Here is a 57,324-nt window from a genome sequence, read left to right as displayed (position 1 = left end):
AGCCTGATCGTCGGCGTCCTGCTCTCGGCCTTCCCGTTCTACTGGGCCGTGATCATGTCGACGCACACGTCGAGCGAGATCTTCTCCTACCCGCCGAAACTGCTGCCCGGCGGCCACCTCCTCGAGAACATCCGCAGCCTCTTCGACAGCATCGATTTCTTCGGCTCGATGTTCAACTCGCTGCTGGTCGCGTGCTCGGTGACCTTCCTGGTCCTGTTCTTCGACTCACTGGCAGCGTTCGTCTTCGCAAAGTTCCAGTTCCCGGGCAAGCGCTTGCTGTTCGCCCTGCTCATGATCATCTTCATGGTGCCGGCGCAGCTCCAGGCCATCCCGCAGTTCGTCATCATGGCGAAGCTCGGCTGGATCGGCTCGATGACCTCGCTGATCGTGCCGGCCGCCGCCAACGCCTTCGGCATCTTCTGGATGCGCCAGTACATGAAGGGCGCCATCCACGACGAGCTCCTCGACGCCTCCCGCATCGACGGCGCGAACTTCCTGCGCCAGTACTGGCACGTCGCCCTCCCGGTGGTCCGGCCGGGCCTCGCCTTCCTCGGCATCTTCACCTTCATGGGCCAGTGGAACGACTACGCCTGGCCCCTGATCGCCCTCACCAACCCCGACAACGTCACCCTCCAGGTGGCCCTGTCCCAGCTCAACGGCACACACGGAACCACGGACTACGGAATGGTCATGACCGGCGCGCTGCTCGCGCTGATCCCCCTGCTGATCGTGTTCGCGGTCGGCGCCCGCCAGATCATCGGGGACCTCGCCAAGGGAGCGATCAAGTGACGCACCCCCTGCCGGACCCGCTGCTGGCGCTCCGCCCCTGGACGGCACCCGAGGTGACCTCCTGGGGGCGGCTGCCCATGAACGCCGTCGACCGGCGCTCCGGAGCACACTCCCTGGACGGGGACTGGCGTTTCCAGTTGCTGTCCGCTCCGGACGCGCCGGTCGGCGGTGCGTGGTCGACGACGGCCGTGCCGGGTGTCTGGACGATGCAGGACACCGACGACCCCCTACGGTCGACGGTCGACCTTCCGCAGTATCTGAACATCCGTATGCCGTATACGGAAGTTCCCCCGCTGTCGCCCGTCGACCACAACCCGACCGGTGTGTACGAGCGTGAGATCGACGTCCCCGCCGAGTGGGCCAGGCGCCGGATCGTGCTCCAGGTCGGGGCCGCCGAGAGCGTGCTGCTGGTGCATGTGGACGGGCGGCCCGTCGGCGTGTCCAAGGACTCGCACCTGGCCGCCGAATTCGACCTGTCGGACATCGTGCGCCCCGGGGAGCGGTCCGTCCTGCGGCTGACGGTCGTCAAGTGGTCGGACGCCTCGCACATCGAGGACCAGGACCACTGGTGGCACGGCGGGATCACCCGCTCGGTGTTGCTGTACGCGACCGACCGGCTGTATCTGGCGGACGTCACCGTGATCGCCCCGCGGAGCGGGGAGCTGCGGGTGGACTGTCTGGTGCGGGACGCCGGCGGAACGCTGCCCGAGGGCTGGTACGTGAGCGGGGAGCTGGACGGGCTGGCCCTCGCGCAGGACACGGAGTTCGACCGGGCCAACGCCGAGGACGAGCGGGTCTCCGCCTTCCTCGGCGAGGCGCGGATGCGGGCGAGCGTGCCCGAGGTGCGGACCTGGACGGCCGAGACGCCCGAGCGGTACGCACTGACCGTGCGTCTGCACCGCGCCGACGGCAGCGTCGCCGACACCTCCCGCCACCGCGTCGGCTTCCGGGACGTGGCGGTCGTCGGCCGGGACCTGCTGGTCAACGGGGAGCGCGTGTACATCCGGGGCGTGAACCGGCACGACTTCCACCCGCTGACGGGCCGCACGGTGTCGTACGACGACATGCGCGCGGACCTGGTCCTGCTGAAGCGTTTCGGCTTCAACGCGATCCGCACCGCGCACTACCCCAACGACCCCGGTCTGCTGGACATCGCAGACGACCTGGGGTTCTACGTCGTCGACGAGGCGGACATCGAGTCCCACGACCACGCCCATGAGATCGCCGACGACCCGCGCTATCTGAACGCCTTCGTGGACCGGGTCTCGCGGATGGTGCTGCGGGACAAGAACCACCCGTCGGTGATCATCTGGTCGCTGGGCAACGAGTCGGACTACGGAGCCAACCACGACGCGGCCGCGGGCTGGGTGCGCCGGCACGACCCGACCCGCCCGCTGCAGTACGAGGGCGCCGCCAAGCGCGGCTGGGCGGACCCGGACGTCGCCTCCGACATCGCCTGCCCGATGTACGCGCCGCTGGAGGACTGCGTGGCGCACGCCCTGTCCGGGGAGCAGACCAAGCCGCTCATCCAGTGCGAGTACTCGCACGCCATGGGCAACAGCAACGGCACGCTGGCCGACCACTGGGCCGCCATCGAGGCCACCCCGGGTCTTCAGGGCGGGTTCATCTGGGAGTTCTGGGACCACGGAATCCTTCAGTCCGTGAACGACGGAAGACCGGTCGGGCGTGGGGGCGCCGGCCTCTACGACAACGGTGTCGCCGCGCCCGGCTACCGCTGGGCATACGGCGGCGACTTCGGGGAGAAGGACCACGACGGCGCGTTCATCGCCGACGGTGTCGTCTTCCCCGACCGCACTCCGAAGCCCGTCATGTACGAGCACCGGGAGATCGCGGCGCCGGTACGGCTGGAGTTGTTCCGGCACGAGGGGCTGGTGGTCTCCAACCATCAGCACTTCCGGGGCCTGGAGTGGCTCACCGGCATCTGGGAGCTGGCGCTCGCCGACGGCCGCACACTCACCGCTCCCGCCGAACTGCCCGCGCTCAGGCCCGGGGAGACGGCCGTGGTGCCGTTGCCGGTCGAGCTCCCGGAGGACGGCGGTGAGGCCTGGCTGACCCTGCGGGTGACGACCGCCGAGGATCTGGCCTGGGCACCGCGGGGCACCGAGGTGTGCGCTCCGCAGGTGCTGCTGCGGGCGGCTCTGGTCGTAGAGGACCTGATGGTCTCCGGCAGCGTCGAGGTCGACGCCGACGGACTGCTCGTCCACCCCCTGCTGAGCGCGGGGCCCACGCTGTCGCTGTGGCGGGCGCCCACCGACAACGACGAGCTGGGCGGCATGGCGCTGCGCTGGCGGGCGTGGGGGCTGGACGCGCTGGTCCGCAAGGTGGTGTCGGTGCAGCGCGGCGGTTCCTCGGTGACCGTGCTGGCGGAGTACGCGGGCACCACCGGCGTGGTCCGGCACCGGCAGGTGTTCACGCCCGTCGAGGGCGGCGTCCGGGTGGACGAACTGGCCGAGCTGCCCGCGGAGTTCGACGACGTGGCCCGGGTCGGGTCGGTCTTCGAGACGGTCGCGGGGCTCGACCGGCTGGAGTGGTTCGGACAGGGCCCCTGGGAGTCCTACCCCGACCGCAGCGGGGGCGCGCCGGTGGGTCATCACGCCCTGCCCGTCGACGAGTTGTTCACTCCGTACCTGCGCCCGCAGGAGAGCGGCGGCCGGCACGGCGTACGGCGCTTCAGTCTGCTGGGCGAGGACGGCACGGGGCTCGTGGTCAGGCCGGACGAGCCGCGGCAGGTCTCCGTCACGCGGTACCGCGCCGGGGATCTGACCGCCGCTGCCCACCATGACGAACTGGTGCCGCGCCCCGGCTGCGTGGTGCACGTCGACGCGGCGCACCGGGGGCTGGGCACGGCATCGTGCGGCCCCGACACCTTCCCCTCCTATCTGGTCGCGCCGGGTGTCCATCGCTGGAGCTGGACCCTGCGCACCCTGTGACCGCGTTTCCCGAGTGACCGCCGTTCCCCAGCAACCACCTTTCCCGACATCCGACTTCACCCGAGCTTCCCAGGGAGCACATGTGTGTACTTCGCATGCCCAAGAACCGTGCGAGGCCGCGCAGGCCGGTGCCGGGCGACGCGGTTTCCTGCGGGCCACGGCACTGCTCGGCGCCGCCGCTACGGCCTCGGTCGCCCTGCCCGCGGTCTCCGCCGAGGCGGCGCCCGCCGAGGCGCCGTCCGCCGCGTGGCGTCCCGACTCCGACAGCCGCCGCTTCACGCTGGCCGTCATGCCCGACACGCAGTACCTCTTCGACGGGCCGAGCATCGACAAGGCGCCGGTCGAGGCGTCCCTGCGCTATCTGCTGGAGCATGGGGGCGCGGAGGCCGGGAACGGCGGGAAGGGCAGGAACGGCGGAAACGGCGGGAACGGCGAAAACATCGTGTTCCTGTCCCACCTCGGCGACCTCACGCAGAACGGCGCGAAGGAGGAATGCGCCGCGATCGGTGAGGCGTTCGAGCTGCTCGACCGGCGGGGCGTCGGCTACAGCGTGCTGGCCGGCAACCACGACGTGCAGTCGTCGACCGACGACCAGCGCGGACCGACGCCGTATCTGGACGAGTTCGGGCCGAAGCGGTTCAAGGGGAAGCCGACCTTCGGCGGCGCCTCCCCGGACGGCTACAACTCCTTCCACCTGTTCAAGGCCGCCGGACGCCAGTGGATGGTGCTCGCGCTGGACTGGCGGCTGTCGGCGAAGGGCTACGCCTGGGCGAAGGACGTCCTCGCCGCGCACCCGAAGACGCCCGTCGTCCTCACCACGCACGAACTGGTCGTCGAGGACGACACGTTGTCGGACTACGGGCAGCAACTGTGGGACCAGCTGGTCAACGACCACGACCAGATCTTCCTCACCCTCAACGGGCACTACTGGCCCGCAGGCCGGGCGACCCGCAAGAACGCGGCGGGGCACGACGTCCACCTTCACCTGACGAACTATCAGAACCGTTACTTCGGCGGCGCGGCGATGATCCGCCTGTACCACTTCGACCTCGACCGGAACGTCATCGACGTGGAGACGGTCTCCCCGTGGATCCTGGGCCGGGCCGCGAAGGGGCTCAACGAGCTGGAGCGCCAGGAGATCGAACTGAGCGGCGACGCCGACCGGTTCTCCGTCGACATCGATTTCACCGAACGCTTCGCGGGCTTCGACCCGGTACCGGCACGCCCGGCGCGCCCCGTCTCGAAGATGCTGATCCCCGGCACGACCGCCTACTGGCGGTTCGAGTCGGCGCCCTCCGGCACCGTCCGTGACCTCTCCGGCCGCGGCAACGACCTCGCCGTCGTCACCGTCGGCGGCGGCACCCTGGGCTGGTCCTCGGACCACCACCCGGACCAGCCCGGGCACGGCAGCCTGGAGTTCACGGGCTACAAGTCCCCGCTGAAGGGCGCGTATCTGCGCACGGTCGACGGCGCGCCCCTCAACTCGGCGACCTTCGAGGGCGGGTACACCATCGAGGCGTTCTACCGGCTGCCCGCCGACTGGGACCCCGGTCACAACGCCTGGTCGGGACTGGTCAGCCGCACCGGCCGCAACGGCTCGGTCGGCCCGGTCACCGACGACCCGGACGAGCCGCTCGCCACGCTGTCGATCTCCGACGGACCCGGCCCTCAGTGGGCGGTCCATCCTCTCAACCAGCAGCAGCTCGCCACCAACTGGGGCGACGAGACCGCCCGCGAGACCTGGTGGCACCTCGCCGTGGTCAACGACGGACGGCACACGACGATGTACGTCCAGGGCTGCCCCGTGGCCCGCAACCCGCACGCCGCCGCGATCGGCATCGCCTCGGCCGGACTGCCCTGGCTGCTCGGCGGCTACGAGTACGGCGGGAAGATCGACCAGATCCTGCACGGCCGGCTCGGCGACGTCCGGATCGTCTCCCGGGCGCTGCCCGTCACGTCCTTCATGAACCACTGACGCCCCCGGAGAGGACTTCCCCGTCATGACCGAGCAGCAGCTGCCCGACTGGGCGGACCCATCCGTCGGCCCCGCCGAACTCGACGCCCAGGGTCTGTCGAGACGTCAACTCATGTGCCGTGCAGGCCTGTTCGGCGCCGCCTTCGCCCTCGGACCGGCCGCGACCCCCGCGCTGGCCGGCACCGGCCAGGGCTACGGCGGCGAGGACCCGCGCCTCGCCTACCTGGTCGGCGACCATCACGTCCACTCCGTCTACAGCCATGACGCCAAGTACACGTTCTCCCAGCAGGCGCGGGCCGCGGCGAAGTACGGCCTGGACTGGATGGTCTTCAACGAGCACTCCAACTTCGGGCACGCCCACTACGGCGCCGCCATGGAGCACAAGGAGATCCTGAAGGCCCGCGCCGAGAACCCGCGCCAGCTGATCTTCCAGGGCCTGGAGTGGTACATCCCGGCCGCCGAGCACTGCACCGTGTTCGCGGCGCCCGGCCCGCACGAGACCGATCTGCTCACGCAGTTCGAGCTCGCCTACGACGGCAAGCTCCTCGGCTACACCGAGGGCGCCGCCGGCGCGGCCGACACCGCCCGCAACGAGGCGCACGCGGTCAAGGCCATCAAGTGGCTCGCCGAACAGCGCCGCAAGGGCTACGTGGACGACGTGCTGGTCCTCGCCAACCACCCGCTGCGGCTGGGCATCGACTCCCCGCACGAGATGCGCAACTGGCGGGACGCGGCCCCCGAGATCATGATCGGCATGGAGGGCGCGCCCGGCGCCCAGGGCGCGGCGATCCCCGGCTGGGGCGGTGCGAACGCGATCCGCGGCGAGTACCAGAACGCGCCGACCGCCCAGTCGCACGCGGGTTACCCGGCCGACGCCTACCTCACGTACGGCGGCTTCGACTGGGCGACCGCGACCGTCGGCGGCCTGTGGGACTCGATGCTGGCCGAGGGCAGGCTGTTCTCGATCTCCACCAACTCCGACAACCACCGGACCGTCTTCGACACCTGGAAGAACGGCGACTGGGCGGCCGGGCAGAACTTCGACAACACCGGCAGGCTGCCGGACCCGGTGAACACCGACACCCCGCAGCCGGGCAGCGACTTCTGGCCGGGCGAGTTCAGCCGCACCCACGTGGGCGTCACCCGCTACGGCTACCGCGCGGTGATGCAGGGCCTGCGCGAGGGCCGCGTCTGGCTCGACCACGGCCATCTGCTGGACGGGCTGGAGGTCCGGCTGCGGCGCGAGCACAGCAACGGCCGGGGTGTCACGCTCGGCGGCCGGCTGCGGGTCCGCAGGGGCGAGAAGCTCACCCTGGACATCACCGTGACCTCCGCCTCGCGCCACAACCCCCAGGGGATCCTGCCGGAGTTGGCGCATGTGGACCTGATCCGGGGCGCGGTGCGCGGTCCGGTCCAGGACCGGGACACATGGCGGGCGCCGGACACCAGGGTCGCCTGGTCCAAGGACGTGAGCGGCCGCAAGGGGACGTACACCCTGCGCGTCCCGCTCACGGTGGGCGACGAGTCCTTCTACGTCCGGCTGCGCGGCAGCGACGGCAACCGGTCCGGAACCGGTTACCTGGGCGCGTCGGTCGACCCGCACGGCCCGGTCCCGCACACCCCGGGCAACGGCGACCCGTGGGCCGACACCTGGTTCTACTCCAACCCGGTCTTCGTGGACGTCCTGCACTGAGACGCCCCCGAAAGGGGCGTGGGGAACCTCGCGACCAGCCACGACGGCCGCGCGGTTCCCCACGGCACTCAGGCGTAGAACCGCGAAAGACTCTGCAGCACCGCCGCCGGCTTCGCGCCGCCCTCGATCTCGATCGCTCCGTCGACGGTGATCTGCACGCCGCCCGGCACGTCCTCGACCTCGGTGAGCTTGCCGACCAGACGGATACGTGACCCCGCCTTCACCGGTGAGGGGAAACGCACCTTGTTCAGGCCGTAGTTGACCTTCGTCGTGACCCCCTGCACGTCGAGCAGCTCGGTGAACAGCGGAATGAAGAGGGACAGGGTCAGATAACCATGGGCGATCGGCGCGCCGAAGGGGCCTTCCGCGGCCTTCTCCGGGTCCACGTGGATCCACTGGTGGTCCCCGGTCGCGTCGGCGAACGTGTTGATGCGCTCCTGGGTGACCTCGATCCACTCGCTGGTGCCGAGGTCGCTGCCGGCCAGCTTCTTCAGCTCGTCGAGGCCGTTGACGGTGATGCTCATATGCCGTTCCTCACTTGGGAGTTGACTCAGGAGTTGGTGCCGAACCGGGAGCGCACCCGGGCTTTGAGGAGCTTGCCGGAGGCGGTGCGCGGCAGTTCGTCCGCGATCACCACCGACTTGGGGATCTTGTACTTGGCGAGCCGTCCGGCCAGCGAGGCCAGCACCTCGTCGGGGTCGAGCGCGGCGCCCTCGCGGGGCACCACGACCGCACGCGGAACCTCCCCCCACTTCTCGTCCCGCACTCCGATGACGGCTGCCTCGACGACGTCGGGATGGGTGAGGAGGAGGTCCTCGATCTCCGCGGGGTAGATGTTCTCCCCACCAGAGATGATCATGTCCTTTATACGGTCGACGATGTACACGTAACCGTCTTCGTCGACCCGTGCCGCGTCCCCGCTGCGGAACCAGCCGTCGGCGAAGGAGGCGGAGGTCTCCTCGGGCAGCCCCCAGTAGCCGGGCATCACGTGCGGACCGCGGACGAGCACCTCGCCGGTCTCGCCGACCTCGACCGGGGTGAGGTCGGGGGCGAGGACCCGTACGTCGCTGAAGAAGTGCGGGACGCCGGCCGAGCCCGCCTTGCTGATCGCGTGCTCCGCGTCCAGGAACAGGGTGCCAGGGGACGCCTCGGTCATGCCGTAGCCCTGCAGGAAGGTGAGCCCGCGTCCCTGGTAGGCGGCGATCAGCGGGGTGGGGACCGGCGAGCCGCCGCAGGTCAGGATGCGCAGGGAGGACAGGTCGGCGTCGGCCCAGCGCGGATGCCGCGCGATCTGGTCGAACATCGTGGGCACACCGAACATGAAGGTGATCCGGTGCCGCTCGACCAGGTCGAAGGTGGCCTCCGGGTCGAACGCCTCGACCAGGACGCAGGTGCCGCCCTTGAGCAGCACCGGGAGCGTCAGCATGTTGAGGCCGGCGGTGTGGAACAGCGGCGCCGAGACCAGGGCGCGCTCGTCGGTGATCAGGTCGGTGTCGACGAGGACGTTGATCGCGTTCCAGGTGAGGTTGCCGTGCGTGAGCATGGCACCCTTGGGCCGGCCGGTGGTGCCCGAGGTGTACATGATGATGCAGGTGTCGTCCGCGCCGACGGGCTCGTCGATCGGTTCGTCGGCGGCCGAGGCCAGCACGTTCTCGTACTCGGCACCGACCTCGACGTACGTCCGTACGTCCGTGCTGCCCGGCAGCCCGGCGACCAGGCCCGCGTGCGAAGGGCCGTAGACGAGGGCCTTGGCGCCGGAGTCGGAGAGCTGGTAGGCGATCTCGGGGCCCGCGAGGCGGGTGTTGAGCGGGACGAAGACCGCGCCGAGCGTACCGGCCGCGAACAGGGTCTCCAGGTAGGAGGGGTGGTTCGGGCCGAGGTAGGCGATGCGGTCGCCGCGGCGCACACCCCGGGCACGCAGGGCGTGGGCCAGTCGCGTGACGCGTGTATACAGTGTGCGGTAGTCCGTCGACTGCTCACCGTGGACCAGAGCGGTGCGGTGCGGGGTCTTGCGGGCCCGGCGTGCGGGCCATGACCCCAGTCCCTCGTTGCGCATCTTCTCCGCCTTACGGTGTGGTCAGCCCGAGCAGACGGGCGGCGTTCTCCTTGAGGATCTTCGGCTTCACCTCGTCCTTGATCGTCAGCTTGTCGAAGTCGGCGAGCCAGCGGTCGGGAGTGAGGACGGGGAAGTCGGAGCCGAAGAGGACCTTCTCCTTCAGCAGCGTGTTGGCGTACTGCACGAGCTGCGGCGGGAAGTACTTCGGCGACCAGCCGGACAGGTCGATGTGCACGCCCGGCTTGTGGGTGGCGACGGCGAGGGCCTCGTCCTGCCAGGGGAAGGACGGGTGGGCCAGGATGATCTTGAGGTGCGGGAAGTCGGCGGCGACGTCGTCCACGTGCAGCGGGTTGGAGTACTTCAGCCGGATCCCGCCGCCGCCCGGCACGCCCGCGCCGATGCCCGTCTGGCCGGTGTGGAAGAGGGCGATGGTCCCGGTCTCCTCGATGACCTCGTACAGGTCGTAGGCGACCGAGCGGTCGTTGGGGAAGAAGCCCTGGATGCTGGGGTGGAACTTGAAGCCCTTCACCCCGTACTCCTCGACCAGGCGCCGGGCCTGCTTCACGCCCGCCTTTCCCCGGAAGGGGTCGATGGACGCGAAGGGGATGAGGACGTCCGCGTTGGCGGCGGCGGCCTCCGCGACCTCCTCGTTCGGGACGGGGGCCGTGCCGGTCGCGGACTCGGCGTCCACCGTGAAGATCACGGCGGCCATCTTCCGCTCCCGGTAGTACGCCGCCGTCTCCTCCAGGGTCGGCTTGCGCTTGCCCTCCACCTTGAAATAGGCGGAGGACGCGTCGTGCAGGTCGTCGTCGAGCGAGGAGTGGCCCTTGGAGGACACCTCCGCGTGGGTGTGGACGTCGATCGCGACGAGTTCCTCGACGTTGAGGGTCGCCATGGTGTCAGACCTCCGGGAACTTGGGCGCCGGGATGCCGACGGTCTGCAGCTCGGCGCCGACCGAGGTGGGGAAGACGTCGGCCAGTGTCTCGGGGGTCCAGCCGCCGTCGGCGTACGCCGCCCTGATCTCCTGCGGATGGGACCAGAGTGCCACCTTGTCGCCGCCGATGCCGATGGCCTGGCCGGTGATGCCCCGGGCGGCCCCGGAGGCGAGGAAGGGCACGAGGGCCGCGCAGTCCTCGGGGGTGCCGAACCCCTCGCCCTTGCGCAGGAAGTCCGGGAAGGGCTCGCCGTTCTTCAGCGCCTCGACGTACGGGGCGAAGGCGGGAATGGTCTCGGTCATCGCGGTCGCGGCGACCGGGACGATCGCGTTGACGGTGATGTTCGCGCGGCCCAGCTCCATCGCCCAGGTGCGGGCGAAGGCGGCGATGCCGGCCTTGGCGGCCGCGTAGTTCGTCTGGCCGAAGTTGCCGCGCTGGCCGGCCGGGGAGCCGACCAGGATCAGCGTGCCGCCCTCGCCCTGCTCCCGCATGCGCACGGCGGCGGCGCGGGCGCAGGTGAAGGTGCCCTTGAGATGGGTGGTGATCACCGCGTCGAAGTCGTCGTCGGTCATCTTCCACAGCACCTTGTCGCGCAGGATCCCGGCGTTGGTGACCAGGATGTCCAGCCGCCCGAACTCCTCCACCGCGCGGTCGACCAGCCGCTCGGCGGCCTCGGTCGTGCCGACCGGGACGACCTCGGCGACGGCCTTGCCACCGGCCTCGATGACGGACTTCACGGCCGCCTCGGCGACCGCCTCGTCCACGTCGTTGACGACGACGGAGGCCCCGTGGGCGGCGAGGGCCTGCGCATAGGCGAGGCCGAGGCCCCGGCCGCTGCCGGTGACGACGGCGACCTTGCCGGTGAGATCGATGCTGGGCACGAGCGAGTCCCTTCACGAGGAGCCACGACCGCGGGAGCCGGTCGGAGCGGGGTGCGGCTTCGAGATCGAAGCTAAGAGCAATAATTGTTGCCGTCAATAGTTGTTGTGGACCTATGGGTGGGTCATGCTGGAAACTGCAAGGCGAACAACCGCCCCGGGAAGGGGCCCGGACCAGGGAGCCCGCCATCGCCCGCCAGGACAACGCAGTGACCGCCGCCACCCCGATCGACGCGGACGAGCCGTGGATGCGCGCACTGCACGCCGACGCGGGCTATCTGCTCTACCGGCTGGGGCTGCGCTCCGGACAGTTGTTCAACACGTTCCTCCAGGAATCGGGGCTGCGCCTGCGCCACTACGCGGTGCTGCGCTTCCTGGCCACCGCCGAGGGCGCGCTCCAGCGCGAGCTGAGCGCGCGGCTCGGATACGACCCGAGCGCGATCGTCGGCCTGGTCGACGACCTGGAGAAACTGGGCTTCGCCGAGCGCCGGCCCGCGCCGGACGACCGGCGCAGCAGGATCGTCGTGCTCACCGAGGACGGCCGCGCCTTCCTGCGCGGCACCGACGAGGCGGGACTGCGCGTGACGAACGAACTGCTCGGCCCGCTCGACCCCGCCGAACGCGAGACGCTGCACACGCTGCTGCTGCGGGTCGCGGAGGAGGGGCTGGCCTGAGCCGTGAGGAGGAGCCGATGACCCCGGGCACCTTTTCCATGACCTCCCGGTCCGCGCCGGACCGGCTGCTGGCCGTGCTCGCCGCGTTCGACCACCTGCACCCGGCGCTGTCGCTGACCGACATCAGCAGGCGGGCCGGGCTGAGCCTCACCACCGCGCACCGGCTGGTGGGCGCGCTCACCGAGTGGGGCGCGCTGGAGCGGGACGCCGCGGGGCTGTACCACGTGGGGCTGCGGCTGTGGGAGATCGCCGCGCTCGCGCCGCGCGGCCTGGCCCTGCGCCAGGTGGCCCTGCCGTACCTGGAGGACCTGTACGAAGCCACCCACGAGAACGTGCAGTTGGCGGTGCGCGACGGGTCCGAGGTGGTCTACACGGAGTGGCTGTCGGGCCGTTCGGCGGTGGGGGTGCACATCCGGGTGGGCGCCCGCTGGCCGCTGCACGTCACCGGGGTCGGACTGGCGCTGCTCGCACACAGCGGGCCGGCCCACCAGGAGGCTTACTGCGGCGGCCGGTTGGCCGCCTTCACCCCTCACACCATCACCGACCCGGACCGGTTGCGCCGGGTGCTCGCCGAAGTGCGGCGTACAGGCGTGGCGGTGAGCAGCCGTCAGGTCACGGAGGACGCGCTGTCGGTGGCCGCGCCGGTGCGCGGACCGGGGGGTGCGGTGGTCGCCGCCGTGTCGGTGGTGGTCCCGTACGCCGACGCGCAGGTACCGGTCCTGGCGCCGGCCGTACGGGTCGCGGCGCGCGGGATCTCCCGGGCCCTGGGGTGGCAGCCGGAGGGCCCCCGGGGCTGAGCCGCCACCCGGCCGCGCATGTCGCCCCCGCCCCCCTCAGCCCGTCCTCACGGAAATCTCAGGCTGCGGCCCGGGTATTCAAAGGATCAACCAATGTGGGCGTCACAGGATGCACGGGCGAAGGTGGACATCTCAGGAAGGCGTACCGTGGGCGTCTCGCACATATCGAACCGGTCCGAGGGGCAGTCGGAGAGGTGGTCCCGGCGCGGGATCCTCGCCGCGCTGGGCATGGCGCCGGCACTGGCGCTGACCGGATGCAGTTCCGGCTCGGCCGACGCCTCGGAGGACTCGGGCGGCGGTGCGTCCGCGTCGACGAAGGCCGAGGCCGCCGCCAAGCAGCCGGTGATCTCGGTGACCCCCGCCGACGGTACGACGAAGGCCGCGTTCGGCAGCCCCGTCGAGGTGACGGTGACCGACGGCACCCTCGCCTCGGTGAAGGTGACGGGCAACGACGGCTCCACGCTGGAGGGCTCGCTCAACGCCGCGAAGACCAAGTGGACGTCGGCGAGGAACCCCTACTCGGGCACCAGGTACACGGTCACCGCCCAGGCCGAGGGCGCCACCGCACAGACGGCCACCTTCACCACCAAGTCCCCCGGTGAGACCTTCGTCGGCTACTTCACCCCCGAGGCGGACTCGACGTCGGGTGTCGGCATGCCCGTCTCGATCAACTTCACGCACGCGGTGTCCGACCGGGCCGCCGTACAGAAGGCGATCACGGTGACCGCCGAACCGGCCGTGGAGATCGTGGGCCACTGGTTCAGCGACACCCGGCTGGACTTCCGGCCGGAGACCTACTGGGCGGCCGGCACCAAGATCACCCTGAGCCTGCGGTTGAAGGACGTCGAGGGAACGGATGGTGTCTACGGTATACAGTCGAAGGACGTCACCTTCCACATCGGTCGCGAGCAGATCAGCACCGTCGACCTGTCGGCCAAGGAGATGGTGGTGAAGCGCGACGGCGCGACCTACGCCACCTACCCCGTCTCGGGCGGCGACTCCGAGCACACGACCTGGTCCGGGATCATGGTGATCAGCGAGCGGTTCAAGCAGACCCGGATGGAGTCCTCCACGGTCGGCCTCGGTGACGAGTACGACATCTCCGACGTGCCGCATGCCCAGCGCCTGACCACCTCAGGCACCTTCGTCCACGGCAACTACTGGGCCTCGACCTCGGTGTTCGGCAACCAGAACACCAGCCACGGCTGCGTGGGCCTGCACGACGCCAAGGGCGCGAGCGACAGTTCCGTGGCCGGCTACAAGTTCTACGCGAGCTCGATGCTCGGCGACGTGGTGATCGTGAAGAACTCGGGCGAGAAGACCGTCGACCCGGCCAACGGCCTCAACGGCTGGAACCTGTCGTGGGCGGACTGGAAGGCGGGCAGCGCGGTTTGACACGTATGCACGCTTCAGCGCGGTTCACGCCGTGAACTTCCCTGCCGTGAAAGGACTTTCCTCGCTTTAAGTCTTGACGGCCCTCGGGACGGAGAGCACATTGGGGCCACTTTGAGAGCGCTCTCAAAGCCACTCGCTCCCAAAGTCACCCGCACCCCGACTCCCCGTACCCGAGAGGCCCCCCATGAGTGCACCCTCCGGCATGCCCAGACGGCGACGCGCGCTCGTCGCCGTCCTCGGCACCCTCGGCCTGGCGGCCGCCGTCGCGACCGCCGTCACCCTGCCCGCGAACGCCTCCGCCCCCACACCCCCGTCGGGCTGGACGCAGGTCTTCCTCGACGACTTCAACGGAACCGCGGGCACCGGCGTCAACACCTCCAACTGGCAGTACAGCACCGGAACCTCGTATCCGGGCGGCCCCGCCAACTGGGGCACGGGCGAGGTCGAGACGATGACCAACAGCACCAACAACGTCTCGCTCGACGGCAACGGCAACCTGCGCATCACCCCGCTGCGGGACTCGGCCGGCAACTGGACCTCGGGCCGGATCGAGACCACCCGCACCGACTTCCAGCCCCCGTCGGGCGGCAAGCTGCGGGTGGAGGCCCGCCTGCAGATGCCGAACGTCACCGGCACCGCCGCCGAGGGCTACTGGCCCGCCTTCTGGGCGCTGGGCGCCCCCTACCGGGGCAACTACCAGAACTGGCCGAGCGTCGGCGAGCTGGACATCATGGAGAACGTCCAGGGCCTGAACAAGGTGTGGGCGACGATGCACTGCGGCACCAACCCGGGCGGTCCGTGCAACGAGACCACCGGCATCGGCAACTCCACGGCCTGCCCGAACACCACCTGCCAGTCGGGCTTCCACACCTACACGATGGAGTGGGACCGCTCGGTCAGCCCCGAGGCGATCCGGTTCTACGTCGACGGCGTCAACTATCACACGGTGACGGCCGGTCAGGTCGACTCGACGACCTGGGCCAACGCCACCAACCACGGCTTCTTCGTCATCCTGAACGTGGCGATGGGCGGCGCTTTCCCCGACGCGTTCGGCGGCGGACTGGACAGCGCCACCGAGTCGGGCCACCCGATGGTCGTCGACTATGTGCAGGTGCTCCAGGCGAGCGGCAGTGGGAGCGGTACCACGACCCCACCGTCCGGCAGCCGCGACGCCTACTCGGCCATCCAGGCCGAGTCGTACAACAGCCAGTCCGGCACCGCCACCGAGACCACCACCGACACCGGCGGCGGTCAGGACATCGGGTCCCTCGCCAACGGCGACTGGGCGCTCTATCAGGGCGTCGACTTCGGTTCCACGGCGGCGACCCAGTTCAACGCACGGGTGGCCAGCGGTGCGGCGAGCGGGGTCAGCGGACTGGTCGAGGTACGCCTGGACAGCCGTACGAGCACGCCGATCGGCAGCTTCGCGGTGGCCAACACCGGTGGCTGGCAGAGCTGGAGAACGATCCCGGCGAACATCAGCTCGGTCACCGGCACCCACGACGTGTATCTCACCTTCACCAGCGGGCAGTCGGCGGACTTCGTGAACGTCAACTGGTTCACGTTCGGCCACTGACCACCGCCGCGGCAAGGCCGGCCGGTCATCCGCTGCCCGGGGGACGCGACATGACGGTCCGTCACCAGGGCAGCGGTTGCCCGTCGCGGAAGAACCCGCCCGTCGGTCCGTCGTCGGGGAGCGTGGCGGCCCAGACGATCCCGGCGGCGCCCTCGGCGACCGGACGTCCCCCCGCACCGCCCATGTCGGTGGCGACCCAGCCGGGACAGACCGAGTTGACCAGCACTCCGTCGGCGCCCAGTTCGCCCGCCAGCATCCGGGTGAGCGCGTTGAGCGCGGCCTTGGAGACGGAGTAGGCGGGTGTGCCGCCGGACATCCCGGCCAGGGAACCGCCCTCGCTGGACACGTTCACGACGCGCGGCCGCGCGCTCGCCCGCAGCAGCGGCAGCACGGCCTGGGCCAGCCGCCAGGGCCCGTACAGATTGGTCTCCATGGCCTCCCGTACGACGTCCAGGTCGGCGCTCGCGGCCCGCTGCCAGGTGTCGTAGGTGATGGCCGCGTTGTTCACCAGGACGTCGAGGCCACCGAACCGCTCCCGCAGGACCCCGACCACCGCCGCGGTGTCCGCCGCGCTCGTCACGTCCAGGCGCAGCGGGTGCGCACCGGCGCCGAGCCGGACGGCGGCCTCCTCGGCGGCCCGCCCGGACCGGGCGGTGACCAGCACCGTCCAGTCCCGGGCGAGGAGTTGACGGGACACCTCGTACCCCAGCCCGCGGTTCGCCCCGGTCACCAGTGCGATCACCGTCGTGTCCCTTCGCCGCTGCGGCCCTCCGTGCGGTCCAAGCCTCGCAGAGGGAACACCGGACCGGGTTCAGTGACGCCCCGCGTCGGGCACGGCGGTGAAGGCGCCGTCCGTCAGCACGGGCACCGTGGCCGCGGTGTCCGGCTCGGTGGCGATCGCGACGTCGGCGGCGAAGCCCGACCGGGAGAGTTCCAGCCCCGAGGAGCAGCGGGTCACGGCGTCCGCCACGTCCGGGGTCCCGGTGAAGGCGGAGCGTGCTGCGGCGGCCTCGGGGGACAGCGGTCCGGCTCCCTGCCGCCGCAGCTCGGCGATGATCGCGCCGGCGCCGAGCTGGTCCTCCAGCGCGGGTCTCAGGCTCCCGTCCGGCCAGCGTTCACCGGCGGCGACCACACCGACCGGGCGGTGCTCGGTGCCGTACCCCTGGGCGGCGAGCCACCGCCCCACGGCCGTGGCATTGCGCAGACAGCCCGCGATCACGGTCGCGCCGCCGGCCGCCGCGGCGATGGCCGAGCCGTTGGGCGAGGGCAGGACCAGCCGCGGGGCGAAGGGGGCCTCGCGCAGCGCGGCGGGCGACAGCGACCACGGTGTGTCCGGTGTCGCCTGCCGTCGTCCGACCGCGAGTCGGGCCGCCTTCTCGCGGGCGAAGGCGAGCGCGGTGTCGTCGCGCCAGGCATAGGGGAAGACCTGGGTTCCCGCCTCCACGGCGACGGTCACCGCCGTGGTGAAGGAGAGGACGTCGACGACCACGAGGCAGGCGACGTCCGGGGCGAGCAGCCGGGCACCGACCGGGCCCCACTCGAACCGCACGCCATGCCCCTGCTGAAGGAACCAGTCACTCATGCAACGGGAGTCTCGACGCGGATCCCTGCCGCCCACAACCCCGAATCCCCCTCGACTCCCGCCCCCTTCAGCGCAGTTCGGTCCGGAACGCCGCCGGGGTGAGGCCGGTGTGCAGGTGGAAGAACTTGGAGAAGTTCGCCGGGTCGGGGAAGCCGACCGCCGCGCCGACCCGGCCGATCGGCAGGTCCGTGTGGGCCAGGAGGCGCTTCGCCTCGAGCACGACACGCTTGTCGATGAAGCCCTTCGGTGTCTCGCCGGTGGCGGCGCGCACGGCGCGCACCAGGGTGCGGCGGGAGTACCCGAGGGCGTCCGCGTAGGCGCTGACACTGTGGTTGACGGCGAACTCCCGCTCCACCGCCTCCCGGAACAGGGTGAACGTCGACTCGGCCCGCCGCCCCGCCTCCGCCGAACTCGCCGCGAGATGCCCGAGCCGCAGCAGGAACGCGGTGAGGGAGTGCCGCAGTACCGCGGTGTGCGGTCCCGGCGGCAGGGTCGCGCTGTCCTCGTACTCCCGCTGAAGGTACGTCAGAGCGGCGCGCAGGGCGGCGAGACGGGGCGGGTCCGGGCGGAGCAGGGGCGGCAGGTCGTAGCGGTAGAGGCCGGTGGCCTCGACCGTGGCGCGGGGCAGGAAGCCGGGCTGCATGGTGAGAACGGTTCCGCGGTACTCGGACGACTTCGAGAAGCGGTGGACCTGCCCCGGGCGGATCCACAGCAGATCGCCGGCCGTCGCCTCGTACTCCGCGAAGTCGATCATGTGGTGTACGGGGCCGCGGTCGAAGAGCATCACGACGTGGAAGTCGATGCGGTGCACGCGGTCCAGCGGCGCGTCGTCGGCGTGCCAGGGGCGGGCGGTCCCCATCGGGCCGACCTGCATGCCGACACCGCCGACGCTCAGCTCGGCGGGGAAGGGGAACGTTCTGATGGCATCACCGTCACGCCGGCCGCCGTCTTGTGGGTATCTGTCCGCCATGTCGTTCTCTTGCCGTTCCGTCGCCGCCGTCCCTGTCCCACTTTCACCACAGGCTGACACAGGAAGACCTTCCACCATAAAAGTCAGACTTTTACTTTTGAACGCGTCAGACCAGCCATCACCCTCCCATCGAGGACTTCTTGAAGATGAGCACGCAGACACCGGGTACACAGACACCGGACGACACCTTCGAGTGGACGGATCTCGACCGGCGTGCCGTCGACACCGCGCGCCTCCTGGCGGCGGATGCTGTACAGCGGGTGGGCAACGGCCACCCGGGCACCGCGATGAGTCTCGCCCCCGCGGCGTACACGATCTTTCAGAAGGTGATGCGTCACGATCCGGCGGACCCGGAGTGGACCGGCCGTGACCGCTTCGTCCTCTCCCCCGGCCACACCTCGCTGACCCTCTACACCCAGCTCTTCCTCTCCGGCTACGAGCTGGAGCTGGAGGACCTCAAGAGCTTCCGCACGCACGGCTCGAAGACGCCGGGCCACCCCGAGTACGGCCACACCGCGGGCGTCGAGACCACCACCGGCCCGCTCGGCCAGGGCGCCGCCAACGCGGTGGGCATGGCGATGGCCGCCCGCTACGAGCGCGGTCTGTTCGATCCCGAGGCCCCGGCCGGGGAATCGCCCTTCGACCACACCGTCTGGGCGATCGTCTCCGACGGCGACCTCGAGGAGGGCGTCTCCGCCGAGGCCTCCTCCCTGGCCGGCCATCAGCGGCTCGGCAACCTGGTGTTCCTCTACGACGACAACCACATCTCCATCGAGGGCGACACCGCGACGGCGTTCTCCGAGGACGTGCTGAAGCGCTACGAGGCCTACGGCTGGCACGTCCAGCGGGTCGAGCCCGCGGCGGGCGGCGACATCGACGTGTCCGCCCTGTTCACGGCTCTGCGGGCGGCGCAGGCCGAGACCACGCGCCCCTCCTTCATCGCCATGCGCACGATCATCGCCTGGCCCGCGCCGAACGCGCGGAACACGGAGGCCTCGCACGGTTCGGCACTCGGCGCGGACGAGGTCGCGGCCACCAAACGGCTGCTGGGCTTCGACCCCGAGGCGTCGTTCGAGGTCTCCGCCGAGGTTCTCGCGCACACCCGCGCCGCCCTCGACCGGGGCGCCGAGGCCCACGCGGCCTGGGACAAGCGGCTCGCCGAGTGGCGCGGCGCAAACCCGGAGCGGGCGAAGCTGTTCGACCGGATCGTCGCCGGCCGGCTGCCGGAGGGCTGGGAGGACGCGCTGCCGGTGTTCGAGCCCGGCAAGTCCGTCGCCACCCGTGCCGCGTCCGGCAAGGTGCTCCAGTCGCTCGGCGCGGTCCTTCCCGAGCTGTGGGGCGGCTCGGCCGACCTGGCCGGCTCCAACAACACCACCATCGACAAGACCTCGTCGTTCCTCCCCGAGGGCAACCCGCTGCCCGAGGCGGACCCGTACGGCCGCACGGTCCACTTCGGCATCCGCGAGTTCTCGATGGCCGCGGAGATGAACGGCATCGCGCTGCACGGCAACACCCGTGTCTACGGCGGGACGTTCCTCGTGTTCTCCGACTACATGCGCAACGCGGTGCGGATGTCCGCGCTGATGCAGCTGCCGGTGACGTACGTGTGGACGCACGACTCCGTCGGCCTCGGCGAGGACGGCCCCACCCACCAGCCCGTCGAGCACCTCGCCTCGCTGCGCGCCATCCCGGGCCTGAACGTGGTCCGCCCGGCCGACGCCAACGAGACGGCGATCGCCTGGGCCGAGATCCTCAAGCGGCACGCCACCCACCCGGCCCCGCACGGTCTCGCCCTCAGCCGCCAGGGCCTCCCGACATACGCGCCCGACTCCGGCGCGGCGAAGGGCGGTTACGTGCTCCAGGACTCCTCCTCCGAGGTTCCGGCCGTGATCCTCATCGCCACCGGCTCCGAGGTGCGGCTCGCTGTCGCGGCGCGCGAGACGCTCGAGGCCGAGGGGATCGGGACGCGGGTGGTGTCGATGCCGTCCGTGGAGTGGTTCGAGGAGCAGCCGCGCGAGTACCGCGACCGCGTGCTGCCGCCCGCGGTGCGGGCGCGGGTGGCGGTCGAGGCGGGCATCGGCCTGACCTGGCACCGGTTCGTCGGGGACGCCGGGCGCATCGTCTCCCTCGAGCACTTCGGTGCCTCCGCCGACGCGGACACCCTGTTCGCCGAGTACGGCTTCACCCCCGAGAACGTCGCCGCGGCGGCCCGGGAATCCATCGCCGCCGCGCGCGGTTGACACGAACGCCAGAGAGAAGATGATCACTGTGACCGAAACGACCGCGCCCGCGGAACCACTTGAGCGCCTGTCCGACGAAGGCGTCTCCATCTGGCTGGACGACCTCTCCCGCAAGCGGATCACGTCCGGCAACCTCGCCCGGCTGGTCGCCACGAGGAACGTCGTCGGCGTCACCACCAACCCGTCCATCTTCCAGGCCGCCATCGGCTCCGGGGAGGGGTACGAGGAGCAGCTCGCCGACCTGGCCGCGCGGGGTGTGACGGTGGACGAGGCCGTCCGGATGATGACGACCGCCGATGTGCGCGCCGCAGCCGATGTCCTGCATTCCGTATACACGACCTCCGGTGGTCGCGACGGCCGTGTCTCCATCGAGGTCGACCCCCGTCTCGCCCACGACACCGCGGCCACCGTCGCCGAGGCCAAGCAGCTCGCCTGGCTCGTCGACCGCCCGGGCGTCATGATCAAGATACCGGCGACGAAGGCCGGGCTCCCGGCGATCACCGAGGTGATCGGCCTCGGCATCAGCGTCAACGTCACGCTGATCTTCTCCCTGGAGCGCTACCGCGAGGTCATGGACGCCTATCTGGCCGGTCTGGAGAAGGCCGCCGCCAAGGGACTGGACCTCTCCGCGATCCACTCCGTGGCCTCCTTCTTCGTCTCCCGCGTGGACGCCGAGATCGACAAGCGGCTGACGCTCCTCGGCACGGACGAGGCCCTCGCGCTGAAGGGCAGGGCGGCGCTGGCCAACGCCCGGCTGGCCTACCAGGCGTACGAGGAGGTCTTCGCCGGGAAGCGGTGGACGGCCCTCGCCGGGGCGCGCGCGAACAGGCAGCGTCCGCTGTGGGCATCCACCGGTGTGAAGGATCCTGCATACAAGGACACGCTGTATGTGGACGATCTGGTGGCGCCGGGCACCGTCAACACCATGCCCGAGGCCACGCTGAACGCCACCGCCGACCACGGCGTCATCACCGGCGACACGGTGACCGGCGGCTACCCGCAGGCCCGCGCCGACCTGGCCGCCGTGGAGGCACTCGGCATCTCCTACGAAGAGGTCGTCACCCGGCTGGAGGACGAGGGCGTCGCGAAGTTCGAGGCGTCGTGGGAGGACTTGCTGAACACGGTCACGAAGTCGCTGCTGAGCAAGGGAGCTGACGCGGAATGAGCACCACCCCAGTGTGGGACAACCCCCTGCGGGATCCCCGCGACCGGCGGCTGCCCCGGATCGCCGGCCCGTCCGGCCTGGTCATCTTCGGTGTGACGGGCGACCTGTCCCGCAAGAAGCTGATGCCGGCCGTCTACGATCTCGCCAACCGCGGCCTGCTGCCGCCGGGCTTCTCCCTGGTCGGCTTCGCCCGCCGGGACTGGGAGGACGAGGACTTCGCGCAGATCGTCCACGACGCGGTCCGCGAGCACGCGCGCACCGAGTTCCGCGAGGAGGTCTGGCAGCAGCTCGCCGAGGGCATGCGGTTCGTCCCGGGCGACTTCGACGACGACACGGCGTTCGAGCAGCTGAAGAAGGCGGTCGAGGAGCTGGACGCCTCCCGCGGCACCGGCGGCAACTTCGCCTTCTACCTCTCCGTACCGCCGAAGTTCTTCCCGAAGGTCGTCGAGCAGCTGAAGAAGCACGGGCTGGCGAAGGCGCCGGAGGGCTCCTGGCGACGCGCGGTCATCGAGAAGCCGTTCGGGCACGATCTGGCGAGCGCCATAGAGCTCAACGCGGTCGTGCACGACGTGTTCGAACCGGACCAGGTCTTCCGCATCGACCACTACCTGGGCAAGGAGACCGTCCAGAACATCCTGGCGCTGCGCTTCGCCAACACCATGTTCGAGCCGATCTGGAACCGGTCCTTCGTCGACCACGTGCAGATCACCATGGCCGAGGACATCGGCATCGGCGGCCGCGCCGGCTACTACGACGGCATCGGCGCCGCCCGGGACGTCATCCAGAACCACCTGCTCCAGCTCATGGCACTCACCGCCATGGAGGAGCCCGCCTCCTTCGGCGCCGACTCCCTGCTCACCGAGAAGCTGAAGGTCCTCAAGGCCGTGAAGCTGCCCGAGGACCTGGGCAGGCACACCGTGCGCGGCCAGTACTCGGCCGCCTGGCAGGGCGGCGAGAAGGTTCCCGGCTACCTGGAGGAGGACGGCATCGACCCGGCCTCCACCACGGACACGTACGCCGCGGTGAAGCTGAACGTCGACAACCGCCGCTGGGCGGGCGTCCCCTTCTACCTGCGCACCGGCAAGCGGCTGGGCCGCCGGGTCACCGAGATCGCGGTCGTCTTCCAGCGGGCCCCGCACTCCCCGTTCGACACGACGGCCACCGAGGAACTCGGGTCGAACGCGATCGTCATCCGCGTCCAGCCCGACGAGGGCATCACGGTCCGCTTCGGCTCCAAGGTGCCCGGCACGTCGATGGAGATCAGGGACGTCACGATGGACTTCGCGTACGGCGAGTCCTTCACGGAGTCCAGCCCGGAGGCGTACGAGCGGCTCATCCTGGACGTGCTGCTCGGCGACGCCAATCTGTTCCCGCGTCACCAGGAAGTGGAAGAGTCCTGGAAGATCCTCGACCCGATCGAGGAGTACTGGGCGACACACGGCAAACCGGCGCAGTACGCCTCGGGCAGCTGGGGACCCGGGGAAGCCGACGAGATGCTCGCACAAGACGGACGGAGCTGGCGCAGGCCATGAAGATCGACCTGACCGACACCACGGCAAGCAAGATCAACAAGGCGCTGGTGCAGGGACGCCGCGCCATCGGCACACCCGCCGTGGGCATGGTCCTGACGATGGTGATCGTCACGGACGAGGAGAACGCCTACGACGCGATCAAGGCGGCCGAGGAGGCCTCGCACGAGCACCCCTCGCGCACCCTGGTCGTCATCAAGCGGCATGCCCGCACCCCCCGCGAGCGCACGCAGTCGCGGCTGGACGCGGAGGTCCGGGTCGGCTCCGAGGCCGGCACCGGCGAGACGGTGGTCCTGCGGACCTACGGCGAGGTGTCCGACCACGCCGACTCGGTGGTCCTGCCGCTGCTGCTGCCCGACGCCCCGGTCGTCGTGTGGTGGCCGGTGGACGCGCCCGAGAACCCCTCGAAGGACCCGCTGGGCGCGCTGGCGCAGCGCCGCATCACCGACCTCTACGCCGTCGAGAACCCGCTCCAGGCACTGGAGACCCGGGTCCGCTCCTACGCGCCCGGCGACACCGACCTCGCCTGGACCCGGCTGACGCCGTGGCGCTCGATGCTGGCGGCGGCGCTGGACCAGGCCCGGGTGCCGATCGTGGCGGGGGCGGTGGAGGCCGAGGCGGACAACCCGGCCGCCGAACTGCTCGCCCGCTGGCTCGAGGCACGGCTGAAGGTGAAGATCGACCGCGTGGTCACCGCCGGGCCGGTCGTCACGGCCGTACGGCTGGGCACCGCGGGCGGCGACGTCGTCATCGACCGCCCCGAAGGCCCCCTGGCCACGCTCACCCTCCCGGGTCAGCCCTCGCGCACGCTCGCGCTGAAGGTCCGCACCACCTCCGAACTCATCGCCGAGGAGCTCAGGCGCCTCGACGCGGACGAGATGTACGCCGTCGCCCTCAGGGGCGAGGGCACCAAGGAGACCCCCGCTCATGTCTGACACACCCCTGCTCACGCGGCGGCCCGAGTGGGCCGCGCTGGCGGACCACCGCGCCCAGGCGCAGCCGCACCTGCGTGAGCTGTTCGCGGCGGACCCCGGCCGCGCGGAGCGGTACGTGGTGCGCGTCGGCGACCTGCGGATCGACTACTCGAAGCACCTGGTCACCGACGAGACCCTGGCCCTGCTGCGCGAACTGGCCGCCGCCACCGACGTGTTCGGGCTGCGGGACGCCATGTTCCGCGGCGAGAAGATCAACACCACCGAGCGGCGGGCCGTGCTGCACACCGCGCTGCGCGCCCCCGCCGACGCGGTCGTCGAGGTCGACGGCGAGAACGTCGTGCCCCAAGTGCACTCCGTTCTGCGGAAGATGAGCGACTTCGCCGAACGGGTCCGCTCCGGCGAGTGGACCGGGTACACCGGCCGGCGGATCAGGAACGTCGTCAACATCGGCATCGGCGGCTCCGACCTGGGCCCGGCGATGGCGTACGACGCGCTGCGGGCTTACGCGGACCGCGATCTGACGTTCCGTTTCGTGTCCAACGTCGACGGCGCCGACCTGCACGAGGCCACCCGCGACCTGGATCCGGCGGAGACACTGTTCATCGTCGCCTCCAAGACGTTCACCACCATCGAGACGATCACCAACGCGACCTCGGCGCGAACCTGGCTGCTCAGGGGTCTGGACGGCGAGGAAAAGGCGGTCGCCAAGCACTTCGTGGCGCTGTCGACCAACGCCGGGAAGGTCGCCGGCTTCGGCATCGACACGGCCAACATGTTCGAGTTCTGGGACTGGGTCGGCGGCCGCTACTCCTTCGACTCGGCGATCGGCCTGTCGCTGATGATCGCCATCGGCCCGGACCGGTTCCGGGAGATGCTCGACGGCTTCCATCTGGTCGACGAGCACTTCCGCACCGCTCCCGCCGAGTCCAACGCCCCGCTGATCCTGGGCCTGTTGGGCATCTGGTACGGCAACTTCCACGACGCCCAGTCGCACGCGGTGCTGCCCTACAGCCACTATCTGTCGAAGTTCACCGCCTATCTGCAGCAGCTCGACATGGAGTCCGACGGCAAGTCGGTGGACCGCGAGGGCCGGCCGGTGGAGTGGGAGACCGGGCCGGTGGTGTGGGGCACGCCCGGCACCAACGGACAGCACGCCTACTACCAGTTGATCCACCAGGGCACGAGGCTGATCCCGGCGGACCTGATCGGCTTCGCCCGCCCGGTCGCCGGGCTGAGCGGTGAACTCGCCGCACAGCACGACCTGTTGATGGCCAACCTGTTCGCGCAGGGCCAGGCGCTCGCCTTCGGCAAGACCGCCGACGAGGTACGTGCGGAGGGCGTGCCCGAGGAGCAGGTGCCGCACCGCACCTTCCGGGGCGACCACCCCACCACCACGATCCTCGGCCCCGAGCTGACCCCGTCGGTGCTCGGCCAGCTCATCGCCCTCTACGAGCACAAGGTGTTCGTGCAGGGGGCGATCTGGAACATCGACTCCTTCGACCAGTGGGGCGTGGAGCTGGGCAAGGTCCTCGCCAAGCGAGTCGAACCCGCCCTCACCGAGGGCGCCGACGTGCCCGGTCTCGATCCCTCCACCACCGCCCTCGTGGCCGCCTACCGCGAGCTCAAGGAAGTAGTGAACTGACATGACAGCGATGCAGCTGGGCCTGATCGGTCTCGGCAAGATGGGCGGCAACATGCGCGAGCGCATCCGCCGCGCCGGCCACACCGTCGTCGGCTACGACCGCAACCCCGATGTCACCGACGTGAAGGACCTCGCCGAACTCGTCGGGCGGCTCCAGGCGCCGCGCGTGGTCTGGGTGATGGTCCCGGCCGGTGCCGCCACCCAGTCCGTGGTCGACGAGCTCGGCGGTCTGCTCGAGGCCGGCGACACCGTGGTCGACGGCGGCAACTCCCGCTGGACGGACGACGAGAAGCACGCCGAGGAACTCGGCGCCAAGGGCATCGGCTTCGTCGACGCCGGTGTCTCCGGCGGCGTGTGGGGCCTGCAGAACGGCTACGCCCTGATGGTGGGCGGCGACAAGGAACACGTCGACCGGCTCCAGCCGATCTTCGAGGCGCTCAAGCCGGAGGGCCCGTACGGCTATGTCCACGCCGGAAAGGTCGGCGCCGGGCACTTCTCGAAGATGGTCCACAACGGCATCGAGTACGCCATGATGCAGGCCTACGCCGAGGGCTGGGAGCTGCTGGAGAAGGTCGACTCCGTCACGGACGTGCGCGAGGTCTTCCGCTCCTGGCAGGACGGCACGGTCATCCGGTCCTGGCTGCTGGACCTCGCGGTCAACGCCCTCGACACGGACGAGCACCTCGACAAGCTGAAGGGCTGGGCGCAGGACTCCGGCGAGGGACGCTGGACCGTCGAGGCCGCCATCGACAACGCCGTGCCGCTGCCCGCCATCACGGCCTCGCTGTTCGCGCGGTTCTCCTCCCGCCAGGAGGACTCCCCGCAGATGAAGATGATCGCGGCGCTGCGCAACCAGTTCGGCGGCCATGCCGTCGAGTCGACGAAGGAGTAGTCCGCCGTGGGGGATCTCCTGCTGGTCCGCCACGGCGAGACGGAGTGGAGCGCGTCGGGACAGCACACCAGCCACACCGACCTGCCCCTCACCGACAACGGTGAGCTGCAGGCCAAGTCGCTCGCTCCGTTCTTCTCCCGCCGGACCTTCTGCATCGCCCTGACCAGCCCGCTGCAGCGCGCGCGGCGCACCGCCGAACTCGCCGGGGTCGGCGGGGCCGTGGCCGCACCCGACCTGCACGAGTGGGACTACGGGGCCTACGAGGGCATCACCACCGTCGAGATCCATCGCGACCGCCCCACCTGGGACCTGTGGACCGACGGCGTACCGGCCGGCTCCGACGGCCACCCCGGCGAGTCGCCCGAGGATGTCGGGCTGCGCGCCGACCGGGTGCTGTCCCGGGTCGACGCGGCGCTCGCTAACTGCGGCGGGGACGCCGTGCTCGTCGCCCACGGGCACTTCCTGCGGGTGCTGACGGCCCGCCGGCTCGGACTGGCCCCCGCGGAAGGGCGGTTGTTCCAGCTGGCGACGGGCACGTACAGCCGGCTGTCGACGGAGCACGGCCGGCCCGTGATCGCCGAATGGAACGTCAGACCGTAGCCGGTTGACACCGCCCGGCAGGCCCGCCAGAGTCGCGGCTGATGGAGATCGACGATCTGACACCGGCCGAACAGCGCGTCTGGCGGGCCTTCGCCACGGGTGCGGAGGTCGACTTCCGAGACGGTGACGGCGAACAGAGCGTGCGCGCCCTGGTGTTGCGGGCGCTGCTCCTCAACGGGCCGGAGCAGCCGGGAGAGATAGCGGCCGTCAAGGTCCGGGGCGCCCGTATCACCGGCGTGCTGGACCTGCGGTACGCGACCGTCGACAGCGTCGTCCACCTGACCCACTGCCGCTTCGAGGAGGCCGCCGACTTCACCGGCTCCCACCTGCGCTACCTCAGCCTGCGCGACTCCGAGATGGCCGGTCTGGCGATGACCCGGGCCCGGATCGACGGCAGTGTGCGGCTGACGCGCTGCCGGTTCGGCGGCCCGGTGCGTATCGACGGAGCGCAGATCAGCGGCGCGCTGTTCCTGGAGCAGGTGGAGATCACCGCGGAGGCCTCCGCGCAGCCGGTGCTCCAGCTCAACCAGGTCACGGTCGAGGACGACCTGTGCGCCCGCGGGCTGCGTGCCCGGGGCCCCATCCGGCTCGACGGAGCCACCGTCGCCGGGTCGCTCGACCTGGAGGACGCCGAACTGAGCAACCCCGGCGCCCGCGTCCTCGACGCCGAGGCACTCGACGTCGGCGCCAACCTGCTCGCCCGGCGGCTGCGCGCCGAGGGCCGGATCGACCTGCGCGGCGCCCGGATACCCGGCCGGGTGGACCTGCTGGACGCCCGGCTGTCCAACCCGGGCGGCACCGCCCTGCGGGCCAGCAGCTCTGTGATCGGCGAGTTCTGGCTGCGCCGGGGCCCGCGGGTCGAGGGGATGCTGAATCTGCGGCGGGCCGAGATCAACCAGCTCGACGTGGAACCGGAGATGCTGCCCGGCGAGGTACGCCTCCTCGATCTCACCTACACCTTCCTCACCCCGCACGAACCCGCCGAGCGCCGGCTGCCGATGCTGGAGCGGGACGGCGCGGGCTTCGACCCGCACGCCTACGAGCAGTTGACGGCCGCATACCGGCGGATCGGCGACGACCAGTCCGCCCGGCTCGTGCAGCTCGCCAAGCAGCGCCGCCGCCGGGCCACGCTCCCCTGGTACGGACGGGTGTGGGGCCATCTCCAGGACGCGGCCGTCGGCTACGGCTTCCGCCCGCTGCGGGCCGCCGTCTGGCTGCTGTCGCTGCTCGCCGTCGGCTCGGCCGTGTTCGCCGGGCACCCTCCGCCCCCGCTCAAGGCCGGCGAGGCACCCGGCTTCGACCCCGTGTTCTACACACTGGACCTGCTGCTGCCGGTGATCTCGTTCGGCCAGGAGGGCGCGTTCGCCCCGGTCGGCTGCTACCGGACGCTGTCGTACGTCCTCATCGTCACCGGCTGGATCCTGGCCACGACCGTCGCCGCGGGCGTGACCAGGACCGTGAGCCGTCAGTAGGCGGGCACCGTCCGCGCCGCGTGCTGGGCCGCCAGCCGCACCGGCGCGTTGGCGGCGCCGTAGCCCTGGTAGCCGCCGTCGCGCTGGACGAGTTCGAAGAAGACCCGGCCGACGGTGCGGGTGTAGAAGTGCCGGAAGACACCGTGCGCGTCGCGGTCGTAGAGGATGCCGAGTTCCCGGTAGGTCTCCAGCTCGCCGTCGGCGAACGCGAAACGGGCGGCGAGGTCGTCGTAGTAGTTCGCGGGGATCGGCAGCACAGAGCCGCCGGTCTCGGTGAAGCGGCGGGCCGCCGCGATCACGTCGTCGGTGGCGAGGGCGATGTGGCGGGCGTGGACGGTGTCGTCGCCGGGGGCCGCGCCGACGGTGAGCGGGAAGCGGACACTGCCGTCGGCGTTGGTGACGGCGCGGCTGCGCAGCAGACCGTAGGGGTCGGCGACGTCGACGCTCTCCTGCGGGTCGAGCCCGAGGACGCCGCGGTGGAAGAGGACCGCCTCGTCGAAGTGGTGCCAGGGCTGGGTGAGCGCGAGATGGTCGATGCGCGTCCCGGCGGCGGGGGCGGTGGCGGGGGTGTGCGGGACGTCCTCGAAGTCGGCGCGCCAGTCGGGCAGGCCCGGCCGGGCGGTCGCGCAGAGGAAGAGTTCGGTGCCGTCGGGGGCGGCCACCGCGTCGAGGAGGGCGTCCTCGGCGGCGCGGCGGCGGGGCAGGACCGGCGCGAGGAGTGCCTCGGCGCGGCGGGCGGCGGCGGCCGGGTCCGGTGACTCCAGGCCGATGGCGGCGAGGGTGGTGCCGTCGGTGGGGGTCCCTCCGCGCGAGCGGAGCCGGGAGTGGGGGAGGGCGGCCGGGCCGGTGTTGACGAGGATCCGGGCCTCGCCCTGCTCCCACAGGTCGACGGGCTTGCCGCGGTGGCGGCCGGTGCGGGCGAAGCCGAGGGAGCCGAGGAGCGCGGTGACGGGTTCGGCGTCGGGTGTGACCAGCTCGGTGAAGGCGACGCCGGTCGGGGCGGCCGGTGCGGGCAGGCCGGCGAGGCCGAGCTCCTCCTGCAGGACCAGCAGGGAACGGCGGGCGTCGACGGCGGTCGGACCGGCCTCGGCCTGCCGGAACACGTCGTTGAAGACCTCGAGGGAGAGCGGGCCGTCGTAGCCGGTATGCAATACACGGCGTACGAGATCCGGTACATCGAATCCGCCCTGCCCGGGGAAGCACCGGTGGTGGCGGCTCCACTGCAGGACGTCCATGCCGAGCAGCGGGGCGTCTGCCAGCTGCAGGAAGAAGATCTTCTCGCCGGGGATGTCCTCGATGCCTGCGAGGTCCTCGGGGCCGGACGCCCGGGAGAGGATGTGGAAGCTGTCCAGGCAGGTGCCGAGGGCCGGGTGTCCGGCGGTCTCGACGATGCGCCAGGCGTGGTCGTACGTACTGACGTGCCGTCCCCAGGCGAGCGCCTCGTAGGCGACGCGGACGCCGAAGTCCTGGGCGAGGTCAGCGAGTTGGCTCAGCTGCTCGGCGGCGAGGGCGTCGTCGTCCCGGGCGAGCGGGGAGACGCTGGAGCAGACCAGGACGGTGTCCGTGCCGAGCCGGCCCATCAGTTCGAACTTGTGCCGGGCGCGGCGCAGATTGCGGGCGAACTCCTGCGCGGGCACCGCCTCGACGTCCCGCATCGGCTGGTAGAGGTCGACGGTGAGCCCGAGGTCGGCGCAACGGGCGCGGATCTCCTCGGGGGCGAGGGGGCTGGCGAGCAGGTCGTTCTCGAAGATCTCGACGCCGTCGAAACCCGCGCGGGCGGCGGCGGTCAGCTTCTCGGTGAGGGAACCGCTCAGGGAGACGGTGGCGATGGACGTGCGCATCGGGGGTACCTCTCGATCGCTTCGGAGCGGCGTCACTTCGGCGCGGCGACGGCGCCCGCGAGTTCGGCGATGTCCGCGAGCATGCGGGCGCTGTCGGGTTCCCTGCCGGTGAACAGGCGGAACGCGTCCACGGCCTGGAAGACGGCCATGCCGCCGCCGTCCAGGGTGGCGCAGCCCAGGGCGCGGGCGGTGCGCAGCAGCTCGGTCTCCAGCGGACGGTAGACGATCTCGGCGACCCACAGGCCGGGGCGGAGCAGGCCGGCCGGGAGGGGCAGGCCGGGGTGGGCGGCCATACCGGTGGGTGTGGCGTGCACGATGCCGTCGGCGTGCGCCAGGAGCCGCGGCAGCCGGTCCGGGCCGGCGGCGGCCGCGCGGCCCTCGCCGAAGTGCCGGTTCAGGGAGGCGGCGAGCCGTTCGGCGCGCTCGGCCAGTGCGTCGACGACGGTGATCCGGCCGGCGCCCAGGGTGAGCGTGGCGTGCGCGACGGCCGCGCCGGCGCCGCCCGCGCCGAGCTGCACGACGCGCTCCAGCGGGGCGTCCGGCAGCCCGCGGGCGAAGGAGGCGGCGAAGCCGGTCACGTCGGTGTTGTGCCCGACGGCCCGCCCGTCGGCGAAGACGACGGTGTTGACCGCGCCCAGCGCCTCGGCCTGCGGGGAGAGCGCGTCGAGGTGTTCGATGACCAGCTGCTTGCAGGGATGCGTGATGTTCAGTCCGTCGAAGCCCAGGTCGCGGGCGGCGCGCACCAGGTCGCCGACCGCCTCGGGGCCGGCCCCCAGGACGTCGACGTCGATCAGCCGGTACAGGTAGCGCAGCCCCTGCCGGCCGGCCTCGCGCTCGTGCAGGGCCGGGCTGAGCGACGGGCCGATGCCGGAACCGATCAGCCCGACGAGATACGAGTCCTGGGTCACGTCCTGGGTCACGGCGGACCTCCTGAGGCTGGCTAATGTACGAACTGGTGAGTTAGTCATAACACCAAGTCGGCCGACGGGGAAGCCCTCTCCGGGCACGGGACGCGATCGGGCTCCTAGAATCTCTGCACCGCACCCGCGCCACCCGAAGGAAGCCAGGGAAACCCGATGACCAGCGTCGACGAACCGGCACGACCGAACGGGCGCATCCGTGACGCCGCCCGCACACAGGCCGAGATCCTCGACGTGGCGACCCGGGAGTTCGCCCGCGTCGGCTACGCCGGGGCCCGCGTCGACGACATCGCGGCCCGCACCCGCACCACCAAGCGGATGATCTACTACTACTTCGGCGGCAAGGAGCAGTTGTTCACCGCCGTCCTGGAGCGGGCGTACGGCGTGATCCGCGAGGCCGAGCAGCGGCTCGACGTCGAGCACCTGGACCCGGTCGCGGCCATCCGGCGCCTGGCCGAGCTGACCTTCGACCACCATGAGCGGCACCCGGACTTCATCCGCCTGGTGAGCATCGAGAACATCCACGAGGCCGAGCACATCGCCGCCTCCGCGAAGCTCGGCAGGATCGGCTCGCCGGCCCTCGACGTGATCCGCCGCATCCTCGCCGCCGGCCGGGAGTCCGGCCTGTTCACGGCCGAGGTGGACGCCGTCGACCTGCACGCGATGATCAGCTCGTTCTGCTTCTTCCGGGTCGCCAACCGGCACACCTTCGGCGCGCTGTTCGGCCGCGACCTGGTGGACCCGGCGCGGCGCGAGCACTACCGGACCATGCTCGGCGACATGGTGATCGCCTATCTGACGGCGGAGCGCGCGGCGGACTGATCCGCCCCCCTGCACACCCCGAAGATCCTTCCGCGGGACCTATTGACAGCGGAGAAACATCAGCGCAACATCACTGGCCATCCGCTACTAACTATCCAGTGGGTTAATTAGCCGGGCAACGCACCCGGCGCAGCCGCCCCGCACCCCAGGGATCCGGCCCTTCTCCCCATGCCTCACTCCCCTACTCCGGAGTCCCCCGAAGGAGCACGCCGTGTCCGTCCCCGCCGCAAGCCCTCCCGGTCAGCCGAAGAAAGCCGCCACGGCGGCGTGGATCGGCAGCGCCCTGGAGTACTACGACTTCTTCATCTACGGCAGCGCGGCCGCGCTGATCTTCCCGAAGGTCTTCTTCGACGAGTCGGATCCGGCCACGGCGACCCTCCTGTCCCTGGCGACCTTCGGCGTCGCGTACGCGGCCCGGCCCGTCGGCGCGCTGTTCCTCGGTCACTTCGGCGACCGGGTGGGCCGCAAGAAGATCATGGTCTTCACGCTGATCCTGATGGGCGTCTCGACGTTCCTCATCGGCTGCCTGCCCACCCGCGCCCAGGTCGGCGGTCTGGCGCCGGTGCTGCTGGTGGCCTGCCGGGTCCTGCAGGGCATCTCCGCGGCCGGCGAGCAGGCCGGCGCCAACTCCATGACGCTCGAACACGCGCCGCCGCGGCGGCGCGGCTTCTTCACCAGCTTCACCCTGAGCGGCACCCAGGGCGGACAGCTCCTGGCCACCCTGGTGTTCCTGCCGGTCGCGGCGCTGCCCGAGGACCAGCTGCTGTCGTGGGGCTGGCGGCTGCCGTTCTGGCTGTCCATCGCGGTCGCCGTCGTCGGGTACGTGATCCGGCGCAAGCTGGAGGAGACCCCGGCGTTCGCCGCCCAGCAGGCGGACGGCGAAGTCGTGAGGCTGCCGCTCGCGGTGCTGCTGCGTGAGCACTGGGCGGATGTGCTGCGGGTGATCGGGGGCGCGCTGGTCGCCTCGGTCAGCACCATCTTCACCGTGTGGGCGCTGGCGTACGCGACGAGCGACTCGGTGGGCATGAGCCGCTCCTCGATGCTGTGGGTGGGTGCGCTGGCCAACCTGGTCGCGCTGGCGGCGATCCCGGCGTGGGCCACGCTGTCCGACCGCATCGGCCGCCGCCCGGTGTTCCTGATCGGCGCGGCCGGCAGCGCGGTGCTGATGTTCCTGTACCTGTGGGCGATCTCCACGGGCTCCTACCCGCTGACCCTGCTGCTGGGCATCGCCGCGTTCGGCGTGGTCTACAGCGCCGCGAACGGCGTGTGGCCCTCGTTCTACGGCGAGATGTTCTCGACCCGGGTGCGGCTGTCCGGCATGGCGATCGGCACGCAGATCGGTTTCGCGGTGGCCGGGTTCGCGGTCACCTTCGCGGCGCGGATCGCGGGCCCGGACGGCGACGACTGGTTCTCGGTTGCCCTCTTCACGGCCGCCCTGTGCGTCCCGCCGGTGCTCGCGGCTCTCTCGGCCCGGGAGACCGCGAAGATCCCGACCGAGCAGCTCGGCGTGCGCGCCGTGCGGGAGTCCGCGAAGCCGGAGACGGTGACGGCCTGACCCCACGGCCCCCCGGCCCCCGAGCCCCCGGACGCCTGCCTGCCCGGCGCCGGGGGCTCGGGCATGCCCGGGGGGACGACGGCCCGGGCCCGGACCACGCGCGCGACGCCGCGGAGATCCGTCAGGGCCCTAGCCTTCGCTGCCGCCCTTGGGGATGCCGTACGCCCGTTCCACCCGCAGCCGGGCCACCAGGCGGCGGTCACGGACCATGGCCGCGCGGTACTCCTCCCAGTCTGGGTGCTCGCCCATGACGTCGCGGTAGAGGCGGACGAGTTCCTCCACCGTGTCGTCGTAGGGGGCGCGCGCGACCGGGGCGAGGTCGGCCGTGGCCTCGACGACCGTGTAGGCGCGGCGGTCCGTGGTCGTCACGTGGTACGACGCCCGGGGGTCGCGGCGCAGGTTGCGGGTCTTCGCCCGGTCGTCCGTGACGGAGATCCGCAGGACGCCCTCGTCCGGGTAGTAGTGGTGGCTGACGTTCGACAACTGCGGGCGGCCGTCGCCCTTGAGGGTGACCAGTACTCCGCCGCGCCCCTCGGAGAGCAGTGCGAGCAGTGCGTTCTGCGTCGTGTCCTGAGTCATGTTCCGCACAACCAGCGCACCACAGGGGCGCATTCCCCGCCCTGAGCCCCCGACGGAACCCCGCACGCCGGTAGACACTGTCTACCCGCTCTTGGTAGACAGTGTCTATGAGCGAATCCGAGAAACCGGACCCCGATCTGAGGACCCGCCTCGTCGACGTCGGCGTGGACCTGGTCTCCATGGAGGGAGCCGGTTCGCTGACCCTGCGGGAGATCGCCCGCCGGGCCGGCGTCTCCCACGGCGCGCCCCGCCGCTACTTCCCCACACACCTGGAACTGCTGTCGGCCATCGCCCGCCGCGGCTTCGTCCGGCTGGGCGTCCGGGTGACGACGGCACTCGCCGACGGCGACGCGGGCCCGCGTGAGCAGCTGGCCGAACTGGGACGCGTCTACCTGGAGTTCGCGCTCGACAACCCCGGCATGTACGAGCTGATGTTCCGTCACGATCTGCTCGAGAGCGGCCATCTGCGGCTGCGGGACACCAGCCTGCCGCTGTTCGGCACCCTGGTGGACCTGGTGCGGCGGGCCCGCCCCGACGTCGACGCCCGTACGGTCGCGGGCTCACTGTGGGCGAACCTGCACGGCATCGCCCAGCTGTGGGGCTGGGGAAGTCTCCAACTCGCCACCGGAGCCGACGACTTCACACCCCTGCTGAGTACGGCGCTGGACGCGCATCTCGGGCCGGAGGCCGGCCGGTGAACCGTCCCCTGGCACTGGCGGGCAGTGTGGCGGGGGCCGTGGTGGTCGCCCTGGACGGCACCGTGCTGACCGTCGTCCAGCCCACCCTGCGCCGCGACCTGCACGCCTCCCTCGCCCAGGTGCAGTGGACCAGCACCGGCTATCTCGTGGTCGTGGCCGGCCTGTTGGTGTTCGCCGGGCGGCTGGGCGACCGGTACGGGCACCGGCGCACCTTCGCCCTCGGCATGCTCGGCTTCGGCGCCGCCTCGGCGGGCATCGCCTGGGCGCCCGGGGTGGGCTGGGTGATCGGGCTGCGGGTGGTGCAGGGGGTGTTCGGTGCGCTGTTGCAGCCGGCCACGCTCGGGATGCTGCGCACCGCGTTCCCACCGGACCGGCTGCGCGCACCGCTCGCCGCGCGGACCGCGGCCATCGGGGTGGCGGCCGCGGCGGGGCCGGTGCTGGGCGGGGCGCTCGCCACGGACTTCGGCTGGCGTGCGGTGTTCCTCCTCAACATCGTGCCCGCGCTGGTCTTCGGGCTGTGCGCCCTGGCCTCCCGGGAGGAGAGGCGGCCGGCCGCCGACGTACCACTGGACGTGCCAGGCGCCTTGATGCTCGCGGGGGCGCTCGCCTGTCTGACGCACGCCCTCGTCGCGCTGCCGGGACTGTCCTGGTCGGCACCGGTGGCGCTCGTCGCGGGGGCGGCGTTCGTCCGGCACGAGCGCCGCGCGCGGGCGCCGCTGCTGCCGGCGGGGGTGATCGGGTCGCCGGCGGTCCGCTCCGCCCTCGCCCTGCTGGTCATCGCGTCGGCGGCCCTCAACGGCGGGCTGTTCGCCGGAGTCCACGTCCTCCAGGACGGCCTGGGGCTCACCCCGCTGCACAGTGCGCTGCTCGCGCTGCCACTGGCGGTGTTCCTGATCGCGGCGGCGCCCGCTTCCGCCGTCCTCCTGCGCAGGGCGGGCGCCCGCACCACGGTCACGGGGGCCGCGGCGCTCCTCGCCGCGGGCCTCCTCGCCCTGGCCGGCGCCCCGGGCGAGGCTGCCTCGGCCGCCGCATTCGCGCTGGTGGGAGCCGGGTTCGGGTCCATGATGGTGGCGGCGACCCACGTCGTCGTACGGCAGGCGCCCGCCGAGTCGGCCGGTGCGGCGGGCGGACTCCAGCAGACGGCGATGAACGTCGGACCGGTGCTGGGCGTGGCCTCGGCGACCGTCCTGATGGACCTCGGCGCGGCGCGGGCGCCCATGGCCGTGCTGGGCGTGGCGACGCTCGCGGCGCTCCCGCTCTGCCGGGCGCTGCCGGACCGCAACCCGCACTCCCCCATCGCCTCATCCGCTGGTCGAAGCGACACACCCCACACGCGTCACGGCGGCGAAAGGGGTCCGTACGCCCGTTCACTGCGCGACCATGAGCACTGAGGTCGTCCCGGAGGGGTAGCCGGACCGTACCTCGCACGAGTACACCGGAGGAGAACGATGGCACTGCTGCGACAAGAGGTCGACCCGAGCGAGGTCGGGCTGGACGCGAAGGCGCTGGACCGCCTCGACCAGCACGTCGCCCACTACGTCGACGAGGGCCGGCTGCCCGGCTTCCTCGTGGCCGTCTCGCGGGGCGGCCGGGTCGCGCACCTCACCACGCACGGCCGCCGCGACGTCGCCGCCGGGCTGCCCGTCGAGGCCGACACCCTGTACCGGATCTACTCCATGACCAAGCCTGTGACCTCGGTCGCCGCGCTGATACTGATCGAGGAGGGCCGGCTGCGGCTCGACGACCCGGTCGCCGACCACCTGCCCGCCTTCGCCGACCAGCGGGTGTACGCGGGCGGCTCCGGGAAGGACCTGCGGACGCGTCCCGTGGAGCAGCCGCTCCTGGTCCGGCATCTGATGACCCACACCGCCGGCCTGACCTTCGCCTTCTACCACTGCCACCCGGTCGACGCCCTCTACCGCGAGGCCGGCCTGGAGTCGGCGGTGCTGCCGGGCTCGGACCTGGCCGGAACGGTCGAGGCGTACGCGCGGCTGCCGTTGCAGTTCGAGCCGGGCACGCAGTGGAACTACTCGGTGGCCACCAACGTCCTCGGCCGGATCATCGAGGTGGTCTCCGGACAGCCCCTCGACGAGTTCCTCGCGGAGCGGGTCTTCCGGCCGCTGGGCATGCCGGACGCCGGTTTCCAGGTCTCGGGGGAGCAGACCGGCCGTCTCGCCGAGCTGTACGGCGACACCGCCGGCGGCATCGAGCCGATCCCCGGACTTCCGCTGAACGGCCGGCCCCGTTTCCTGTCGGGCAGCGGCGGTATGGTGGCGACCGCATACGATGTGCACCGCTTCACCGAGCTGCTGCGCCGCCGCGGCGAACTCGACGGGGTCCGGCTGCTGGCCCCGGAGACGGTGGACCTCATGACCCGCAACCATCTCCCCGGCGACGTCGACCTGCGCGCCTTCGGCAGCCGCCCCGCCCACGACGAGCCGGGCAACGACGGCGTCGGCTTCGGCCTGGGCGTCTCCGTGGTCATCGACCCGGACCGCACCCAGGCCCCTTCCGGGCTCGGCACCTACGGCTGGAGCGGCGTCGCCACGACCACCTTCTGGATCGACCCGAGCCGCGACGTGAGCGTGCAGTTCCTCACCCAGCTGAGGCCGAGGAAGTCGCTGAAGCTCTACCCCGACCTCAAGCGGCTGGTGCAGGAGGCGGTGACGGACTGACCGCCGACCGCCCACCCGTGAGGCAGCCGTACACCCGTAAGGCCCAGCCGTGCACCCGGCGGTTTCAGTCGTCGGTGCGGAGGACGAACTCCAGTCCCTCCGCGGCAAGTTCGCCCAGCCACTGCTCGGACCGGGCCGCCGTCTCGGCCGCCCGGTTCAGCCCCGGCGGAAGATCGCCGGCGAGGAGATGGCGGACACCGAGCGCGAGGGTGCGCGAGACGCAGCGCGCCATCGCGCTCTCCTCCTCGTCGCCCACCAGATCGAGCAGGTAACTTCCGGACCAGGAGCCGCCGTTGCCGGCACCGGCCGTACCGTCCGCCGTCACGTCCAGCGAGACCGCGAGGACGACCCGGTCCCGGTCGGCGTCCGTCGTCGGATAGCTGTCGGCCAGCTCCCGTGCCAGGGACGCGATCCGGGTGTCGTCGCCCGCCTTCAGCTCCTCGAACACCGGCTCCCAGGCGGCCAGCCAGCCGTCCAGCCGCAGGGTGCCGCGCACGAAGGTGAGCGGCCGCCAGTCCGCCGGCAGCCCGTACTGCTCCATGAAGGGCACACTGTCGCGGTTGGGGTACACCTCGAAGCTCTCGCCGTCCACGACGTGCCGGCGGGTCGCCTCCCAGGGCCGCCCGGCCATCGTCTCGGTGCCGTCCTCCACGTAACGGGCCGCGGAGCGCAGCGCGTTGAGCACCCCGAGGGGCGCCCAGCTGAACCGGTAGCGGAACTCGTTGGGGACGGCCGGGACGCCGCCGCAGTAGGAGGTGAGGCGGTACGAGGCCGCCGTGCCGTCACCCACCGCCTCCCTGGCGCGCGCGACGAGACTGTGCGCGAAGAGGTGATCGATGCCCGGATCGAGCCCGGCCTCGGTGAGGACCACGAGCCCGGCCTTCTCCGCGCCCGGGACCTGCTCGAGCACCGCGTCCGAGACATAGCTGGAGCAGGCGAAGTGCGCGCGGCGAGCCACGCAGGCGGCGAGCAGCGGGGCGTGCTCCGGGGCGGGCAGCATGGACACCACCACGTCCCCCGGGGCGAGTTCGGCGGTGAGCGCGTCGAGCGTGTAGGCGCACGGCTCGGCACGCCCGGTCAGTCCCAGCCGGTCCAGCGCCTTCGCCGCGCGTTCCGTCGTGCGGTGCCACAGGCGGACCCGGCCGGCGGCCTCGCACAGCGCGGCGAGGCCGCTGCCGGTGGACAGTCCGGCGCCGACCCAGTGGACCGTGCCGGACGCGGGAACGAGCTCAGTCACGGCCGGACTCCTTTGCGTCGACGCCGAGTTCACGGCAGGCCAGATGGAAGCGGTCCAGGCAGCGCGTCCACGCCTCGGCCGTGGTGAACTCCAGCAGCAGGGGCGTCAGCGCCGCGGAGAAGTCGGTGCTCGACTCGCGGGGCAGCAGGGACGGCAGGTTGTCGATGGCGATCAGGTCGAGCGGTGGTTCCTCGCGCAGTCTGCGCACCGGGTCCGCCCACTCGGTCGTACGGTCGTAGACCGGCAGGACGTTGAGCGGTGAGCCCACGTCGCAGGTGACGTCGGACAGGGTGCGCAGCCGGCGCGCCGGGTCGTCGAGGTCCTCCTCGCGCACGAACGGCGGCACCGGCGTGGTGGCCAGCACACAGTTGACCAGCACGTCGTGGTCCAGCAGGGCGCGGCGGTCCAGGTCCCGGGTCTCCGCCAGATCCCAACAGACGGGGTCGACGCCGGCCTCGGCGAACGCCGCCCGGGCGCCCCGGCCGCTGCGGCCCAGGGCGCCGACGACGAGCGCGGTGAACTCCGCGTCGCCCGGTGCCGGGCGCAGCGTGGCGTCCAGCTCGTCCTTGCCGGTGGGGCGCAGGGGCGCGGTCAGCCGGCCCCGCTGCCGGAGCACGGCCAGGGCCGCGCCCAGGTAGCCCGCCCAGAAGCCGAACGCGGCCAGCCGGCGGCCGTGTTCGTCGACGAGGTACTCCAGGTCGAGCAGCGCCCCTCCCCCGGCGGCGAACCGGCGCAGCAGATCGGCAGCGCCGGGCTGCTGCTTGTAGGCGTGCCCGAAGAAGATATGGCGGTGGATCAGCTCACCCGGCTGCTCGGGGAGTTCCTTCAGCCCCAGGACCACGGTCTCGGGCGGCGCCGACACCCAGGAGGCCTCGGCGGCGACTTCGGCGCCCGCCGCCTCGTACTCCTTGAGCGGGAAGATCCGCTGCGGGGAGTCCTCGACGGTCAGACGCACGCCGGCCTCGACGAGGCGGCGGGCGTCCTCGGGGACGACCGGGGTGCGCCGCTCGGTGCCGCGGGCCTCGTGGCGCAGCCACAGATGCGGTGCCGTACTACCCGTCATACGCGATTGACCTCCGGACGCGGGGCGTCGGCCGCGAACCGGCCGGCGCTCAGGGGCGTGACGTCCACGAAGGGTACGCGGCCCAGGTACAGGTCGCGGACGACCTCGCCGACGGCCGGCCCCTGCAGGAAACCGTGCCCGGAGAAACCGGTCGCATACAGAAAACGGGATACCGAAGTCGCCTCGCCGATCAGGGCGTTGTGGTCCGGGGTGACCTCGTACAGGCCCGCCCAGCCACCGGTGCGGCGCAGGTCGAGGATGCCGGGGGCCCGGTGCTCCAGGGCGGCCGCGAGGCGGGGTATCCAACGGTCGTGGGCGTCGGTGGCGAAGCCGGGACGCTCGTCCGGGTCGGACATGCCGACCAGGAGTCCGGGGCCCTCGGAGTGGAAGTAGAGGCTGGTGCTGAAGTCGATCGTCATGGGCAGGCCGGGCTGCAGACCGGCGAGCGCCTCCGTCACCGCGATCTGGCGGCGCAGCGGCTGTACCGGGAGCTCCACGCCCGCCATCGCGCCGACCGCCTTCGACCAGGCGCCGGCCGCGCAGACCACGGTGTCGGTGGTGATGCGGCCCAGTGTGGTGTCGACGGCGGTGATGGCGTCGCCGTGCGTCTCGATGCCGGTCACCGCGGTGCGCCGCAGGATGCGCGCGCCGCACCGGCGGGCGGCGGCCGCGTACCCGTGGACGACGGCCTCGGGGGTGCAGTGGCCGTCGTCGGGTGAGAACGCGGCCGCGAGTAAGCCGTCCGTGGTGATCAGCGGGGACAGCCGCTGTGCCTCCGCGGGGTCGATCATGCGGCTGGGCACGCCGAGCGTGTTCTGCAGCCGGATGCCCCGTTCGAAGGAGGCGACCTCCTCGGGCGTGGAGAGCAGGAAGAGGTAGCCGACCCGGTGCAGCCCGATGTCCTGCCCGGTCTCCTCCTCGAACCGCCCGAACGCCTCCAGGCTGCGCGCTCCGAGCTGGATGTTCAGCTCGTCGGAGAACTGGGCGCGCACTCCGCCCGCGGCCTTCGAGGTCGATCCTGCGGCGAGTTCGTCCCGCTCCACCAGCAGGACGTCCCGTACCCCCGCGGCGGCGAGGTGGTAGGCGATGCTGGTCCCGATCACTCCGCCGCCGATGACGACGACCGAGGCATGGGTGTTCACGCGAGCGGCTCCTTTCGGCTGTGGCCCCGGCCCGGGTGTCGAGGCCGGGGCTGTCACATGCCGTGACCGTCGTGATCCCTACCCCGGGAGGCGACGGTGCGAAGCCTGCTCAGGACCAGTGCGCCACCGCGTCCAGGTGGGGCAGCCGGTGGTCCATGCGCTCCCGCTTGGTGCGCAGGTACGTGATGTTGTTCTCGCACGGCTCGATCAGCAGCGGCACCTCCTCGGCGACCTGGATGCCGTTGTCGACCAGCGCCTCGCGCTTGCGCGGGTTGTTCGACATCAGCCGCACGGACCGTACGCCCAGGTCGCGCAGGATGTCCGCGGCCACCTTGTAGTCGCGGGCGTCCACCGGGAAGCCGAGCGCGACGTTCGCCTCGACGGTGTCCAGGCCCTCCGCCTGCAGTGCCATGGCGCGCAGCTTGCCCAGCAGCCCGATGCCCCGGCCCTCGTGCCCGCGCAGGTAGACGACGACGCCGCTGCCGTGCGCGACGACGGCTCGCAGCGCCGACTCCAGCTGGTCGCCGCACTCGCAGTGCTGGGAACCGAACGCGTCCCCGGTCAGGCATTCCGAGTGCAGCCGGGTCAGCACGTCCTCGCTGCCGATCTCGCCGTAGACCAGGGCGACTTGTTCGTCCCCGCGGTCGTGGTCGAGATAACCGACCGCCTGGAATTTCCCGTACACGGTCGGCAGGGGTGCATTCACGACGCGTTCCACCCCGGTGCGCTGCGGGGTCTTCGTGCCGAGTACGCCAATGTTATCTGTCATGATCTGATTCCTAAGCGGAGACGAAAGGCCGGGAAAAGATGAGTGGTTCGGAGATAGGGGCGGCGGCGTCCGGGACGGCAGCGGCGGCGCATGGCCTGCTGCCTGCGGACACCACCGAGGACGTCCGCGCCCGGGCGGCCGGCGGCGCGCCCCAGGTGGCGGTCCTGCCCGTCGGCAGCTTCGAACAGCACGGCCCGTACCTGCCGCTGGCCACCGACACGCTGGTCGCCTGTGCCATCGCGCGGGAGATCGCCGGGGCGTACCCGGTGCACCTGCTTCCGCCGGTGACCATCGCCTGCTCGCACGAGCACGCGGCCTGGCCGGGGACCGTCAGCATCTCCTCCGTGACCCTTCACGCGGTGGTCGGGGACATCGCGGCGTCGCTGCGCCGCTCGGGCGTCGAGGCCCTGGTGCTGGTCAACGGACACGGCGGGAACTACGTCCTGGGCAACGCGGTCCAGGAGTCCTCCGCCCGCGGTGAACGGATGGCGCTCTTCCCGGCCCCGGAGGACTGGGAGGCGGCGCGGGAACGGTCCGGGGTGGAGACCTCGCTCCTCACCGACATGCACGCCGGGGAGATCGAGACCTCGATCCTGCTGCACGCCCATCCCGAACTGGTCCGGCCCGGCAATGAATCCGCTGATTTCACCGCGGACGACCGTCGCCATCTGCTCACTCTCGGAATGTCCGCCTATACCGATTCGGGCGTCATCGGCCGTCCTTCCCTGGGTTCGGCGGAAAAGGGGAAGGAACTCCTGGCGAGTCTGGCGGATTCCTTCGGCGCGTATTTCTCGTTGCTCACCTCGCCGGAACCGACACCCTCACCGAGGACGGCTGCGGGCTCGGAGGGCGAGGCGGCCGGCTCCGGCTCCGGCTCCCCGGCGTAGGACGCACCGCCGGCTCCGGCGGACCGGGGCCGTACGGCGGCGTACCAGCGCACCACGAGGACGACCGCCCCCGGCAACGCGGCCACGAAGCTCAGCACCCCGTACACCACCGACACCGACAGGCCGGTGCTCGCGCCGAGTCCGGCGGCCCCGAACGCCCAGGCGGTGACGCCCTCGCGCGGACCCCAGCCGCCGACGTTCAGCGGCACGCCCATCGCGAGCAGCGCGAGCACGGCGATCGGCAGCAGCGTGAGCACCGGGGCGGCGGAGCCGGCGACCCGCGCCGCCACCACGAACATCGCGACATGCCCGGCCAGCACCACCACCGACGACAGCGCGACGCCGGGCCCGTTGCGCCGGGACAGCAGCCCCTCGCGCGCCTCGGCCAGCGCCCGGCGCAGGCGTCCGTCGCGGCGCGCGGCCGGACGGTTCATGCGCAGCGCGAGGACGACGGCGAGCGCGCCCACCCCCGCCAGCAGGACCAGCGGGGCGACCTGCCGCGCGTCGGCCATGACCGGCGACGGCAGCACAAGGAGCACCGTCACGCCCATGACGACCAGCGCGAGTTGTCCCGCCGTCCGCTCCAGGACCACCGCCCGTACACCGCGCCCGACGTCACCGGCGCTCTGCCCGTGCCGCACGGCGCGGTGCACGTCGCCGAGGATCCCGCCCGGCAGCGCCGCGTTCAGGAACAGCGCCCGGTAGTAGTCGGCGACGGCCGCGCCGAGCGGCAGCCGGATCCGCAGCCCGCGGGCCACCAGCGCCCACCGCCACGCGCTGAACACCGTGGTGACCACGCCGATCCCGAGCCCGACGAGCAGCGTCGCCGCGTCGATCCGGCGCAGCCCGTCCAGGAACACTCCGGTACCCATCCGCCACAGCAGCACGGCCATGATGGCGACGCCGGCGAACGTTCCGAAGTGGGTGCGCAGGGCCCGCAGGACACGCGGCCGGGCCGGCTTCCCGTGCGCCTCGGTCACGATGACGCCGATCCGCGCCGCGGACACGGCGGGCCCGGTGCGCGCCACCGACGGCGGACGCGGCGGACGCCGTACGGACGGGGTGCCGTCCCCCCACACCACCGGCGTCGTGTCGATCCGCGCGGCCACGGTCTCGGCGCTCATCACACGCCGCCCTTCGGCCTGGCCAGCGCCAGCAGGTCGCTGTGGTGGACGGTGACCCGCAGCTCGCCGGCCTGGCAGGCGGCGATGCGGGCGTTGAGGTAGGTCTCGGCGCGCTCGGCCAGTTCGGGACGCTGCTCGACGGCCGCGCCGACCCAGCCGCGCAGCCACTGCACGGTCAGCGCGGCGTGCTCCGGGCCGAGCCGCCAGGGGCTCGGGTGGACCTTGACGGTGGCGCCGTGGTCGGCGAACGCCTCACAGGCGGCTCCCACCGCGTCGGGGCCGAGGAGGCCGCCGCGCCGCTGATGGTCGTTGAACGCGGCGGCGATCTCCTCGTCCAGCGGGTCCGGCGTGCTCAGTTCCACGCGTCCGGCGACCGAGAGGGTCAGCAGCGCCGGGCAGCCGGCGCCCGCGCAGGCCGCCGCGAGGGTCTCGATCTCCTCGCGGGTGAGGACGTCGAGCAGCGCGGACGCGGTCACCAGCGACGCGCCGAGCAGGGCGTCCGGGGTGAGCCGGGCGACGTCACCGCGCCGGGTCTCCACGGTGACCCGGCTGCCGTCGGCGGCCACCCGCGGGGAGGCGACGGCCGCGAAGTGCAGCAGGTAGGGGTCGCGGTCGTGCAGGATCCAGTGCTGCGCGCCGTCCAGCCGCGGGGCCAGCCAGCGGCCCATCGAGCCGGTGCCGCAGCCCAGATCGTGCACGGCGAGGCCGCCGGCCCGGCTGCTGGGCAGGTTGGCGAGCCGGATCCGCAGCGGGTCCAGCAGGTCCACCGCCCGCGCGGCCGCGTCCGCGGGCTCGCGCAACTGCAGCCACTCGGGCGCGTAACGGGGCTGGTCGTCGGGCCCCACGTCCCGCAGCCGGACGGTGGGACGCTCACCGGGGCGGGCGACGGGACCGGCACCGGGAATCACGAGCTCCGCGACTGCGGCCTCGGCGAGCGCCGCCTCGGCGATCTGCGTGTCTGCCATGGGGTCGGCCTCCTTCGGGCCCGGCTGGGCGGGAATGCCGCCGATCTGCCGGGCCATGTCCGCCGGGGTCACCGTCGTCTTCCTCATGCCGCCCTCCGCGGTTCGCTGGGGAGCCGGCCCAGAACGCCGGCCAGGCTCTGGGCGGTCGACGCCCAGCCGTTCAGGGCCGCCCGCCTGCTGCGCGCCGCCGCCTTCAGCCGCCGCCGGACGTCCGCCTCCCCGAACCAGCCGCGCAGTTCCGCCGCGAGCGCCGCCGGGTTCTCCGGCGGGACGAGGATGCCGGGCACCCCGCCGTCGGGGGCGCGGCCGACCGCCTCGGGCAGCCCGCCGACGTCCGTCGCCAGGACCGGGATGCCCCGGGCGAGGGCCTCGGTGACCGCCATGCCGTACGTCTCGGCGTAGGAGGTGAGGACCATCAGGTCGGCGGAGGCGTAGGCCGCGTCGAGCTCGGCGCCCGCCTTCGCGCCCGCGAGCTCCAGCCGGTCCTCGAGGCCGTACTTCCGGATCAGTCCGCGCAGATGGGCGACGTACTCCGGGTCCTGGCCCAGACCGCCCACGCACACACAGCTCCACCTGAGGTCCGTCACCGCGGCCAGCGCCTCCACCAGCCGGTGCTGCCCCTTGCGCGGCGTCACCGAGGCCACGCACAGCAGCCGGGAGACACCGTCGGTGCCGGAGGCGAGGGGCGCGATGTCGGCGCCCGGGGCGGCGCAGTGCACCTTCTCCGGGGCCAGACCGTGGTGGGAGACGAGCCGGCGGACCGCCCAGTCGCTGGTGGCGATCACCGCGGGCACCGCCCGCAGCACGTCCCGCTCCTTCGCGTCGAGCTCGGCGGCCAGCAGGGGGTCCAGACCCGTCTCGTCACCGAGCGGGAGGTGGACGAGGACCGCGAGCCGCAGCCGCTCCGCCTCCGGGACGACGATCTCCGGGACGCCGCACGCGACGATCCCGTCGAGCAGCACGACCGTGCCGTCCGGCAGCTCGGCGAGCGTGCGCGCCAGATCGTCACGGGCGGCCGCCTCCGGGCTCGGCCAGGAGCCGCTCACCAGGTGCTTGTGCACCTGCCAGCCGAAACCGGGCAGGTCCAGGCAGACCCGCCGGTCGTAGGCGTTGCCGCCGCTGGGGTTCGCCAGGTCGTGGACACCGCCCGGCATGACGAAGTGCACGGAGCGCAGGGACATGGGAATGAGGTCGCCCGTCTTGGGAGCCGTCTTGGGCGTGGAGGCCGGCTTGGCCGCCGCGGTCTGCGCGGGGACGTAGGCCAGCGGCGCCTTTTCCAGGGTCACGTCGGTCACAGCGCACGCTCGAAACTCGCCCAGGCGATGTGCGACTCGTGCAGGCTGACGGAGATCGAGGCGATGCCCCGGGCGCCCTCGCCGAGCGCGCCCTTGTGGATCCGCTCGGCGAGCCGGTCCGCGATGACCTTGGCGAGGAACTCGGTGGACGTGTTGATTCCCGCGAACTCCGGCTCGTTGTCCAGGTTGCGGTAGTTCAGCTCGCTCACCACGGCGCCGAGCTCCTGCATGGCCAGTCCCATGTCGACGACGATGTTGTCGTCGTCCAGCTGCTCGCGGCGGAACGTGGCGTCCACCAGGAACGTCGCTCCGTGCAGGCGCTGCGCGGGTCCGAAGACCTCACCGCGGAAGCTGTGGGCGATCATGATGTGATCGCGGACGGTGACACTGAACAACGGACGACCCTCCAGGTGCGGCGCGTCTGGTCCCCCGGCCATTGCCCGCCGGGGGATGCCGTGTAGTACGGCTCCTCGGTTCCCCTTGTTCAGTCGAATCTCACTCTTTTCTCAGGTCAGGCGCTCTTGCCCGGATCCGGGCCGTACCTGACGCGGTGGCAGAGCGCGGGGATCTCCCCCGACGCCAGCCGCGGCATGGCCTCCGGCAGCTCCTCGAACGCGCTCTCCCCCGTGACGAGCGCGTCGAGCGCCGGGTCGGCGAGCAGGTCGAGGGCGAGCGCCAGCCGGTCGGCGTAGGAGCGGTTCGCGCGGGCGGGCGAGACGGTGCCGACCTGACTGCTGCGGATGACGAGCCGGCGGGAGTGGAACGCCTCACCCAGCGGAAGCGCGACCCTCCGGTCGCCGTACCAGCTGAGTTCCAGGACGGTCCCCTCCGCGCGCAGCAGTTCCAGGGAACGGGTGAGCCCCGCCTCGGTGGCACTGGCGTGCACGACGAGGTCGCAGCCGCCGAGCGCGTCCTCGGGCAGCGCGAACCCGGCACCGAGCGCCTCGGCGGTCTTCGCCCGCGCGGGATCCGCGTCCACCAACTGGACCCGGACGCCCGGAAAACGCGCCAGCAGCGCGGCCACCGAACAGCCCACCATGCCGCCGCCGACCACCGCGATCCGGTCGCCGACCAGCGGCTTCGCGTCCCACAGCGCGTTGACGGCGGTCTCCACCGTGCCGGCCAGCACCGCCCGCCCGGCGGGCACGGAGTCCGGCACGGGGGTCACGGCCGACGCGGGCACGACGTACCGCGTCTGATGCGGGTAGAGACAGAAGACGGTCCGCCCGACGAGGTCCGCCGGCCCCTCCTCCACCAGCCCCACATTGAGATAGCCGTACTTCACGGGCGCCGGGAAGTCGCCCTCCTGGAAGGGCGCCCGCATGACGGCGTGCTGGTTCTCGGGCACCCCGCCGCGGAAGACGAGCGTCTCCGTGCCGCGGCTGATCCCCGAGAAGAGCGAACGGACCAGCACCTCGCCCTCCGCGGGGGCGGGCAGGACGAGATCACGGATCTCGCCCCGGCCCGGGGAACTGAGCCAGAACGCACGCGCGGTGCGGTTCATCGGCTTCCTCCTGAACGATCGGGAACCTGTTCACGTACCGAGGTGTGCACAGTCCGCGCACAGTACGCGGCACTGATCATCTCTGTCATCTGGCCGGAGGAATGTGCGGTGGCCCTGAACAACACTTACGACGCAAGGCTGGTACAGCAGGAGACCGCTGTGGGAGCGGGCGTACAGATCCTGTTGCTGGCGTTGCTCGGCTCGGCGATCGGCCTGGGGCCGGCGGGCTGGGTGACCGGCCTCGTCTTCGCCGTCGCAACCTGGGCGGTGCTCTCCCGGGCGCTCCACCGCTCCGGGCTGCGGTCCTTCGGCCCGGCCAACCGCGTCACCCTGGGCCGCGCCACCCTCGTCGGCGGTGTGACCGCCCTGGTCGCCGACTCCTTCGAGAGCAGCCCGCCGGTGACCCTGCTGGTCGGCCTGACCGCGGTGGCCCTGATCCTCGACGGCGTGGACGGCAAGGTCGCCCGCCGCACCAACACCTCGACGGCCCTCGGCGCACGCTTCGACATGGAGGTCGACGCCTTCCTGATCCTCGTCCTCAGCGTCTACGTCTCCATGGCGCTCGGCCCGTGGGTCCTGCTGATCGGCTCCATGCGCTACGTCTTCGTCGCCGCGGCCCGCGTCGCCCCCTGGCTGAACGCCGCCCTCCCGCCGAGCATGGCCCGCAAGACCGTCGCCGCCCTCCAGGGCATCTGCCTGCTGGTCGCCGGCGCGGACCTGCTCCCGTACACGGCCAACTTCGGCATCATGCTGCTGGCACTGGGCTCCCTGGTCTGGTCGTTCGGCCGGGACGTGCTGTGGCTGTGGCGGACGTCGCGGATCACCGCGGCCGGGACCGCGGCGGACGGAACCGAATCTCCTGTGGAGCGCCGGGTGCTGGAACCGGCGTGACCTTGTAGTTCCCCCGGGGGACACCTCGCACCTACGGAAGGGCCCGGCCGTCTGCCGACGGTGCGGGCCCTTCCGTTGTCCGGGGAGGGGTGCGGGGGCAGGGGCTGGGGCTGGGATCAGCGCCGGTCCGGCGGCCATGGCACGGCGCCGGCTGAGCCGCTCCCCCACCCACCGGGTGAAGGGCCTCGGACACGCTCCCCGCCGGGGATGTGCTGTGGCGGCAGCCCGGCGTGACCGGCGAGCACGGGGACGAAGACGCCCGCCCCGGCCGGGCACACGGTACGGAAGCCGACCGCCGTCGGCAGCGCGCCCAGCAGCGGCCCGACGAACGCGGCCGCGAACCCGTCAGCAGCACCGCGCAGATCACCGCCCGATCGGCCACTCGGTCACCCCCGCCCCCTCTCGTCCCGTGCCGACTTGACAGCGATCGCGACCGCGCCCTAAATCTAGCGACATGACATTCATTTTCAAAACGGTGGTCCGGTAGATGCGCGTCGCGTTCGTCGGCAAGGGCGGCAGCGGCAAGACGACGCTCTCCGCGCTCTTCTCCCGCGCGCTGGCCCGCTCCGGCGCGCCCGTGCTCGCGATCGACGGCGACATCAACCAGCATCTGGCCGAGGCCCTCGACCCCGAGAGCGGTCCCTTCACCGCTCCACCCCTCGCCGCGCACCTGGGAGAGATCAAGGACCTCCTGCGCGGCGACAACCCGCGGATCACCTCCCGCGAGGCGATGATCAAGACCACCCCGCCGGGCCGCGGCTCACGCCTGCTGCGCCTCCTGGGCGACGACGAACTGCACACCCGCCACGTCCGGCCGACGGGCGGCGTCCCCCTGATGGTCACGGGCGAGTTCGACCAGAACGACCTCGGGGTGGCCTGCTACCACTCCAAGCTCGGCGCCGTCGAGCTCTACCTCGGGCACCTGGCCGACGGGCCCGGCGAGTACGTCGTCGTCGACATGACCGCCGGCGCCGACGCGTTCGCCTCGGGCCTGTTCACCCGCTTCGACATGACGTTCCTGGTGGCCGAACCCACCCGCAGGGGCGTCTCCGTCTACCGCCAGTACCGCGACCACGCCCGCGAGTTCGGCATCCCGCTCGCCGTGGTCGGCAACAAGGTGACCGGCGAGGACGACCTGCTCTTCCTCAAGGAGCAGGTGGGCGACGACCTCCTCACCCACCTGGAGCTCTCCCCTTGGCTCCGGTCGGCCGAACGCGGCTCGCCCCAGGGCGAGTTGGAGGCTGCCAACCACCACGCGCTCACCGTCCTGCGCGACACGGTCGACGCCCGCACCAGGGACTGGCCCACCCTGCACCGCCACGCGGTCGAGTTCCATCTGCGCAACGCCCGCGCCTGGGCGGACGCGGCGACGGGCGAGAACCTGGCGGCCCAGGTGGACCCGGACTTCGTACCGGGTCCGGCAGCCCTCGCATAGCCCCCGTCTGCCCCTCCCCCTCCCTCCCCCTCTCCCTCTCCCCCGGAACAGGAACCCCCCATGTCTCTCGACGTCTCCCCGCAGCTCCTCGCCCAGGCCGAAGCCGGTGCCATCCACGAGGCGGACTTCGTGGAAACCGTCCGCGCCTCCCTCCCCTACGCCTACGACCTCATCGACTCCCTCGCCACCCAACTCCACGCCGGAATCACGGAGTTCGCGGACAACCAGACCCCTCCCCCGTCCGAGCGGGAGCGCGGCCAGCTCCTGCGCGCCCTGGCCAGCGACGCCATCCGCGGCAGCCTGGAACGCCACTTCGGCATCACCCTCGCCTTCCAGAACTGCCACCGGGTGGCCGCGTTCCGACCCGGCGCGCGGGGCGGGGACACCTACGCGCGCTTCACCTCCACGCGGGCACAGGTGCTGAACCAGTCGGCGGAACTAAGGGACTGCTGACCTTCCCGTCTGTATCGCCGCGGACAACTTACGCACCGACGTCGTGCACGGCGACGACGTGCCGGCCACCGGCCTGTTCGTGGAACACTTCAACAAGTACGACGTCCAGTGGTACGGCGGGCGCGGCCGCACGATCTTCTTCCAGAACGAGAAGGCCTACGACGCCCCGGACCCAGAACGGCCCGGTCAGGGGCTACGCCGCCTACAAGGTCGGCGACGACGTCTCCGCGCACGAGGCCTGGGGCCTGGGGCCTGGGCAGTTACCGCTACTACGACGTCGACCCGACGATCGTGCAGCACCACGGCTTCGCCGCCCCGGACACCCCGGCGTGAAGTTCCACGACCTGCTGGTGGTCTCCCTCGGCGGCAACGGCCGGTACGAGGCCGTCATCAACGACACGGGGGCGCCGACCTCCGGGACGTCGACGGTGCCGTCGACCGTGGTGTCGTACCCGTGAGCGGACGGTGACCGGCCATCCGCCGAGCGCAGGACGACGGCCCTCGGGGCTCCTTGTGCGGGAGCCCCGAGGGCGGACGGCCTACGGCGCCACCGGCGCCGGTGCGGGCGCGTACCCCGTCGGGCGGGCCGTGAACGTGCCGCGGCCCTGCGTTCGGCTGCGCAACCGGGTCGCGTAGCCGAACAGTTCCGCCAGCGGGACGGCGGCGGTGACCACCGCCGAACCGCCGCGCGCCACCGAGCCGGTGACCCGGCCGCGGCGGGCCGCCAGGTCTCCGAGGACCCCGCCGACCGCGTCCTCCGGGACGGTCACCGTGACCTCCACGACGGGTTCCAGCACCACCATCGCGCAGGTGCGCAGGGCCTCCCGGAGCGCGCCCCGGCCCGCCGTGCGGAAGGCCGTCTCGGAGGAGTCCTTCACATGGGTCGCCCCGTCGGTCAGGGTGACCCGCAGCCCCGTCACCGGATGGCCGCCGCAAGGCCCCTCGGCGAGGGCGTCCCGGCAGCCGGCCTCGACGGCACGGACGTACTCCTGCGGCACCCGCCCGCCGACGACGGCGGACCGGAACTCGAACCCCTCGTCCAGCGCCTCCACATCGATCACGACATGCGCGAACTGCCCGGCCCCGCCGTCCTGTTTGACATGCCGGAAGACCACACCGGACACCCCGCGGACGACCGTCTCCCGGTAGGACACCCTGGGGCGGCCGACGTTGACGTCCAGTGCGAGGGTGCGGCGGATCTTCTCCACCGCCACGTCCAGATGCAGTTCCCCCATGCCCGACAGGACCGTCTGACCGGTCTCCGGATCGGTCCGCACGACCAGCGAGGGATCCTCCTCCGCCAGGCGGGCGAGCGCCGACGCCAACCGGCCGGTGTCGGTGCTGCGGCACGCCTCGACCGCCACCGAGACGACCGGGTCGGCGACACCGGGCGGCTCAAGGACCAACGGCGCCTCGGGCGAGCACAGCGTCGAGCCCGCACGGGCCGCCTTCAGCCCGATCACGGCCACGATGTCCCCGGCGACGGCCCGCTCCAGCGGGGCGTGCCGGTCGGCCTGGACGCGCAGGATCCGTCCGATCCGCTCGGTGCGTCCCGTACCGGACTCCCATACCGTGTCTCCTTTCTCGATCGTTCCCGAGTACACCCGCAGATAGGTGAGCCGGCCCGTGGGGGTCGCGCTGACCTTGAACGCGAGGGCGGCGAACGGTGCGGCGGGGTCGGCGGGGTGGGTCGTCCCGTCGACGGCATGCCGCATACCGTCGACGCCGGCTCGCATACGGTCGGCACCCTGCTGGATGCCGCCCGCTGCCGACACGTCCAGTGGCGACGGCAGGTAGTCGACGACGGCGTCCAGCAGCGGTTCGATCCCGCGGTTGCGGTAGGCCGATCCGCACAGGACGACCACGCCGTCTCCGGTGCGGGTCAGGTCACGGAGAGCGACCGTGAGGGTCTCGGCGGAGAGCCTCTCCCGGTCGCAGAACTCCTCGAGCGCCGCCGGGTGCCGCTCCGCCACGGTCTCCTCCAGGAGTCGGCGCCGGCGCAGCGCCTCCTCCCGCAGTCGCCGCGGTACGTCCGCCTCGACCGCTTCGTCGCCGTCGGACCAGGTCAGGGCGCGCAGGCGGAGCAGGTCCACGACTCCGGTGAAGCCCTCCTCCGTGCCGATCGGCAGCTGGACGACGAGCGGGACGGGATGGAGCCGTTCGCGGATGGACGCCACGGCCGTGTCGAGGTCGGCGCCCGCGCGGTCCAGCTTGTTGACGAACGCGATCCTCGGCACTCCGTGCCGGTCGGCCTGGCGCCACACCGACTCGCTCTGCGGCTCCACGCCCGCGACGGCGTCGAACACCGCCACCGCCCCGTCGAGCACCCGCAGCGCGCGTTCGACCTCGTCGGCGAAGTCGACGTGGCCGGGGGTGTCGATCAGGTTGATGCGGTGACCGTTCCAGTCGCAGCTGACGGCCGCGGCGAAGATGGTGATGCCACGGTCGCGCTCCTGGGGGTCGAAGTCGGTGATGGTGGTGCCGTCATGGACCTCGCCGCGCTTGTGCGTGGTCCCGGTCGCATACAGGATCCGCTCGGTGACGGTGGTCTTTCCGGCGTCGACGTGGGCGAGGATGCCCAGGTTGCGTACGGCGGCGAGGTGACGGTCGAGGTTGTTGCGCACGGCCCTTGGCCTTTCGGGTGTTCCGGGAGAACGGGCGGCGCGATTGTCGGACGAGCGCGGGCTGACGCGACGTCAGTCATGGCGGGGGCCGGTGACTGACGGCGCCTCGGGGTGCTCGGGTGCCCGTCAGGACTGCCGGTGCCGGCCGCGCAGCGGGCACCGGACGGACGAGGACACGAGGATCACCTCGTAGCGTGCGCAGGGAGCGGAGTCAGCGGTGTGGTCACGCATGGCCGGGCTCCCTTCGTCGTCACGGTGCGCCGCAGCCCCGGTCGTGGGCGGCGCTCGATGTTCGGTGAGTGTAGGGGCGAGGAGGCGGGCGCCGCACGGGATTTACCGCGCCAGAGCGGGCCGCGCCCGCCCGTCGCCTGCCTCACCCACGTGCTCACGCCCGCGTGCCGTCCGCCGTGTAGAAGTGCCGTCGCACCCGGCGCAGCCACGCCTCGGCGGCCGTCTCGTCGGGCTGTTCGGGAAGGACGCTGCGGGTCCGGGCGAACTTCTCCTCGAACTCGTGCAGCAGCGGCGCGGCGGCCTCGGGGTCGGCGGCGACCTCCTCGCCGAACCGCCGGTAGCTCTCCGGGTCCTCCAGGCGGATCGTCAACCGGCCGGTGGCGTACAGCTCGTGGCCCTGGGTGCACAGCCGCTTGAGGTGTCGCGCGTGCTTAGCGATCCGCTTGGCGGTGCCCTCCGCGGGCGCGCCGTCGCCCCGGTTCTGCAGCTTGCGGAACTGCTGGGTGGCATAGCCGAGGTAGGCGTCGCGGACGCGCCGGGCGCTCGGCAACGTCCCACGGATGCCGATGAGTTCGTCGCCGAGCGGGGTGCGGACCTCGTACAACTCGTCCGGCAGCCAGACGAGTTCCATGACCGTCGGGTTTCCGCCGAGGGCGAGCCGGCACCACTTGGCGGCCTCGTGCAGGGTGCGGTCGGGCGCGGTGCTGACGTGCGACTCCTTCGGGGTGTGCAGACCGTGCAGTTCCTCGGTGGGGGCCGCGAACAGGCCGAGGCGGTCCACGTCGGATCCCGCGTGCGCGAGCCCGTAGGCGGTCGACCCGACGATGCCGGACAGCAGGATGTTGGTGACGGTCACTGGAGCCCCCCGATGGTGTGCGCCCCGCGGTGTTCCCGGGTGATGGCCCGCAGCCGGGCGACGGGACAGCCATGATGCCCCCGCCCGCCCGCAGGCCACCTCACATTTTTCGGCTCTGTCGTGGATCCTGTGATGCCGATCGGCGAGGCGGATAGGGTTGCCCCGCAGGCTGAGAGGGGTGACGGTGAGCTCGACAGGGGCATGGGGGGTCCGCGTCATCCCTGACGCGGAGGCTCGGGAACTTCCGGACCGTTACGTCCATCGCCCACGTCGGTCGCCTATGGATTCGCGGACTTCATCGAGGACGCCAACGGGTCCACCGCGGCCACGGACGCGGCGGCCGGCGGCGCCGCTCGCGTACTCCTCTCCGCAGATCAGCCGCGACTTAGCCCCGATGACCCATATCGCTGAGGAGGCCGTCCCATGGAACCCGCCACGCTGATCACCGGTGGCTCGACCGGAATCGGCGCCGCCACCGCCCGCGCCCTGCTCAAGCAGGGCCACCGCGTGGCCGTCACCGGACGTGACGCGGACAAGCTGGCCGCCTTCGCCGCTTCGGCCGCAGCGGGCGAGCGGCTGCTGACGATCACCAGCGACACCAGCGACGCGCACGACGTCGCCTCCGCCGTGCGCCGCGTGGTGGACGCGTGGGGCCGACTGGACAACGTCATCGCCAACGCCGGTTTCTCACTGCCCGGCAACCTGGAGAGCCACGCCCCCGAGGACATGCGCGCCATGGTCCTCACCAACGTCCTGGGCCCGGCCCTGCTGGTGCGGGAGACCCTGCCGCACCTCAGGGAGTCCAAGGGCCGGATCGTGATCATCGGTTCGGTCGCCGGGGTGCGCAACACGCCTGGCAACCTGTACTCGGTCACCAAGTGGGCCGCGCACGCGCTGGCCGAGAACACCCGGCTGCTGGTCGGCAAGGACGGAGTCGGCGTGACCGTCATCGCCCCCGGGGTGGTGGACACCCCGTTCTGGGAGGAGCGCGGCGGCACCCCCGAGGCGGCGCCGGCGATGACCGCCCAGCAGATCGCGGACACGATCGTCTTCGCCGTCAACCAGCCCGCGGGCGTGGACATCAACCACATCACCATGCGGCCGACCGGACAGCTCGGCTGACGCCGCGCTCTCAACGACCGTACGACAAGGCGCCTTCGGGCGTCCGGGTGGACGCGCGGCGTCAGGGGGAGAAGTGGGCGCCCCGGGAAGGACCACCTCGGACCGGACGCCGTCGCCGGGCAGTGCGCTCTCGGGTGCGAGATCCTCCCAGGTGATCGAGGCGTCGCACTGCTCCTTGGAGTGCCGGGCGGCGGCCGACTCCCCGTCCCGGCTGCCGTGCGAGGCGGCCATCACGTCGTGCGCCACGTTGACCGCCCGGATGCCCGGGGGCACCGCGAACCCGTTGGCGGCGTCCCGGGGACAGAACGCCACCCTGGGCGCGTCGACGGTGAGGACCAGCGCGCGGAAACCGGCGGCCCCGGCCCAGCGGATCGGGTCCACGGGGAGGTCGCAGCGCTTGAGCCGGTACAGCTGTGACCACAGCGGGCCGGTGGCCGCGGTGGCGATGTCCACACACCGGCCTTCTCTTCCCCCTCCGTCACCCGTACGGATCAGTGCGCTGGTCGTGGGGCCGTACCGGTGGTGCCGTGGAGGGCAGGGACCTGTCCCTGTCCCCGTCCTCAGGAGGCATCCCGTGACCACCCCTCGCCCGTCCCGACCCTCCGGCCCCACCCGCCCCGCCGGTCCAGGACGTCCCGGCCGCCCGGCCCGTCTACTGGCCGGGGCTGCCGCCGTGGGGGCGCTGCTGACCACGGCGGCCTGCTCCGACGGGGACGACAGCGCCTCGTCCGACGAGAGCGTCGCGGCCTCCCCCGTCGCCGAGCGGGCCGCCTCGACCTCGCCCGCCCCGTCGGCGTCCTGGACCTTGACCCCGTCCGGCGCCCGGATCGCGCTGATCACCGAGGGAGACCTGGAGGACGACTGGAACCAGGTGAACAACGCGTCGACCTGGCACGACTCGCTGCTCATCGGCAAGGTCGACGCGGCCGAGTTCGTCAGCGCCAAGTCGCAGGCGGCCGCATGCCAGCGTCTGCTGGACTCGCTCTACGACGACGACCTGCTCGGCAAACCGTCCGGCGCGTCCGCGCTCACCGGATTCCAGGAGGGCGACTCCCGGCTGCTCTACCAGGTCGCCGCGTACAAGAAGTCCGGTCTGGACGACTCCTTCAAGTGGCTGGGCTCGCTGACCGACGAGTGCGACGAGTTCACGGCGGTCGCCTCCGACGGTTCCAAGCGGACCGTCCAGGTCGTGGAAGCCTCCATTCCCAAGTCGGGTGACGAACGGCAGGGCCTGACCGTGACGGTCAACGGCTCCTCGGACGGCTCGCCGGTCACGCTCACCCTGGACGTGGCGGCCGTACGCGTCGGCACCGACGCGATCACGATCACCAACGGCGGCGTGGACGGCGCCGACCACGACAGCACCAAGACGGCGGTGCAGCTGGGCACCCGGCGGCTGCAGGACGTCCAGGCGGGCAAGACACCCGCCCCGGAGCCGAGCGGTGGCCAGCAGGACTGAGCCACGGCCGGGCGGAGCACCGCCTCACCCGGGGCACTGACAACGCAGCCGTAGTCACCTCTCTGCTTCCCGTGGGTCAGCCCTTGACGGCCCCGGTGAGTACGCCCGTCTTGAAGTGCTTCTGCATGAAGGGATACACCAGCAGGATCGGTACCAGCGTCAGCACCACCACGGCCATCTGCAGGGACTGGGGCGCTGTCTGTGTGTGGACGCCGCCGAAGCCGTTGTTGACCGATCCGGGCATGGTCAGGCCGTAGTTGACGTACTGGAGGAGTACGTACTGCAGTGGCCACTTGGCGCTGTCGGTCGGCATGTAGAGCATCACGTTGAAGAACGCGTTCCAGTAGCCGACGGCGTAGAAGAGGGCCACGACCGCGGTGACCGCGCGGGAGGTGGGCAGCACCACCGACCACAGGATGCGCCATTCGCT

48 protein-coding genes and 4 pseudogenes (1 of these 52 only partly in view) are annotated in these 57,324 nt (G+C 71.7%); 28 read left to right on the top strand and 24 right to left on the bottom strand.

All coding sequences use genetic code 11. From position 1 onward, the window contains the following. The 4 genes from ABT057_RS31655 to ABT057_RS31640 all read left to right on the top strand — a co-directional run. A protein-coding gene (locus tag ABT057_RS31655; protein WP_352347064.1) for a carbohydrate ABC transporter permease crosses the window boundary here: on the top strand, positions 1–789 show its 3' portion. It extends 48 nt beyond the left edge of the window; the window shows 789 of its 837 coding nt (coding positions 49–837); its start codon lies beyond the left edge, outside the window; the stop codon is at positions 787–789. 8 nt (positions 790–797) lie between these two features. Next, the gene (locus tag ABT057_RS31650) at positions 798–3,740 is read left to right on the top strand and encodes a glycoside hydrolase family 2 TIM barrel-domain containing protein (RefSeq protein ID WP_352347127.1); all 2,943 of its coding nucleotides are present in this window, start codon (positions 798–800) and stop codon (positions 3,738–3,740) included. Positions 3,741–3,822: 82 nt separating this feature from the next. Beyond that, positions 3,823–5,715, top strand: coding sequence for a LamG-like jellyroll fold domain-containing protein (locus tag ABT057_RS31645; protein ID WP_352347063.1), 1,893 nt, complete (start codon positions 3,823–3,825; stop codon positions 5,713–5,715). Positions 5,716–5,740: 25 nt separating this feature from the next. Continuing rightward, positions 5,741–7,408: a PHP domain-containing protein gene (locus tag ABT057_RS31640; protein WP_352347062.1), complete on the top strand. Its 1,668-nt coding sequence runs from the start codon at positions 5,741–5,743 to the stop codon at positions 7,406–7,408. A gap of 68 nt (positions 7,409–7,476) precedes the next feature. Here ABT057_RS31640 and ABT057_RS31635 read toward each other — a convergent pair whose 3' ends face one another. Genes ABT057_RS31635 through ABT057_RS31620 form a run of 4 tightly spaced genes read right to left on the bottom strand, consistent with a single transcriptional unit; the run spans position 7,477 to position 11,281 of the window. Continuing rightward, on the bottom strand, positions 7,477–7,932 hold the full coding sequence (locus ABT057_RS31635) for a MaoC family dehydratase (RefSeq protein WP_352347061.1): 456 nt from the start codon (positions 7,930–7,932) through the stop codon (positions 7,477–7,479). 26 nt (positions 7,933–7,958) lie between these two features. Then, on the bottom strand, positions 7,959–9,464 hold the full coding sequence (locus ABT057_RS31630; protein ID WP_352347060.1) for an acyl-CoA synthetase: 1,506 nt from the start codon (positions 9,462–9,464) through the stop codon (positions 7,959–7,961). A 10-nt stretch (positions 9,465–9,474) separates the two neighbouring features. Next, positions 9,475–10,359, bottom strand: a complete 885-nt coding sequence (locus ABT057_RS31625; protein ID WP_352347059.1) for an amidohydrolase family protein — start codon at positions 10,357–10,359, stop codon at positions 9,475–9,477. 4 nt (positions 10,360–10,363) lie between these two features. Next, positions 10,364–11,281: an SDR family NAD(P)-dependent oxidoreductase gene (locus ABT057_RS31620; RefSeq protein WP_352347058.1), complete on the bottom strand. Its 918-nt coding sequence runs from the start codon at positions 11,279–11,281 to the stop codon at positions 10,364–10,366. A gap of 245 nt (positions 11,282–11,526) precedes the next feature. Here ABT057_RS31620 and ABT057_RS31615 point away from each other — a divergent pair, with 245 nt between their 5' ends. From ABT057_RS31615 to ABT057_RS31600, 4 genes are all read left to right on the top strand, one after another. Then, entirely contained in the window at positions 11,527–11,952 is a 426-nt protein-coding gene (locus ABT057_RS31615) for a MarR family winged helix-turn-helix transcriptional regulator (protein WP_352347126.1), read from the top strand. Between the two features lie 38 nt (positions 11,953–11,990). Continuing rightward, positions 11,991–12,749 carry an IclR family transcriptional regulator gene (locus ABT057_RS31610; protein ID WP_352347125.1) on the top strand — a complete coding sequence of 253 codons (759 nt, stop codon included), beginning with the start codon at positions 11,991–11,993 and terminating at the stop codon, positions 12,747–12,749. Positions 12,750–12,896: 147 nt separating this feature from the next. Next, a complete protein-coding gene (locus tag ABT057_RS31605) occupies positions 12,897–14,144 on the top strand; it encodes a L,D-transpeptidase (protein ID WP_352347057.1) in 1,248 nt (415 codons plus the stop codon). Positions 14,145–14,328: 184 nt separating this feature from the next. Further along, entirely contained in the window at positions 14,329–15,720 is a 1,392-nt protein-coding gene (locus ABT057_RS31600) for a glycoside hydrolase family 16 protein (RefSeq protein WP_352347056.1), read from the top strand. A 61-nt stretch (positions 15,721–15,781) separates the two neighbouring features. On the opposite strand, the gene ABT057_RS31595 is transcribed toward ABT057_RS31600, so the two are convergent. From ABT057_RS31595 to ABT057_RS31585, 3 genes are all read right to left on the bottom strand, one after another. After that, positions 15,782–16,462: an SDR family NAD(P)-dependent oxidoreductase gene (locus ABT057_RS31595; RefSeq protein WP_352347055.1), complete on the bottom strand. Its 681-nt coding sequence runs from the start codon at positions 16,460–16,462 to the stop codon at positions 15,782–15,784. 69 nt (positions 16,463–16,531) lie between these two features. Continuing rightward, positions 16,532–17,302, bottom strand: coding sequence for a 2-phosphosulfolactate phosphatase (locus tag ABT057_RS31590; RefSeq protein WP_352347054.1), 771 nt, complete (start codon positions 17,300–17,302; stop codon positions 16,532–16,534). A gap of 67 nt (positions 17,303–17,369) precedes the next feature. After that, a complete protein-coding gene (locus tag ABT057_RS31585) occupies positions 17,370–18,272 on the bottom strand; it encodes a helix-turn-helix domain-containing protein (RefSeq protein WP_352347053.1) in 903 nt (300 codons plus the stop codon). A gap of 146 nt (positions 18,273–18,418) precedes the next feature. Between ABT057_RS31585 and tkt the strand changes: the two genes are divergently transcribed. The 8 genes from tkt to ABT057_RS31545 are packed head-to-tail and all read left to right on the top strand — an operon-like array spanning position 18,419 to position 28,747. Beyond that, complete coding sequence (gene tkt, locus ABT057_RS31580) at positions 18,419–20,512, top strand: transketolase (protein WP_352347052.1); 2,094 nt, start codon at positions 18,419–18,421, stop codon at positions 20,510–20,512. A gap of 19 nt (positions 20,513–20,531) precedes the next feature. Continuing rightward, positions 20,532–21,677, top strand: coding sequence for a transaldolase (gene tal / locus ABT057_RS31575; protein WP_352347051.1), 1,146 nt, complete (start codon positions 20,532–20,534; stop codon positions 21,675–21,677). After that, positions 21,674–23,209 carry a glucose-6-phosphate dehydrogenase gene (gene zwf, locus ABT057_RS31570; protein WP_352347050.1) on the top strand — a complete coding sequence of 512 codons (1,536 nt, stop codon included), beginning with the start codon at positions 21,674–21,676 and terminating at the stop codon, positions 23,207–23,209. The genes tal and zwf overlap by 4 nt, the downstream gene beginning before the upstream one ends. Beyond that, positions 23,206–24,141: a glucose-6-phosphate dehydrogenase assembly protein OpcA gene (opcA, locus tag ABT057_RS31565; RefSeq protein ID WP_352347049.1), complete on the top strand. Its 936-nt coding sequence runs from the start codon at positions 23,206–23,208 to the stop codon at positions 24,139–24,141. The genes zwf and opcA overlap by 4 nt, the downstream gene beginning before the upstream one ends. Beyond that, positions 24,134–25,783, top strand: a complete 1,650-nt coding sequence (pgi, locus tag ABT057_RS31560) for a glucose-6-phosphate isomerase (protein WP_352347048.1) — start codon at positions 24,134–24,136, stop codon at positions 25,781–25,783. Before opcA ends, pgi begins: the two co-directional genes overlap by 8 nt. A 10-nt stretch (positions 25,784–25,793) precedes the next feature. After that, positions 25,794–26,675 carry a phosphogluconate dehydrogenase (NAD(+)-dependent, decarboxylating) gene (gnd, locus tag ABT057_RS31555; RefSeq protein ID WP_352347124.1) on the top strand — a complete coding sequence of 294 codons (882 nt, stop codon included), beginning with the start codon at positions 25,794–25,796 and terminating at the stop codon, positions 26,673–26,675. Positions 26,676–26,681: 6 nt separating this feature from the next. Beyond that, positions 26,682–27,275 carry a histidine phosphatase family protein gene (locus ABT057_RS31550; RefSeq protein ID WP_352347047.1) on the top strand — a complete coding sequence of 198 codons (594 nt, stop codon included), beginning with the start codon at positions 26,682–26,684 and terminating at the stop codon, positions 27,273–27,275. Between the two features lie 41 nt (positions 27,276–27,316). Beyond that, on the top strand, positions 27,317–28,747 hold the full coding sequence (locus tag ABT057_RS31545; RefSeq protein ID WP_352347046.1) for a pentapeptide repeat-containing protein: 1,431 nt from the start codon (positions 27,317–27,319) through the stop codon (positions 28,745–28,747). Here ABT057_RS31545 and ABT057_RS31540 read toward each other — a convergent pair. Beyond that, complete coding sequence (locus tag ABT057_RS31540; RefSeq protein WP_352347045.1) at positions 28,741–30,588, bottom strand: bifunctional sugar phosphate isomerase/epimerase/4-hydroxyphenylpyruvate dioxygenase family protein; 1,848 nt, start codon at positions 30,586–30,588, stop codon at positions 28,741–28,743. The two genes, ABT057_RS31545 and ABT057_RS31540, sit on opposite strands and share 7 nt — an antisense overlap. Positions 30,589–30,620: 32 nt before the next feature. Further along, positions 30,621–31,496 (bottom strand): shikimate dehydrogenase, encoded by an 876-nt coding sequence (locus ABT057_RS31535; protein WP_352347123.1) that lies wholly within the window; start codon positions 31,494–31,496, stop codon positions 30,621–30,623. 168 nt (positions 31,497–31,664) lie between these two features. On the opposite strand from ABT057_RS31535, the gene ABT057_RS31530 reads away from it, so the two are divergent. After that, complete coding sequence (locus ABT057_RS31530; protein ID WP_352347044.1) at positions 31,665–32,330, top strand: TetR/AcrR family transcriptional regulator; 666 nt, start codon at positions 31,665–31,667, stop codon at positions 32,328–32,330. 211 nt (positions 32,331–32,541) lie between these two features. After that, positions 32,542–33,885 (top strand): MFS transporter, encoded by a 1,344-nt coding sequence (locus ABT057_RS31525; protein WP_352347043.1) that lies wholly within the window; start codon positions 32,542–32,544, stop codon positions 33,883–33,885. 129 nt (positions 33,886–34,014) lie between these two features. On the opposite strand, the gene ABT057_RS31520 is transcribed toward ABT057_RS31525, so the two are convergent. Beyond that, entirely contained in the window at positions 34,015–34,464 is a 450-nt protein-coding gene (locus tag ABT057_RS31520; RefSeq protein WP_352347042.1) for a PPOX class F420-dependent oxidoreductase, read from the bottom strand. Positions 34,465–34,571: 107 nt separating this feature from the next. On the opposite strand from ABT057_RS31520, the gene ABT057_RS31515 reads away from it, so the two are divergent. The 3 genes from ABT057_RS31515 to ABT057_RS31505 are packed head-to-tail and all read left to right on the top strand — an operon-like array spanning position 34,572 to position 37,837. Continuing rightward, the gene (locus ABT057_RS31515; protein ID WP_352347041.1) at positions 34,572–35,162 is read left to right on the top strand and encodes a TetR/AcrR family transcriptional regulator; all 591 of its coding nucleotides are present in this window, start codon (positions 34,572–34,574) and stop codon (positions 35,160–35,162) included. Then, a complete protein-coding gene (locus tag ABT057_RS31510) occupies positions 35,159–36,553 on the top strand; it encodes an MFS transporter (RefSeq protein WP_352347040.1) in 1,395 nt (464 codons plus the stop codon). The genes ABT057_RS31515 and ABT057_RS31510 overlap by 4 nt, the downstream gene beginning before the upstream one ends. Positions 36,554–36,610: 57 nt before the next feature. Continuing rightward, a complete protein-coding gene (locus ABT057_RS31505; RefSeq protein ID WP_352347039.1) occupies positions 36,611–37,837 on the top strand; it encodes a serine hydrolase domain-containing protein in 1,227 nt (408 codons plus the stop codon). 64 nt (positions 37,838–37,901) lie between these two features. Here ABT057_RS31505 and ABT057_RS31500 read toward each other — a convergent pair whose 3' ends face one another. The 4 genes from ABT057_RS31500 to ribA all read right to left on the bottom strand — a co-directional run bounded on the left by ABT057_RS31500 (position 37,902) and on the right by ribA (position 42,048). Beyond that, positions 37,902–39,074, bottom strand: a complete 1,173-nt coding sequence (locus ABT057_RS31500; protein ID WP_352347038.1) for a saccharopine dehydrogenase family protein — start codon at positions 39,072–39,074, stop codon at positions 37,902–37,904. Beyond that, a complete protein-coding gene (locus ABT057_RS31495) occupies positions 39,067–40,137 on the bottom strand; it encodes a saccharopine dehydrogenase (protein ID WP_352347037.1) in 1,071 nt (356 codons plus the stop codon). Before ABT057_RS31495 ends, ABT057_RS31500 begins: the two co-directional genes overlap by 8 nt. After that, positions 40,134–41,279 (bottom strand): NAD(P)/FAD-dependent oxidoreductase, encoded by a 1,146-nt coding sequence (locus tag ABT057_RS31490; RefSeq protein ID WP_352347036.1) that lies wholly within the window; start codon positions 41,277–41,279, stop codon positions 40,134–40,136. Before ABT057_RS31490 ends, ABT057_RS31495 begins: the two co-directional genes overlap by 4 nt. A 109-nt stretch (positions 41,280–41,388) precedes the next feature. Continuing rightward, the gene (gene ribA, locus ABT057_RS31485; protein WP_352347035.1) at positions 41,389–42,048 is read right to left on the bottom strand and encodes a GTP cyclohydrolase II; all 660 of its coding nucleotides are present in this window, start codon (positions 42,046–42,048) and stop codon (positions 41,389–41,391) included. A gap of 38 nt (positions 42,049–42,086) precedes the next feature. Between ribA and ABT057_RS31480 the strand changes: the two genes are divergently transcribed. After that, positions 42,087–42,935 (top strand): creatininase family protein, encoded by an 849-nt coding sequence (locus ABT057_RS31480; RefSeq protein ID WP_352347034.1) that lies wholly within the window; start codon positions 42,087–42,089, stop codon positions 42,933–42,935. A 131-nt stretch (positions 42,936–43,066) separates the two neighbouring features. On the opposite strand, the pseudogene ABT057_RS31475 reads toward ABT057_RS31480, so the two are convergent. The 5 genes and pseudogenes from ABT057_RS31475 to ABT057_RS31455 all read right to left on the bottom strand — a co-directional run. Next, positions 43,067–43,807, bottom strand: a pseudogene (locus ABT057_RS31475) (lysylphosphatidylglycerol synthase transmembrane domain-containing protein); the annotation flags it as partial. 251 nt (positions 43,808–44,058) lie between these two features. Continuing rightward, positions 44,059–45,111 carry a class I SAM-dependent methyltransferase gene (locus ABT057_RS31470; RefSeq protein ID WP_352347033.1) on the bottom strand — a complete coding sequence of 351 codons (1,053 nt, stop codon included), beginning with the start codon at positions 45,109–45,111 and terminating at the stop codon, positions 44,059–44,061. Continuing rightward, positions 45,108–46,319: a glycosyltransferase family 4 protein gene (locus ABT057_RS31465; protein WP_352347032.1), complete on the bottom strand. Its 1,212-nt coding sequence runs from the start codon at positions 46,317–46,319 to the stop codon at positions 45,108–45,110. Before ABT057_RS31465 ends, ABT057_RS31470 begins: the two co-directional genes overlap by 4 nt. Further along, positions 46,316–46,714, bottom strand: coding sequence for a 6-pyruvoyl trahydropterin synthase family protein (locus ABT057_RS31460; RefSeq protein ID WP_352347031.1), 399 nt, complete (start codon positions 46,712–46,714; stop codon positions 46,316–46,318). Before ABT057_RS31460 ends, ABT057_RS31465 begins: the two co-directional genes overlap by 4 nt. Positions 46,715–46,830: 116 nt before the next feature. Further along, on the bottom strand, positions 46,831–47,823 hold the full coding sequence (locus tag ABT057_RS31455; protein ID WP_352347030.1) for a zinc-dependent alcohol dehydrogenase: 993 nt from the start codon (positions 47,821–47,823) through the stop codon (positions 46,831–46,833). 108 nt (positions 47,824–47,931) lie between these two features. On the opposite strand from ABT057_RS31455, the gene ABT057_RS31450 reads away from it, so the two are divergent. After that, the gene (locus ABT057_RS31450) at positions 47,932–48,714 is read left to right on the top strand and encodes a CDP-alcohol phosphatidyltransferase family protein (RefSeq protein WP_352347029.1); all 783 of its coding nucleotides are present in this window, start codon (positions 47,932–47,934) and stop codon (positions 48,712–48,714) included. Positions 48,715–48,899: 185 nt separating this feature from the next. Here the strand turns inward: ABT057_RS31450 and ABT057_RS31445 are convergent. Next, positions 48,900–49,058 (bottom strand): annotated as a pseudogene (locus ABT057_RS31445) (MFS transporter); the annotation flags it as partial. Between the two features lie 143 nt (positions 49,059–49,201). On the opposite strand from ABT057_RS31445, the gene ABT057_RS31440 reads away from it, so the two are divergent. The 3 genes and pseudogenes from ABT057_RS31440 to ABT057_RS31430 all read left to right on the top strand — a co-directional run. After that, the gene (locus ABT057_RS31440; RefSeq protein ID WP_352347028.1) at positions 49,202–50,149 is read left to right on the top strand and encodes an ATP-binding protein; all 948 of its coding nucleotides are present in this window, start codon (positions 49,202–49,204) and stop codon (positions 50,147–50,149) included. A 60-nt stretch (positions 50,150–50,209) separates the two neighbouring features. After that, positions 50,210–50,602: an SCO5389 family protein gene (locus tag ABT057_RS31435; RefSeq protein ID WP_352347027.1), complete on the top strand. Its 393-nt coding sequence runs from the start codon at positions 50,210–50,212 to the stop codon at positions 50,600–50,602. 43 nt (positions 50,603–50,645) lie between these two features. After that, a pseudogene (locus ABT057_RS31430) lies at positions 50,646–51,060 on the top strand (pectate lyase-like domain-containing protein); the annotation flags it as partial. Between the two features lie 81 nt (positions 51,061–51,141). On the opposite strand, the gene fusA reads toward ABT057_RS31430, so the two are convergent. Together fusA and ABT057_RS31420 are read right to left on the bottom strand one after the other, a co-directional pair. After that, positions 51,142–53,226, bottom strand: a complete 2,085-nt coding sequence (gene fusA, locus ABT057_RS31425; protein ID WP_352347026.1) for an elongation factor G — start codon at positions 53,224–53,226, stop codon at positions 51,142–51,144. Positions 53,227–53,611: 385 nt separating this feature from the next. After that, positions 53,612–54,313, bottom strand: a complete 702-nt coding sequence (locus ABT057_RS31420) for a nucleotidyltransferase domain-containing protein (RefSeq protein ID WP_352347025.1) — start codon at positions 54,311–54,313, stop codon at positions 53,612–53,614. 423 nt (positions 54,314–54,736) lie between these two features. Between ABT057_RS31420 and ABT057_RS31415 the strand changes: the two genes are divergently transcribed. Next, positions 54,737–55,435, top strand: a complete 699-nt coding sequence (locus ABT057_RS31415) for an SDR family oxidoreductase (protein ID WP_352347024.1) — start codon at positions 54,737–54,739, stop codon at positions 55,433–55,435. Between the two features lie 147 nt (positions 55,436–55,582). Here ABT057_RS31415 and ABT057_RS31410 read toward each other — a convergent pair. Further along, positions 55,583–55,888: pseudogene (locus ABT057_RS31410) on the bottom strand (alpha-hydroxy-acid oxidizing protein); the annotation flags it as partial. A 121-nt stretch (positions 55,889–56,009) separates the two neighbouring features. Here ABT057_RS31410 and ABT057_RS31405 point away from each other — a divergent pair. Next, entirely contained in the window at positions 56,010–56,894 is an 885-nt protein-coding gene (locus ABT057_RS31405; RefSeq protein ID WP_502973999.1) for a hypothetical protein, read from the top strand. A gap of 76 nt (positions 56,895–56,970) precedes the next feature. Here the strand turns inward: ABT057_RS31405 and ABT057_RS31400 are convergent. Next, the coding region (locus ABT057_RS31400) for an ABC transporter permease family protein (RefSeq protein WP_502973998.1) at positions 56,971–57,324 on the bottom strand (354 nt) is incomplete at its 5' end.

It is taken from the genome of Streptomyces sp. NPDC002588, from assembly GCF_040295925.1.
Classification (GTDB): Bacteria; Actinomycetota; Actinomycetes; order Streptomycetales; family Streptomycetaceae; genus Streptomyces.
Note: the sequence above shows the minus strand (reverse complement) of the source record. Positions and strands in the feature narration are given on the sequence as shown.

What these genes read in the sequence shown, in the direction of transcription:
- ABT057_RS31440 (WP_352347028.1), top strand. Translation starts at nt 49,202, where the DNA reads ATGCGCGTCGCGTTCGTCGGCAAGGGCGGCAGCGGCAAGACGACGCTC.
- pgi (WP_352347048.1), top strand. Translation starts at nt 24,134, where the DNA reads ATGTCTGACACACCCCTGCTCACGCGGCGGCCCGAGTGGGCCGCGCTG.
- ABT057_RS31505 (WP_352347039.1), top strand. Translation starts at nt 36,611, where the DNA reads ATGGCACTGCTGCGACAAGAGGTCGACCCGAGCGAGGTCGGGCTGGAC.
- ABT057_RS31480 (WP_352347034.1), top strand. Translation starts at nt 42,087, where the DNA reads ATGAGTGGTTCGGAGATAGGGGCGGCGGCGTCCGGGACGGCAGCGGCG.
- zwf (WP_352347050.1), top strand. Translation starts at nt 21,674, where the DNA reads ATGAGCACCACCCCAGTGTGGGACAACCCCCTGCGGGATCCCCGCGAC.
- ABT057_RS31540 (WP_352347045.1), bottom strand. Translation starts at nt 30,588, where the DNA reads ATGCGCACGTCCATCGCCACCGTCTCCCTGAGCGGTTCCCTCACCGAG.
- ABT057_RS31640 (WP_352347062.1), top strand. Translation starts at nt 5,741, where the DNA reads ATGACCGAGCAGCAGCTGCCCGACTGGGCGGACCCATCCGTCGGCCCC.
- ABT057_RS31615 (WP_352347126.1), top strand. Translation starts at nt 11,527, where the DNA reads ATGCGCGCACTGCACGCCGACGCGGGCTATCTGCTCTACCGGCTGGGG.
- ABT057_RS31600 (WP_352347056.1), top strand. Translation starts at nt 14,329, where the DNA reads ATGAGTGCACCCTCCGGCATGCCCAGACGGCGACGCGCGCTCGTCGCC.
- ABT057_RS31590 (WP_352347054.1), bottom strand. Translation starts at nt 17,302, where the DNA reads ATGAGTGACTGGTTCCTTCAGCAGGGGCATGGCGTGCGGTTCGAGTGG.
- ABT057_RS31415 (WP_352347024.1), top strand. Translation starts at nt 54,737, where the DNA reads ATGGAACCCGCCACGCTGATCACCGGTGGCTCGACCGGAATCGGCGCC.
- gnd (WP_352347124.1), top strand. Translation starts at nt 25,794, where the DNA reads ATGCAGCTGGGCCTGATCGGTCTCGGCAAGATGGGCGGCAACATGCGC.
- ABT057_RS31585 (WP_352347053.1), bottom strand. Translation starts at nt 18,272, where the DNA reads ATGGCGGACAGATACCCACAAGACGGCGGCCGGCGTGACGGTGATGCC.
- ABT057_RS31515 (WP_352347041.1), top strand. Translation starts at nt 34,572, where the DNA reads ATGAGCGAATCCGAGAAACCGGACCCCGATCTGAGGACCCGCCTCGTC.
- ABT057_RS31530 (WP_352347044.1), top strand. Translation starts at nt 31,665, where the DNA reads ATGACCAGCGTCGACGAACCGGCACGACCGAACGGGCGCATCCGTGAC.
- tal (WP_352347051.1), top strand. Translation starts at nt 20,532, where the DNA reads ATGATCACTGTGACCGAAACGACCGCGCCCGCGGAACCACTTGAGCGC.
- ABT057_RS31630 (WP_352347060.1), bottom strand. Translation starts at nt 9,464, where the DNA reads ATGCGCAACGAGGGACTGGGGTCATGGCCCGCACGCCGGGCCCGCAAG.
- ABT057_RS31470 (WP_352347033.1), bottom strand. Translation starts at nt 45,111, where the DNA reads ATGAGGAAGACGACGGTGACCCCGGCGGACATGGCCCGGCAGATCGGC.
- opcA (WP_352347049.1), top strand. Translation starts at nt 23,206, where the DNA reads ATGAAGATCGACCTGACCGACACCACGGCAAGCAAGATCAACAAGGCG.
- ABT057_RS31625 (WP_352347059.1), bottom strand. Translation starts at nt 10,359, where the DNA reads ATGGCGACCCTCAACGTCGAGGAACTCGTCGCGATCGACGTCCACACC.
- ABT057_RS31545 (WP_352347046.1), top strand. Translation starts at nt 27,317, where the DNA reads ATGGAGATCGACGATCTGACACCGGCCGAACAGCGCGTCTGGCGGGCC.
- ABT057_RS31635 (WP_352347061.1), bottom strand. Translation starts at nt 7,932, where the DNA reads ATGAGCATCACCGTCAACGGCCTCGACGAGCTGAAGAAGCTGGCCGGC.
- tkt (WP_352347052.1), top strand. Translation starts at nt 18,419, where the DNA reads ATGAGCACGCAGACACCGGGTACACAGACACCGGACGACACCTTCGAG.
- ABT057_RS31495 (WP_352347037.1), bottom strand. Translation starts at nt 40,137, where the DNA reads ATGACGGGTAGTACGGCACCGCATCTGTGGCTGCGCCACGAGGCCCGC.
- ABT057_RS31455 (WP_352347030.1), bottom strand. Translation starts at nt 47,823, where the DNA reads ATGAACCGCACCGCGCGTGCGTTCTGGCTCAGTTCCCCGGGCCGGGGC.
- ABT057_RS31435 (WP_352347027.1), top strand. Translation starts at nt 50,210, where the DNA reads ATGTCTCTCGACGTCTCCCCGCAGCTCCTCGCCCAGGCCGAAGCCGGT.
- ABT057_RS31520 (WP_352347042.1), bottom strand. Translation starts at nt 34,464, where the DNA reads ATGACTCAGGACACGACGCAGAACGCACTGCTCGCACTGCTCTCCGAG.
- ABT057_RS31610 (WP_352347125.1), top strand. Translation starts at nt 11,991, where the DNA reads ATGACCTCCCGGTCCGCGCCGGACCGGCTGCTGGCCGTGCTCGCCGCG.
- ribA (WP_352347035.1), bottom strand. Translation starts at nt 42,048, where the DNA reads ATGACAGATAACATTGGCGTACTCGGCACGAAGACCCCGCAGCGCACC.